The sequence below is a fragment of the Seohaeicola saemankumensis genome (assembly GCF_021021435.1).
GTDB lineage: Bacteria > Pseudomonadota > Alphaproteobacteria > Rhodobacterales > Rhodobacteraceae > Seohaeicola.
This window is the reverse complement of record NZ_JAINWI010000015.1, coordinates 113,899-170,925: the sequence shown is the minus strand read 5'-3', so window position 1 is coordinate 170,925 and position 57,027 is coordinate 113,899. Positions and strand designations below refer to the sequence as shown.

The window sequence follows — 57,027 nt, the reverse complement described above, 5'->3', positions numbered from 1 at the left end:
GCGGATCTCGAAGACCTGCCATCTGTCGGGGCGCAGTGCTTGCAAGCTATAGCCAGCATTCTCTAGTATCCGCGCCGAAGCGCTGTTTCGTGGATGCACGATTGCTGTGATGCGCTGCAATGCCTGATGGTCGGCAAAAGCGCGTCTTGTGGTCGTAGGTATCATTGCTTTGCCAATTCCCTGTCCCCAATAGGCACGCCCTAACCAATAGCTGATCTCGGCCTCCTGCCGGTTTGCGCCCAGATCACCGAACGCCAATCGCACTTGTCCCACCGACACGGCTCCGCGTTGAACGGCCCATACCTCATGATGTGACGCTGATGTAGAAATGGCGATCAGGTCGCGGGCCATATCCTCGGTGATCTCGCCGGGCCATGCTTCTGGCATATATTGCCACACCGCCGGATCGTTCAGTAATGTGCGGTAGGTCGCCGTATCCGTTTCGCGCCATTTTCGCAGGTGACAGTGGTTCTCGTGCCTTCCCGCACGCCACGAAAGCGGCGTATGAGGGTCGCGCCAGTCTGGACGGTTCTTTGTCTCGTCCAGTTGCACGGCGATCCATCCAATCTGGACCGGACAAAAAGCAATCGGTACGCGCTTTTCCCGAAGTTCCTTAATCTGGCTTTTTGTCAAAACACCGGCCCACCGTTTCGGTGCTGCGAAGGCATCTGCAACCGGTTCACGATTTGAATAGATTTCTGGCTTTTCCATAGCGCCTCCCCCGATGCGCGTGAAATTTCTGTGGATGCCGGACATGCACGTTGCGCCCAACCAAAATTTGGATCGTCCGGCGTGCAGATCCGCTTTCGACACTCATGCTCGCGCAATAAATTTACATCGAAATTGCCCTTTCCCGCATTCACAAAAAATAACATTTCGTTGCGGTTCAACAGGAGCCCTTGCTTGAATAGAGTGACAAGATCGGTCGGGCCGCGCTTAGAACGCCATGCGGAAGCCGAGGATTGCCGCAGTGTCCTGCTGCCCGCCGATATGGCCGTGATTGAAGGCGTGGATTGCACCGATGTAAATCTCGCTGTCCTTACCGACGGGGGTGCCATAGGTGATCGACAGATCAATCTCGCGCTGGCTGGGAGTATAGTCGATCTCGACATCGCTATAGGTGATTCCGGTCGCGCTCCGGGCGACGGGAAGCGCAATTGTCGTGCCGCCTGAGGTGACGGCCACCGGCATGTATAGACCGATGCTCAACTTGTCGCCGCGCCGGAAAACATCAGCTTCGCCGGCTTCTATACTGAACGCGTTGAAATGGATGTCCGAGCGCTCCGACATCGCGTCACCCGCACCGCCCGGTGCCATGCCGAATGTACCGCCAAACTGCACAAAGCCTGTTGCCCCGATATTCCGCATATAGCCCAGTTCCAGTGCCGCCAGCGTGCTGCGCGTGTCGCGGATGCCCGGTATCAGGCTGCCATCATCGCGGGCGATATTCAGACCGATGAAAACCTCGCCGCCTGCGGCATCAATCGTTTGCCCGAAAGAGGCGGCAACCACCGGATCAGAACCTGCGCGACTGATAGAACCACCTGTCGCATCTGGACCCAACATCGCCAGTTCGATCCCTTCATGTTCAAGCGTCATGCTGCTGCCGCCATAGGCGCGCAACAATCCGGAACGCGGCGCGTTGCCGAACATGGATGACCAGAGGCGTTCTGAAACAGGCGCCGCTGTCGTGGTCGCGGCAAGCGCTTCGCCGGGCATTGAGAAATCACCGCCCAGAAGGTCCGTCACGAGAACTGGTGTCGCTTCGAGGCTGCGGATGATTGCGTCACCCGTGGCCCCACCTGCAACGATCAGGGGTGTATCCGTGCTATGCGTGCTGCCATCCGCCATTCTGGCAACCGGTGTGCCGATGGGCAGCAGTGCCGCACGGACATCCAGAAATCCGTGTCCCCATTCATCGCTATAATCGTGAAAAAAACCCGATCCGGGCACGACTTCCAGACTGCCAGACCGTGTGAAGCCGTTGAACCGGTTGTCGGCAGTGGCGATCAGACGTGCGCGCAGATCATGCGGCGTCAGATTGGGAAAGGCCTCGGCCAGCAAGGCAATGGCCCCCGACACCATCGGCGCAGCAAAGGAGGTGCCAACAAACAGGTCGTAGGACGAGTTGCTGCCGGTCGTGGCCGCGTTCCAGGTTCCATCAGCAGCAAGACACCATCGGGCGGCGTCCAGGCAGGCCGAAGACAGGCGTTGCGCGCCCAGGATACGGTTGTTGTCGAAATCCGGCACGCCGCGGATCACTGTCAGCCAGCCAATTTCAAGCTCTGGCGCAAAGCGGGGCAGGGCTTCCATGATTCCGGATTGGGTGGCACCGGGGTCATTATCTGCCGCGAAAACAACGACAGCGGTTTCGGTGTAGCTACGCAATGCGGTCAAGTAATCTCTGTCTGCCGAGTCTATGAAAATACGCTGAAAGTTTGCACTTGTAGCGCGATCATTGAAGCCCCATGAGTTGTTTTGCACGACTGCACCAGAGGTTCTGGCGCGGTTGGTTGCCTGAATTCGGCTTTCAGGTGTATCGAAGAGGCCCAGCAATAGATTGGCACCATGTGCGACACCGATCATGCCGGACGCATTGCCCGCTGCAACCGATGCGACCGCCGTGCCATGGGATTCCAAGTCTCCCGCGACGCTTCCCGCGGCGATCCGACCGGAAATGCTGTCATGCGTCGCTAAGAACCCGTCATCGACAATTGCAATGGTCTGGCCTGCACCTGTCAGGCCGACAGCATGGGCGTATTCGATCCGTGCCGAGGCAAGCGAATAGCTATTATAGAGCGGCTCTGTATCCGGATTTCGTTGTCGGTCGCCATTGATGTCAGTGTACCAGTCGATGCGCTGTTCGCGATAGTTAGGCGAGTTCCGCAATTCGCGTGCTCTGTCCTCGAACACGTCGAAACTGCTGACGAAAAACGCAGACAGCGCATCTGAACTCAGGTTGTTGCCATAGATCGGTGCCAGCAACGCCCCAAGCGCGCCGGTGTCGCTGTCGCCACCACCACATCCGGCCAGAAACAAACAAGCTGCGGCGGAATAGGTAAGGCCGTTGGCGGATCGGATGGCCAAAAGCGATGCTCTCCCTCTAAATGGACGACCTGCATCTACGACAAAAAGGTCACATTCAGAAAAACGGCACGGCCCCGCCTCATGTTAGCGCGAATTTCTATAATCCGACAACAAGGTATAGTCAGTTGTTGACGATTTTGCGCATATGTTGATTAACTACCCTGCGCCCGCAACTGCCTGCTCTTGATCCAGTTCCAGCCTAGAATGGCCAGCACAAGAAACGCCCCTCCAGCCTCGATCAGTTCATCAGGATTGAAGATAGCGATCACGCCCGGCACCACCAGGATGCGCGACAGCTTGTCCATCCAAGTGAACAGATAACCTTCGATCGCAGAGGCAAAGCCCACCAGTCCGATCACGACGATGATGCCAGTCCAGATGACATACCATGTCTCGCCACCCATGATGATTTCAGGGTTGTAGACCATGAAGGCAGGGATCAGATACAGCCCCTTGGCGTATTTCCACGCCTGTATGCTTGTCTCCATTGGTTTCGATCCCGCAATCGCGGCCCCTGCGAAACCTGCAAGCGCAATGGGCGGTGTCACGTTGCTGTCTTGGGAATACCAGAACACGACCAAATGGGCGATCAGCAGCGGTATGCCGAATTCCTGATTGAGGGCAGGGCCCACCAGCACGATCAGCACGATATAGGCCGCAGTCACTGGCAAACCCATGCCAAGGATCAGACTGGCCAGCAGCACGAAAATCAGCGCCAGTGCCAGATTGCCGCCGGACAAAGAGATCATCATGGACGAGAATTTCAGCCCCAACCCCGTCAGCCCTACAACTCCGACGATAATACCGGCCACGGCACAGGCTACACTGACAGCAACCGCGTTCCGCGCGCCCAGTTCCAGCGCCTGCGCGATCAGGCGCAGACCGCTGATGACGGCGTCCCGCAGTCGGTCTATGGTCACGGGCTTGCCTGACCGCGGGTCGAGCACGATCAATGTAAAACCTGCTCGCAACGCGGTCACAGCGATCACCGACAGGATGGCCCAGAAACCCACACGGGTCGGCGAGATATTGTTGACCAGAAGGTAGATCAACACCAGCAAGGGCACGATGAACTGCCAGCCAGCCGCCAGAACATGCCGGACAATGGGCAGATCGGCGGCGGACAGGCCCGTCATGCCCGCCTTCATCGCCACGAGATGGACAAACAGATAGACCGTTCCTAGATAGAGAATGGCCGGAAAGATCGAAACCATGACAATGTCGATATAAGGCACATTGGTATATTCCGAGATCAGAAAAGCACCAGCGCCCATCAGCGGCGGTGTGATCTGCCCGCCGGTCGAGGCCGCGGCCTCGATCCCGCCTGCCTCTTTAGCCTTGTAGCCCAGCTTTTTCATCAGCGGGATCGTAAAGGCGCCTGTGGTGACCACATTTGCTATGGCCGAGCCTGAAATTGAACCCATACCCGCCGAGGCAATGACAGCCGCTTTGGCAGGTCCACCTGGTTTGCGGCCAGTGGCGGCAAAAGCCAGATCAATGAAGAACTTGCCCGCGCCGGTGACTTCCAGAAAAGCACCGAATAGCACGAACATGAAGACATATGTGGCCGCGACCCCAAGCGGCAGACCGAAGATCCCTTCCTGTCCCAGATAGAGTTGTCCCACCAGACGGTCCACACTGGCCCCGCGATGCGACAGGATGCCGGGCATCCATTCGCCCAGCCAGGGCAGGGCCCCGCGCGGGCCGGCCAGCGCATAGGAGATAGCAATCATGCCGATGATTGTCATGCCAAGCCCTACGACGCGGCGACTGGCTTCAAGCACGGCGATGGTGGCGATGATACCCACGATGATATCGGTCTGAGACCACCAGCCGGCGCGGTCGATAATATCGTCCAGAAAATAAAATATGTAGAACCCGCTCAGGAAAGCGGCCGTCAGAAAGATCGCATCCACGACCCAGCCGATAGTCCCGCGCGGACGGCTCGCGCCCGTGATCGGGAAAATCAGAAACGCCAGAAACAGGATAAATCCCAGATGCGCAGAGCGTTGGTAGAACAGCCCCATCGGTTCGATGCCCGCTGTATACATCTGGAACAGCGACATCGCGATAGCCACAAGCGTGATCGCCCACAAGATAGAGCGCGGTTGGAAGCGGTCGGCAGACTGTGCTGTCAGCGGCAGATCAGGAGCGTCGCTATCAGTCGCTGTCTCGTTCGTTCTGGGGTCGCTCATGGTCATGTCCTGTCGGTGCTGAGTCTGGAGGGATGTCACGGCTTGTCCGGACTTGCCGGTCAGGGAGTTCCTGTTTTCAGGCGCAGTGTCAGTCTGGAGCCTGCCGCCATCGCGCTCAGATGAAGGGTGCGGTTCTGGCCGCGCAGCTTGTGGTCAACGCGCGGCGCGCCCACCTGCAGGCGCAGCGCATTTCCGTGGATCTGCTCGTCGATGCCGTCGATCCAGTAGCCACCGCCCTGCGCGGAACGCAACGCCCCGCGCCCTGCGACCTCGCCCAGACCTGCGGCGAAATCATGCAGATAGGATCGCGTCAGGATCATCTTGCCTCTCCGGTTCTCGAAGCAGTCTGCCACGGCACCGCCTGTCACTGAATGAGACCACGACAGGCACAGTTCCTGCCCCTCATCAAAGGCGATCTCTGCAAGCAGAACGCCCTTGCGGGTTTCGACCACAAGAGCGTCACTTGCCCGAAGGGGCGATGCGCAAAAGCATGACGCGACCAGAAGGGCGGCCACAACGTGCCGCCCGCCCAGCTTTAGCATCAAGGACGCTGGTGGTCCTGTACCGCAGCACCGACTTCTTCCAGATAACGCAATGCGCCAGGATGGAAGGGAATCGGCGTCGAGGCCACGGAGAAGTCGATCGTGGTATCATTCGCCGCAGGATGGATCGCGATCAGTTCGGCGACATTTTCATACATCGCCTTTGTGATGTTATAGGCCAGTTCCTCGTCCATATCGGCATGGACAACCAGAACGTTCGGCGTGGAAATGGTCAGCACCGCTTCACCCATGCCGTCATACATACCTTCGCGCAAAGTATAGGGTGCAAAAGTCGGTTCCGCTTCGCGCGCCTTGGCGATCTCGTCCTCGGTCAGACCTACAACCGAAATGCTGCGTGTGGCTGCAAGGTTCATGATCGACGATGTGGGCGGTCCGACGCTCCAGAAACCTGCTACGATATCGCTATCGCGGATCGCATCGGCGGTCTCGTTGAAGTTCAGGCGCTGCGGCTCGAAATCGTCATAGCTGAGCCCGTTTGCGGCCAAAATGATCTGCGCGCTAAGCTCTGTGCCCGATCCCGGTGCGCCAACCGACACACGCTTGCCGCGCAGGTCTTCAAGGCTGCTGATCCCGCTATCGGCCAGGGTCACAAGCTGCACCGCGTTCGGATAGATCGAGGCCAGTGCGCGTGCTTCAGGGATCTGTCGCCCGTCAAAAGCGCCTGTGCCGGTAAAGGCCTGATAGACGGTGTCAGCCAGTGCCAAGGCAATATCGCTGTCGCCGCGCTGGATCAGTGCCATGTTTTCCACCGAAGCGCCGGTAACCTCGACGCTAGCGCTGTAGCCGTCGACATATTTGCCAATTACTTCAGCCAGACCACCACCATAGGGGTAGTAAACGCCGCCGGTGCCGCCCGTCGCGATCGACAGTTCCTGTGCTTGCGCCGCAGGCGCAATCGCAATGGCTGCCGCAGCTGCAAAAAGCAGATGTCTCATGATAATCTCTCTCCCAGTTTTGTGGGCGCGTTTGTCGCGCACTTGGTGCAGGAAAAGAACACTTTGCTGGCGGTCACGTCAACCGGCTTTGGCCCCAAACGGCAGGACACGGCTGCCATTGCGCCGAAGAGCATTACTGTTGCAGTTGTTTTCATGCAGGCTGCAACGGCCATTTCTCCAGCTTTGGCGTCTTTTGGGAACACGCCAGTGAAGCACTGGGGCGGTAGGGCAGCGCGTCCCTTTGATTGGAGGGGGCGGCGCGCGCGGAAACACCGTCTAAACGACACCGATGACCACCTTGGCTGAGTCGCACACCGGCGAGCCTCAACTTCGAATTGTGGCAGGTTTGGTGTGACGAAACGCACCAGTAACCATTTATTGATACTATTTTGCACATTTTGGGGTGATTGTTTCGCAACTGCTCGCGGAAAATGCGGCAAAATAGTGTTTTTCTATTGTCGAAACCCAAAAAGTTTCTTTAAGGTTGAGCTTACATTAACAAGTCATTCTGGGGCGTGTCTGCAATCCATCTGCCACTGGGAAGACTATATTTCAAGAAACGGAAAAAGGGGAATCCGAAGTGTCAGTATCGAATATTATGGCCAAAACAATGGCAAGCTTGACGGTTTTGGTGATGTCGTCAGAAACACTTCTGGCAATGGGGTCCCATAGCGGACGTCCTGTATCGCGATTTTTTGATCGCGGTTCCTTCACGCCCGGCAAAGGCCAAGAAACGGTTGTAAACACCAACACACCTGCAAGCGTACCTGAGATTGATGCCTCTACGGGCCTTCTGGCCATGGCAGCAGTGCTCGCTGTTGTTGCTTTTGTGTGGGAACGCAATCGCCGTCGTCACGCCTGATAAGTTCCGGCAAAGTCATTCTCAACGCGAGTTTGATTTTCGAGGGATAGAAAAAAGGGGCAGGTTTTCCTGCCCCTTTTTCAATGTGACGTCACATGACATTACTTAGGCAGTAAAACACTGTCGATGCGGTGGATTACACCGTTCGAGCCGATGATGTCGGCTTGGGTGACATTGGCACGATTCACACGCACGCCATTCGTTGCGTCGATATGCACGCTCTGGCCCTGAACGGTCTCGACATCCAGACGCTGACCCAGCAGTTGGTCGGACGTCACAGCGCCCGGCACGACGTGATAGGTCAGGATCGACACCAGTGTGTCCTTGTTTTCGGGCAGCAGCAGCGACTCGACTGTACCAGCTGGCAGTGCGGCAAAGGCCGCGTTGGTGGGCGCGAAAACGGTGAACGGACCATCGCCCTTGAGCGTTTCGGCCAGTTCCGCGGCACCGACTGCAGCAACAAGCGTGCTGAACTGGTCGTTGCTGGCCAGAATATCCACTACATCGGGTTGCGTCATGGCTGGCGCGCAGGCGGACAGCGTTGCAACAAAGGCGGCGGCAGCCCCTGCTTTGAACAGGCTGCGGCGGCCTGCCCCAAGCTGGGTAAGTTTGGTCGTTTCGGACATCAGTATCTCCCCGGTTGAATTTCAGTTTTTCTCGTTACCACACACTAAAGTTACGGCGCTTCCAGTGTGGTGGATCACTCTGAATGGAACAGGGTCGTCTTTTCGCCGTATTTCCGGGTTGACGGGATGCGCCAGCCATCGTCCCAGTGGCATGTCCGTCGGTGCAGCAATATTCCTGCCATTCGAATAACAATACTAAAAGTCGCCACGTGTAGGGCAAGACAGGGAACCGCGCGGCATGCCTGTGCGTTACTCATACTCAACTGTGACTGAAAGGAGGCCACCATTATGGACCGCCTTAGCATCTACCTAACGCTCGCCGTGGGGGCGATGATCACGGGTGGCTGTGTCATCGCTGTCTTGTCACTTGGCTGGTATTCGTGGACCGCCATCAGCAGCGCCGCTGCGATAGGCATGCTATTCACATGGCCCGCAAGCTATGCGATTTCCCGCCGCATCAAGCGGCAAGACCCGCACTGGGACGACAGCAAAGCTGATCATGTGGATCACGTGATCCCTGATCCGTCGAAACCCGAAGTCTGACTCTGCCCCAAGCGCCGGAACCATTACATCAAAGGCCAGAGGCCGCTGTGATGGCACGCGACCTGTGTCCTTTAACCTCAGGTAATGGCTTCCAGCCGTTCTTTGGACAGATCTCCGGGCACAATCGTGATCGGAACCGAAAGCGTCCCCGCGCTGCGCGTCAACTGGCTGACCAGCGGGCCGGGGCCCTTCTTGTCAGTGCCTGCACCCAGAACCAGAATGCCGATCTCTTTGTCCTCGTTGATCTGTGCCAGAATTTCTGTGACGGGTTCGCCCTCGCGGATCACCAGTTCGGGGTCGATCCCCTGCTTGTCGCGCATCCATTTCGCAAACACCTCGAAATGGGCGTGAATACGCTCGCGGGCTTCCTCGCGCATGATGTCACCGACACCGATCCAGTGGTTGAACTCCTCGGGTGGGATGACCGACAAAATCTCGACCCCGCCGCCAGAGCGTGCAGCCCGCATCGCGGCAAAGCGCATCGCATTCAGGCACTCGCGGCTGTCATCCAGCACAACCAGAAACTTACGCATATCATCTCTCCCTCGGTGCGCGATCATGGCGCAACGCGGCGGCCCGCGCAACTGTCCGCGCGCGACGATATCGCAGCGGATTCGCTTCGTCTTGGCGGAAGTATCCCAGTGCGGCCGCGGATCAACCCGCCGTTGCGGCCCAATCCCAATACAGTGCGCGAGCGCGGGTAGTAATCGGTCCAACAGGGTAGCGTGTATCGTCAAAGGCGGTCACGGGCGTCAGCTTGCTCATGTTGCCGCTCAGGAAAACTTCGTCGGCGGCATGGAAATCTTCAAAGCTCAGAACGGTTTCATGCAATTCGATCCCGTCGGCGCGTAGGTTGGCGATATGGCGCGCGCGGGTGATGCCCGCCAGAAAAGTGCCGTTTGCGATAGGCGTGAAGACGACACCGTCCTTGACCATGAACACGTTTGCCGTGGCGGTTTCGGCGACATTGCCCATCGCATCGGCCACCAGCGCATTGCCGAACCCTTTGGAGCGCGCTTCGGCCAGCATCCGTGCATTATTGGGATAAAGACAGCCCGCCTTGGCGTTGACAACAGCGCTTTCCAGAACCGGACGGCGGAACCTCGTGCGGGTCAAAGTGGTCGACGCGCCCTCGGGCGGCATCGGGATTTCCTCCAGACAGATTGCGAAGCCCGTGCTGTCCGGCAGTGGCACAATGGCGGTCGGATCACCGTCAAGGCCCCAATACATCGGCCTGATATAGACCGCGGCTTCTTTGGGATAGGTGGCAAGACCCTCGCGGATGATGCCTACCATATCCTGCGTCGCAACGGTGGGCGTGATCATCAGCGCCTCGGCAGAGCGGTTCACGCGCGCGCAATGCGCGTCAAGATCGGGGGCCATTCCGTTGACATAGCGCGCCCCGTCAAAAACCGTGCTGCCCAGCCAGCTACCATGATCGGCAGCGCGCATGATGGGCAGGTTGTCCTCGTACCATTGGCCGTTGAAATAGGTGCGGATGTTCGTGCCGGTTGCCATGGTCAGTCCCTTGTCATTGATAGGCCGACTTTACCAGCCGTTGCGGGGTGGTAAAGCGTCGATCTGGCGGGAACACCTAGTAAAGCGGCTCTTCATAAACGCGCAGACCGTCGATTGTCAGGCCTTTGATGGCACCGTTGCCATTGCGATCTAGGGCTAAAACCACCCCTATCCGGTCAGCACGGTCCAGCGCCTCAAGCTCCAATGCGCGCTCTTTCGGGGCGAAATAGCGGTCGAACGGAAAGCTGAGGATGATCTGATCCCCCATCGCATATTCGAACCTGCCGCGGATAACCGGTGCCTCGCCTTGCGGCGGCTCTGCAAACAGGGCCTGCGCGCGCCAATATCCGTCGTCGCCTTCGGTCAGGGTGACATAGACCGGGGAGTCGCTTTGCAGGGCAGGATCGACAGTTACCGTGCCGCGCGGAATGCGCGTAATCTCGAGGTTAAGGATCGCGTAATGTCCGCGAAACAGATCGCGCGGGTCGATGGCACCGGTTTTCAGCACCACCTCGCGACCGTCGCGCAGCAATGCGGCGCGGTCGGTCACCATCCTTGCCAGTGCTGCGGTTTGCACCAAGCCTAGAGCTACAATCGCGGCGGCCAACCAGCGGGCGCGCAGGGCGCGCGTCATGTTCCTGCCCCCCGCTTGGGATCAAGTCGTGTGGCGATCCATGCGCCCCCTAGCAGCACAACACCTGCACCCAGATAGAAGCCGCTTGTCCCAATCAAGCTGCCAACGGTCTCGCCGTAGATCACGAGCAAGGCCAGAACAAATCCGGCCATCCCGATATTGCGCAAGTTGCGCAGGTCCAGCCGCCAGCCCATCCGCGTGATCCAGATAAACAACGCCAGTAGCACCGTCTCGGGGATCAGTGGCAGGGTTGGCAGGCCGTGCACCGTCAGCACGATCACGCCTGCACCAAGGGCGATCCAAAGATCATAGCGGAGCGTCCAGTGCCGGATATGTCCGGTCATGGCCATAGCCAGAGAGGGCAGCATGACGATCAAGGGTAACAAGGAATGCCAAAGCGTCGGAGGGTCATCGGCTTGGCCACCATAGGGTTCCGGCGCGGTCCCGAGCGTCAGAAAGAACGTCACCAGTCCAAGCATCAAAACCGCATAGCCCAAAGCGGCCCCTTCAAAGCCGCGCAGCCAGCCACTTGCCGACAAGGAGGCCAGCAGGCCGGAAATGGCAACCACAGCGGCACCCGCCAGAAAAAGCGCCGCCTGCTCTGGCGCAGTGGCCAGAGCGACAACGCTCAACAGCCAGAAGCACAGGGCTATCACGCTCAGATGCGCGCCGATACGGCTATGGGTCCACCATGCCAGCGCTGCCCCCACAAGCCACCATCCCAGATAGGGAAGGTTCACATCGCTTTGCTGCGCGAAGCTGTCGAACTGCATGCCGTGCCAAAGCGCGAACAGGCCAATCGCCAGTGCCAGCGCCATTGTGCCCCGCGTGAGCAAAGCGGCCAGCATCGTCCCCGCGCCCCAAAGCCAGACGGCGTCCGCCGCATTGCCCTGGATGTGGTAGATCTGGCTGACCAGCATGATGCCTGCGCCGAACATGCCGCAGGCCAGTAGCATCAGAGCTTCATGCCACCAGTAAAGCCCGCGTAGCCCTGTCCAGAGCGCGGCACCCCAAGCGGCCCATAGTCCCAGAACGACCAGAAGCAGACGTGAAAGGCGGCTCATGTCTTCCCAGTTGGCAGCTACAAATGTCATCGCTGCAAAGCACAGGCACACAACCCCAGCACTGATTACAAAAGCGTTGAAGCTGAAACGGCGCTGTCCACTGTCCAGATCGGCCCGCAACCGCAAGGCGGTTTCCGCATCCACCAGGCCACGGTCACACCAGTTTGCGATGGCATCACCGATCACGGCGTTTTTGCTTTTGAAATGCATGCTCAAGTCCCGCTTGTCGGGCGAGACTGCACCGGATCGGATGGCGGGGTAAAGTGGGGAAATCCCGACCTGCAGGCGTCAGGCAGGACAGAAAAAGCCCGACCCAAAAATTAGGGCCGGGCATTACTGTACTGAAAATGTGCTTTTCATTTATTGAAGTCACAAGCCGGAAATCCGGCGGCACTTTTGAACGAAACGTACCGAGATCCGCGACGGGACGGGCCGCGTTCTCACCACTTGAGTGGTAGGTCAGGCGTGACAGTTTTGCGTGTCAATTTCGTGACGCCTATCGCGCGTTTTTCGGGCAGAAAGCATGCTTTTAAGACCCGATCGCTCATATTGCCTTTGGTCTTCCGTTTAGTTCGCTTGCGGCTGTGCCTCGGCCAGAAGCGCGTTCAGATCAAGACGGCTATTGACCATTTTCAACTGCCCTGCAGCGTCGCGGGGCCAGTCTTCAGGTGCGCGGTCGCGGTAGATCTCGATACCGTTTCCGTCGGGATCGCGGAAATAGATAGCCTCGGACACGCCGTGATCCGCTGCCCCGTCCAGTTCGACCCCGCAGGCCAAAACCTGTGCCAGTGCCGCCCCCAAAGCCGCGCGGTCAGGATAGAGAAAGGCGGTGTGGTAAAGGCCTGTATGCCCGGGCGGTGCAGGATGCCCGCCAAGACTTTCCCATGTGTTCAGCCCGATATGGTGGTGATACCCCCCCGCCGACAGGAATGCCGCTTGCGCGCCATAGCGCTGTTGCAACGCGAACCCCATCACATCGCGGTAGAAGGCAATGGCGCGGTCCAGATCGGCCACTTTCAGGTGGACATGCCCGATACGGGTTTGAGGGTTGGCAGAATATTCTGTCATGCTGCGGTCTCCTTTTGGTGCAACCAAGATACCTCTCGCGGACCATCGGGATAAGGCCAAGAATTGCACCATACCTGTGCAGTTGCGCGGATGACGGGCGACACAAGGCATTGTGATTTGAGAATATGTCCCCGATCAGGTTTTAGGGGCACGGAAAACCGCTGCGGCGGTATGAAACACCACAATGACACGGGGCACAGGCAGGCCCGCAGGAGGCATCATGGCAGATCGCTGGACAAGACGGACACTTTTGGCGGGCGCGGCGGCGGCGCTATGGATGGGGCGCGCGGGCGCGGTTCAGGAACCCAACGAACGGCCAGCGACGGGCGCAGTCCGCAATAACCTGTCGTCATTCCGCGCGATCCGCTGGCAGGACCATTTCGACACGCTAGAGAACGGGGTTATCCTTGCTGACACTCGGTCAAAGGCTGTGCATTTCTGGTCCGAGGATGAAAGCACCTACCGTCTTTACCCCAGTTCGGTGCCCGCCAGCGAGGATTTGACACGGCTGGGTTATACTCGCATCGTGCGCACCCGTGTCGGCCCCACATGGACGCCTACACCGTCCATGCGCGAGCGTGATCCCAGCCTGCCGGTGACGGTCGCGGCGGGGCCCGAAAACCCGCTTGGCACCCATGCTTTATACCTGAGCTGGCAGTATTACCTGATCCACGGCACCCATGACACGCGCAAGATCGGGCGCGCGTCATCCGATGGCTGTATTGGTCTCTATAACGAGCATATCGAAGAGCTTTTCAGCCTCGCGCGCGTGGGCACGCAGGTTCGTCTGATCTGACTTGATTGATTGGCGGGGTCGTTTTCACGAGTCAACGGCCTGCACGTCAATGCGCGGCCTGTTGTCAACTTGCAATGCGGCGCATGAGCCGCATCACGGATGATGCCATCGCTGACTGCACCAGTGACAGGAGCGCCGCCAACGCGGCAATCATGCCTGCTGCGGCATGCCAGACAGGGTCCGCCACCCGCATGGTCAACCGCAAAAGCCGGCTCTTGCCGAGTGTTTCCGCCACACCCACCATGCGCGGCCCCAGAGCCTCCGAGACGCGGGCTATTCGAGACAGATCCGTTGGGTCATCGACATATTTCATCAGGTGCAACCCGTCCAAGGTGCCGGTGCGACGCACCATCCGTCCGGTATCTTCAATGATCTTGGTGGCAGGGCTTAATATGGCAGGTCGCATCAAGTCAGCGACGTCCTGCGTGCGACGCGCCGAGGGCAGGCGCGCCCAGTCGATGCCAGCACGTGCGGCGCGCATCAGCGGGCGCGTCAGGGTCGCGGGCAGGCGGTTCATAGCCTTGGCCATCTTTGCAAACCCCGCCCCAGCCTTGATAGAAAGCGAACTGCCGCCACTGGCTACGGTTAAGGCCACGGCGGTCAACCCGATGGCGGACAGGATCATCTCAACCTGATCTACATCGCGCCCCGCAAGATGTGCACCTGCGCCGCGTGTCAGGCCAGCGACGTCGCCGATCACGGAAAGATCGACAGGCGCACGGCATAGCAAGATTGCCGAGAGCTCGCAGGTGCTGGCGTCGATCGTGCAGCGGGCGCATTTCTGGCCTGTCATCCATAGGCCGTGATCGGTGCTGTAGGCTTCATCGCGCCTTACAGTCACATCGGGCGGCAGGTTGATCCCGCGCTCGGCCGCAAGCGATTCAATTGCTGTGATGGCCAGCCAGTTGCGTGGTGTCTCGGCCAGCAAACTGGTGATCCGTGCGGAAACCGTTTCAGCGGTCGCCGCGCGCAACAGCGCGCGCTCCGAAGCAGCGGCGATACCTTCCTGGCTGCGTGCAGTGAAGGCCGCACCTGCCGGTGAATGCAACAGCGTCCATATATTGAAACCTGACACGGCCAAGGCACCGATCAGACAGCATGACAGGACAATGCGTGCCAGCCATCTGATCGGGGATTGACGCATCAACTGCGGATCATGCCCACGATATCATAGGTCTTCTGAAGGATCGGGGCTGCGATCTCGCGGGCGCGTGCGGCGCCCTGTCCAAGAACGCGGTCGATTTCTGCGGGCTCCTGCATCAGCCGCGCCATTTCCGACGAGATGGGCGACAGCTTTGCCACCGCCAGTTCAGCCAGCATGGGCTTGAACTCGGAAAACGGCTTGCCGCCCACATCGCGCAGGACATCGTCCACCGAACTGTCGGAAAGCGCGGCATAAATATTCACCAGGTTGCGTGCATCCGCCCGACCCGCAAGCCCTGCGGCTTCGGATGGGAGCGCCTCGGGATCGGTCTTGGCCTTGCGGATTTTCTTGGCGATCGTGTCGGCATCATCGGTCATATTGATGCGGCTGGCATCTGACGGGTCAGATTTCGACATTTTCTTCGTGCCATCGCGCAGGGACATCACGCGTGTCGCCGCTCCTTCGATCACAGGTTCCGTAATGGGAAAGAAATCCACGCCGTAGTCATGGTTGAACTTGGCCGCCACATCGCGCGTCAGCTCCAGATGCTGTTTCTGGTCCTCGCCCACGGGTACATGGGTTGCATGGTAAAGCAGAATATCGGCAGCCATCAGCGCGGGATAGGCGAAGAGCCCGAGCGAGGCGTTTTCTGCATTCTTGCCCGCCTTGTCCTTCCACTGGGTCATCCGCCCCATCCAGCCCATGCGGGCTACGCAGTTGAACACCCATGCAAGCTGCGCGTGCTCGACAACCTGGCTCTGGTTGAAAAGGATCGACTTCGCAGGATCAAGACCCGCTGCGATATAGCCCGCAGTCAGTTCGCGGGTCTGGCGGCGCAATGCCTCGGGGTCTTGCCAGACGGTAATGGCATGCATGTCGACCACACAATAGATCGTGGGCGCGCCACTATCCTGCATCTGCACGAAACGCTTGATCGCGCCCAGATAATTGCCAAGGGTCAGCCCGCCCGAGGGCTGGATGCCGGAAAATACGCGCGGTGTAAAACCGGCGCTCGGGTTGGATTGCGTGTGGACCGCATCCGCCATGATGACTTCTCCGTCTGGATTTATTGGTCTGGCTGGCTTACCCATGCCCCAAAGCCCCGTCAAGCAGAGGTCAATGATGCAGCGTTATGACGACACAGAGCAGGGCGGCGGCGCAGGCCCCAGTCCGATCAATCCGCTTCCCCCTGTCGTGATCGTGCTTTTCGCCGCGATCATGGCGGTCGAGGCAATGTTCACCCTTGGCGCGCAGGGCTTGGCTGGTGGGCCGCAAGCCATAGGGTGGCGCTTGGGCGCGATCCAGACCTATGCGTTCTCGGCTGATATCTTTCAGTGGATGCTGGCCAATGGTCGCTGGCCTGCCGAACATCTGTTGCGTTTTGTCAGCTTTCCGTTCGTGCATGCGAATTTCACCCATGCGCTGTTTGCGGGGATCATGGTTCTGGCGCTCGGCAAGTTCGTGGGCGAGGCGTTTCGTGGTTGGGCCGTGCTGGTGGTCTTTTTCGGCGCCTCGATCGGTGGTGCAGTGATTTACGGCATGATTGTCGGCAGCGGTGTCCCGCTGATCGGTGCATTTCCGGGTGTCTATGGCCTGATCGGGGCCTTTACCTATGTCTTGTGGCTGCGGCTTGGGCAGGAAGGCGGGCCACAGCTGCGTGCTTTCACGCTGATTGCGTTCCTGATGGGGATACAACTGGTATTCGGGGTCCTGTTCGGTGGAAGTGCGGACTGGATCGCCGATCTGGTTGGCTTTGTCTGTGGCTTCGCGCTGTCCTTCGCCGTCAGTCCGGGTGGCTTTGCGCGGCTGCGCGACAAGCTGCGTCACGAATAGGGCGATGTTGTCCTTTGGATATTTGACGCAGGAAGAAACGCGCGGCCCTAGGCGCTGCCACCTCGTTGGAAGGCGCGGCGGAATTCGCCAAGGCGGAACGCGCCGATCAACTGGCCGGTGAGGAAATAGCTGATCATCCCGACCGCGATCAGCCCCAAGAGCGCCAGATAGCGCCAGCCGGCCATTGCAAAGAACGGGGTAAGCAATGTCATAGCGCCCCAGAGAAAGCCTCCCATGACCAGTGAGGCCGCGATGATCCGCCATATGCGCGCGTGAAAACGGAGGTCGAAGCGGGCCACATCGCCCATCGGGCGGGTTCCAGCAATGAGCAAAGCGACCATGATCCATGCCGCAAGACTGGTGGCGATCGCCGCCGCGATCCAGCCGATAAGCGGGGCCAGACCAATCGCGACAAGGGCGTTGACCACCATGGCGACAACGGCATAGCGGAAGGGGCTGCGGGTGTCCTCACGCGCGAAGAACAGCGGTTGAAGGATTTTCTGGATCACAAAGGCAGGAAGGCCCAGACCGTAGACTGCCACGGCCATCGCGATGGCTGCGCTGTCATCCGCTGTAGTCGCGCCGCGCTCGAACAGAACCGAGACTAGCGGCAGCGGCACGACCACAAGCGCCACGGCGGCCGGAATTGTCAGGGCGAGCGAGACCTCGGCCGCACGGCTGAGCGCGTCGCGCCCGCCTTTTGTGTCATTCGCCGCCAACCGGCGCGACAGATCGGGCAGAAGCACCACGCCAATGGCGATGCCGACGACGCCAAGCGGCAGTTGATACAGACGGTCAGCCGCGTAAAGCCAGCCGACAGCGCGGTCGAAATAACTGGCGACCTGCTGACCCACAAGCAGGTTGACCTGCACAACGCCGCCTGCCAGTGCTGCGGGAACCGCTATCCGGACAAGCCTTTTCATCTCGGGTGTCCAGCGGGGAAGGCGCGGCGCAAGCGCAAAGCCCGCGCGCTTTGCGGCTATCCAGACCAGCGCCAGCTGGGCAATGCCTGCCAGCGGAATGCCCCAGATCAGCGCCATGGTCACATCAAGCTCCAGTATCGCAGCACCGACCATTGCGGCGACAAGGATCACGTTCAACAGCACAGGTGCAGCGGCCGCAGCGGCAAAGCGACCCGTCGCGTTCAGCACGCCTGACAAAAGAGCCGCGAGCGAGATAAACAGGATATAGGGAAAGACGATCCTGCCGAAATCGACCGACAGCGCGAACTGCTCTTGTCCGGCAAAGCCGCTGGCCAGTGCATAGATCATCCATGGCATGAAAAGCTGCGCCGCCAGCGTCAGGATGATCAATACCGAGGCAAGCCCCGCAAAGGCGGTTTCGGCAAAGCCCTGCGCATCCTCGCCTGCCTCGTATTTCTTGGAGAACATCGGCACGAAGGCCATGTTGAACGCCCCTTCGGCAAAGAAGCGGCGGAACATATTGGGCAGACGGAAGGCCACGACATAGGCCTCGTAGGCCGGACCTGTGCCCAGATAGGCAAGGATCATCGCATCGCGCACGAAACCCAGCACGCGGCTTGCCAAGGTCCACAGCCCCACGGTCATAAAGCCGGCGATCAGGCGGATGGGTTTCATGGGCTGCGACCTTTGCTGCAAATCATCCACGGACCTATCCCAAGCAGGTGCGTCTTGGAAGGGGTCGCGCGCAGCCCTCTGCGTCAGGAAATCGCGCGCTTGGCGCCTTGCTCGATCGCATCGCGCAGTTTTCGCTCAAGCGCCTTCTGTTTGGCCAATGAGTGGAATTTCAACCCGAACATATCCTTTACATAGAAGGTATCGACCACCTGTTCGCCATAGGTCGCGATCACGGCGCTGGCGATATAGACATTGGCATTGGCCAGCGTCCGGGTCAGATCGAACAACAAGCCGGGACGGTCGCGGGTGTCTACTTCGATAATCGTATAGATCTCGGACCCTTCGTTGTCGAAGGTGATCGAGGTCGCCACGCGGAAGGCGCGTTCGCGTTTCTTGATCTTGTCGCGGCTCTTGATCGCCTCGGTCGTGACCACCTCGCCGCGCAGCGTCTTGTCGATCATCTGGCGCAAGCGGGGCAGGCGGGTTGCGTCATAGGGGCTGCCGGTTTCATCTTGCACCCAGAACACTGCCGTGGCGAAACCGTCTTTGGACGTATAGGTGCGCGCGTCGACGACATTGGCCCCGACCAGCGCCAAGGCCCCCGCGAGGCGCGAGAATATACCGGGGTGATCGGATAGCGCAAAACAGGCGCGGGTGGCATCGCGATCCTCGTCAGGGACAAGGTCGATGCGGATTTCGTCATCCGGCAGGTCACGCAGCATCGTGGCAAAGATCACTTGTGTGCGCGTATCCAGCCCCTGCCAGTAAGGCGGGTAGTGCCGCCCCAGTTCCAGTTTCAGCGCAGCCGCATCCCAGTCGCGCAGCGCTTCGCGCAATGCGCCCTTCGCCTCGGCCCCGCGATGTTCGCGGTTGAGATCCTCCAGCCCGTGTTCCAGCGCGCGGCTGGTTTCGCGGTGCAACTGGCGGATCAACATGGCTTTCCAGTTATTCCATGTCTGCGGCCCCACACCTCGAATATCGCAGACGGTCAGCACCGTCAGAAGATCCAGGCGTTTGCGCGTCTTCACCGCCTTGGCGAAATCACGCAGGGTGCGCGGGTCGGACAGATCGCGTTTCTGCGCCATATCCGACATCAGAAGATGATAGCGCACCAGCCATTCGACGGTCTCGGAATCGGCCTTGTTCAGTCCCAAACGCGGTGCCACGCGGCGCGCGATCTGCGCGCCCAGGACCGAGTGATCCTCGGTCCGGCCCTTGCCGATATCGTGCAAAAGCAGCGCAAGATAGATCACCTTGCGGTTCACACCTTCGCGCAGGATGCTTGATGCGACGGGCAGTTCCTCGACCAGCTTGCCGCGCTCGATCTCGGACAGGTTGCGGATGCACTGGATGGTATGCTCGTCCACTGTATAGCTGTGATACATATTGAACTGCATCATCGCCACAATGGGTTCAAATTCGGGGATGAAGGCGGCGAGCATCCCCAATTCGTTCATTCGCCTGAGCGCGCGTTCCGGATTGCCGTGTTTCAACAGCAGATCCATGAAAATCTGCTGCGCCTCGCGGGTGTTGCGAAGATCGTCGTCGATCAGATTGAGGTTTGCGGTAACCAGTCGCATCGCATCCGGATGGATCAGCATACCCGTTCTCAGCGCCTCTTCGAACAGCCGTAGCAGGTTCAGCTTGTCCTTAAGAAACGCCGTCTCGTTCTCGATCGCAAGGCGGTTGTGGATCACGACATATCCGGGTTTCACCTTCGGCATGCGGCGGAAAATCCGTTCCAGCAACGGACCGGACTTGACGTGCAGCGCTTCCAGCTTGGTCAGGAAAATCCGCGTCAGATCACCGACGGATGTCGCATGGCGGAAATAGTCCTGCATGAAATGCTCGACCGCGCGCCTGCCGCCCTTGTCGACATAGCCCGTCCTCTCGGCCACCTGAACCTGAAGATCGAAGGTTAGCTGGTCTGCAGGACGTCCGGTGATCAGATGCAGATGGCAGCGCACTGCCCAGAGAAAGCTTTCGGCTTTCTGGAAAGTTGCATATTCTTCGGGGCGGAACATCTTGAGCCGGACAAGATCCGCAGGGTCTTGAACGCCATGCAGGTATTTCGCGATCCAGAACAGTGATTGCAGATCGCGCAGCCCGCCTTTGCCTTCCTTGACATTCGGTTCGACCATATAGCGCTGGCCACCCTGTTTCTCGTGGCGGCTGTCTCGCTCGGACAGTTTTGCCTCGATAAACTCGCGGGCCGTGCCCTTGAAGAGTTCTGCCTTCAGCCGCCGGTCAAGATCCGCGGCCAATGCGGCATCGCCGCCCAGAAATCTGTGTTCCAGAAGAGCGGTACGGATCGTGAAATCATCACCGCCCAGGCGCAGGCAATCCTTGATGGTGCGGCTGGCATGACCAACCTTCAGGCGCAGATCCCACAGGATATAAAGCATCGCTTCGATCACGGATTCGGCCCATGGGCTAATCCTTGTCGGACTGAGAAACAGTAAGTCCACATCCGATTGCGGCGCCATCTCGCCACGGCCATAGCCGCCGACCGCGATCAGGGCGATCCGTTCATGTTGCGAGGGCTGCGCCAGCGGGTGGATCAGCCGGATCGCGACATCCTGCGCGCAGGCGACGATGCAATCCGTCAACCAGCAATAGGCGCGTGTTGCAGGCCGCGAGTCGAAAGGCTGCTGTTCGAAAGCGGCAGCGATCGCGCTACGCCCGTCCTGCAAGGCTTGCGTCAGCACAGGGACAACAGCCCCACGCATCTGTGCCGGCGCCAGCCCCGAGGTGGCCGCATCCAGCGCTTTGGCGATCGCACGGGCATCAAAAATACACGCCGCCGGACAAATCATGTTGTCCGGCGCCTGCGGCAGTTGAAGGGGATAGGTGGTCAGTGCCGGATCAGAATCCGGCACCGCCAAAGGCTCTTGGGGCAGGGTCAATTACAACCACCTGTCTGTCACGGATCTGGGCCACGGCCAGCCCACGTTCATTTGTTCCATCTGTGCGCAGACGGAAAATGCCGTTCACACCCTGAAACCCGGCACTCTGGGTCAGGGATGCACGGCTTAGCGCATCGCTTCGGCCGGAACTGACCAGCGCACCGATTGCGGCGATCCCGTCATAGGCCAGACCGCCGATCGGATGCGGAGACTCGCCATATGCCGCGGAATAGCGGCTGCGGAAACGGGCAGACATCTCGGGGTCAGGCAAGGCGAACCAGCCGCCCTGAACGCCGGGCAGATCGGTTGTTTGGCTGGGGATATCCCAACGCGTCAGACCGATATATTGCGTTGTCGCTGGCGATACGCCTGCCTCGGGCAGGAGCTGCGTCAGCAGGGGCAGTGCGCCTGCGGTGTCGGCGGTCATGAAAATAGATTCGGCAGAGCCGCTGCGCACGGCGCTGACGATCTGGGGCACGGCCTGCATCACGCCGTTTTGCGAAAACTCGTGACTGATGGCACCGACTGCTGTGCCACCGTTGCGCGCCAATGCGCCTTCGATTGCCGCAAGCCCCGCGCGCCCCGCCACGTCCTCGGAATAGACCACGACGGTGCGGCCCTTGTTCTGGCGCACCGCGTAACGGGTCAGCCGATCCGCCGTATTGTCGAAGGTCGGGCCAAGGATGAAAAGGTTGCCGCCTGCGATGGAGGTGTTGTTCGAGAAAGCGAGCACGTTCACACCGCTGGACGCCACGACGACGGCGGCCGCATTCGCGTTCTCGGCGTAAACCGGACCAAGAATGATCTTTGCCCCGTCCGACACGGCTTGCAGGGCAACCTGCTGCGCTGTCGCTGCTGATCCTGCGGTTCCATAGACGCGCAGGTCGATAGCTACATCCCCCAGATCCGCAATCGCCAGTCGCGCTGCATTCTCCAGCGCGCGGGCCAGTACCTCGTCACTGGCATTGGCCGATCCGCGCGGCACCAGCAACGCAACGGCTACCGGCGCCGAATTGTCTATGGCGGGCGCAGCACGGTCCAGCGAGGTGTCAATCGGTTCACAAGCTGCCAGCGCGCCCAAGGCCGCTATGGTAAAAACCCCCCGTCGGGAAGACTGCAGAGGGCGGATCGCCGGAGCAAGTCTTGCGAGTGCAGAAGAAAGGCATTCACGACCGACGTGGCCTAACGCCTTGCGAGCGGGTAACAGAAAGGCAAACATGGCAAGACTTCTCCCTCGACTTCGGCGGTATTTTGGGCCACCGGCACGAAGAGGGATAATAGACACCATGCAGGGAGGGTCCAGTGTTGAATCCGAAAGCGGTCAAACTCTCGCCCGGCCTCTACCTGGTCGCCACGCCTATCGGCAGTGCACGCGATATCACTCTGCGGGCTCTTGATATCCTTGCAAACGCGGATGTTCTGGTGGCCGAAGATACAAGAACACTGCGAAAGTTGATGGAGATTCACGGTGTTCCGCTGGGGGACCGTCAGGTTCTGTCCTATCACGACCATAATGGCGCCCAGATGCGTCCGCGTCTGTTGGGCCTGCTGGAGCAGGGTTTGACGATGGCCTATGCGTCTGAAGCCGGCACGCCGATGGTGGCAGATCCCGGTTTCGATCTGGCCCGCGCCGCCCGCGAGGCCGGCCATCCTGTCACCTCGGCCCCCGGGGCATCCGCCGTGGTCACAGCCCTGACCGTCGGCGGCTTGCCGACCGATCGCTTCTTTTTCGCAGGCTTTCTACCCAATAGCTCGGGTCAGCGGAAAACCGCGCTGCGCGGCTATGCCGATATTCCCGGAACTCTCGTTTTCTACGAATCGCCCAAGCGCATTGGCGCGATGTTGCGCGACTGCGCCGAGGTTCTGGGAGCCGACCGGCAGGCGGCGATCTGCCGCGAACTGACCAAGAAATTCGAGGAGGTGATCCCCGGAACGTTGGCAGATCTGGCCGAGACCTGCGCAGCAAGGACGCTGAAAGGCGAGATTGTCGTGCTGATTTCCCGAAAGTCTTCGGAGAGTATTAACGAAGTTGATCTAGAAGAGTTGATCAAAGAGGCATTGACTCGTCAGTCTGTGAGGGATGCGGCGGATGCTGTTTCGGCAAGCACGGGTCTACCACGACGCCAAGTCTACCAGATGGCCTTGAAATTGGAGCAGAAAGAATGACAGCGTGGTTCGACCCTCGAATAGCCCTTCTTCAGGCGGCACAACTCGATCTGCCTTTGCCGCCCCCAGTGGACAACGCTCGCGCGTCATCCGGTCTTGCCAAGACGCGCCAAGTGCGGGGGCAGACCTCCTATCTGGCAGGTCTGGCAGCGGAAGGCACCGTGGAACGCCATTATATAGCACGCGGGTTGTCCCTTCTGGCCAGACGCTGGCGTGGTGCGCGGGCGGAAATCGATCTGATTTTCGCCGACGGTGCGGCTATTGTTTTTGTCGAGGTCAAGAAAAGCCGCTGCTTCGAAACTGCCTTGCTGTCTTTGGGGTCGGCACAGCGGCGTCGGATCATGCTGGCCGCGACCGAGTTTCTGGGGCGGACCGTTTCCGGACAACTGACCGACATGCGGTTCGATCTGGCCATGGTCAATGATATCGGGGCGCTGGAGATCCTCGAGAACGCGTTTGGTGAGAATGACTGAGGCGCAGGCCATGGTTCGGTGATGGAACGGCAGATGCCAATATCTGCCTTTGTGATTGTCTCGCTCTTCCTGTTGGGCCATGTAAGGGCAAACCTTTAGCGGAGCCGGACATGAAAATCGCCTTTCAGATGGACCCGATCGGGCCGATCAATATCAATGCCGACACGACCTTTCGTCTCATGGAAGAAGCTCAGGCGCGCGGGCACGAGATGTTCTACTACACACCTGACCGCCTTGCCTATCAGGAGGGGCGCGTGACCGCGCGGGGATGGCCGGTGACTGTGCAGCGCGTGCAGGGAGATCATTATCATTTGGGTGACGAGGCAGAGGTGGATCTGTCCGAATTCGATGTGGTCTGGCTGCGTCAGGACCCTCCTTTCGACATGTTCTACATCACCACCACCCATCTGCTGGACCGCATCCATCCCAAAACACTTGTGGTCAACGATCCATTCTGGGTTCGCAACTCGCCTGAAAAACTGCTGGTCCTGAACTTCCCCGATCTGACGCCGCCCACGACCGTGGCGCGCGATCTGGCCACGATCCGCGCATTCAAGGACCGGCATGGCGATGTGATCCTCAAGCCGCTCTATGGGAATGGCGGCGCCGGTGTTTTTCGTCTGACTGCGGATGACCGAAATCTGTCTTCGCTGTATGAACTGTTCACCGGCTTCAGCCGAGAGCCTTTGATTGTACAGAAATATCTGCCAGCCGTGAGCAAAGGAGACAAGCGTGTGATCCTTGTCGATGGCGAGGCTGTAGGCGCGATCAACCGTGTCCCAGCGGCGGGCGAGACACGTTCGAACATGCATGTCGGTGGCCGGCCCGAGAAAGTGGACCTGACCCCCCGCGATCTGGAGATTTGCGCCCGCATCGGTCCGGTTCTGCGGGAAAAAGGACAGGTCTTCGTGGGCATTGATGTGATTGGCGACTGGCTGACCGAGATCAATGTCACCTCGCCCACAGGTGTGCAGGAACTGGAGCGGTTCGACGGGGTCAATATCGCAGCAAAAATCTGGGAAAACATCGAGGCAAAGCGCGCTTGATCAGGGTCCACCTTCCTTGATCCCCACCAGACGGTAGCTGACAGCCTCGGCGATATGGTAGCTTGTCACGCTGTCACTGCCCGCCAGATCCGCGATGGTGCGCGCGACACGCAAAACGCGGTGATAGCCCCGTGCGGTCAAGCCGAAACGTTCGGCCACCCGCCCCAACAAGGCGCGTCCGGCCGCGTCTGGCGTAGCGATATTGTCCAGAACAGCACCTTCGGCATCCGCATTAAGGCGCATCCCCTCGCCAGTCTTGAACCGCGCGGCCTGTATCTCCCTTGCTGCAGCAACCCGCAGGGCCACACAGTCGGAACTGTCACCCGATGCGGGCAGGTCCAGATCGGTATACGCGACCGGCGGCACCTCGACGCGCAAGTCGAAGCGGTCCATCAAAGGCCCGCTGATGCGCCCGATATAGTCTTCGCCACAGACCGGCGCACGGGTGCAGGCGCGGGCCGGATCGGTCAGATAGCCGCATTTGCAGGGGTTTGCCGCAGCAACAAGCATGAACCGGCAGGGATATCTCACATGGGCATTGGCGCGCGCTACCATCACTTCGCCTGTCTCGACCGGTTGCCGCAGCGTTTCCAGCACCCCGCGTGGAAACTCGGGAAACTCGTCCATGAACAGCACCCCATTATGCGCCAGACTGATCTCGCCAGGTTTGGCGCTGCGTCCTCCGCCCACGATCGCCGCCATCGAGGCCGTGTGATGAGGTTCGCGAAACGGACGTGCGCGGGAAATGCCGCCTTCATCCAGAAGGCCAGCCAGTGAATGGATCATCGAGGTTTCCAACGCCTCGACCGCGGTCAGGGGCGGCAGGATACCGGGTATGCGGGCGGCCAGCATGGACTTGCCCGATCCCGGCGTGCCGATCATCAGCAGATGATGGCGTCCGGCCGCGGCAATTTCCAGCGCTCGTTTGGCCCGTTCCTGACCTTTCACGTCGCGCAGACAGCGCGTACCGCTGTCGGACCTGACCTCTCCGGGGTCAGCGGGAGCAATCGGCGACTGTCCGGTGTAGTGGCGCACCACATCCATCAACGACCCCGCTGCGATGACCTGACAAGCCCCGACCCACGCGGCCTCGGCCCCAGATGCGCGCGGACAAAGCAGGATGCGGTCTTCTTCCGCAGCGGTCATCGCCGCAGGCAATGCGCCCAGCACACCGATGAGCGAGCCATCCAGAGACAACTCTCCCAGTGCGGTTGTCCGCTCCACAGCATCCGGTGGCACGATTTCCAAAGCGGCCATAAGCGCCAGCGCAATCGGCAAATCAAAATGGCTGCCTTCCTTGGGCAGATCGGCGGGCGATAGATTGATCGTTATCCTTTTGCTGGGCAAGGCAATGCCCATCGCGCTCAGCGCGGCGCGCACGCGGTCGCGTGCCTCGCTCACGGCCTTGTCGGGCAGACCCACGACCGAAAAGGCGGGCAGTCCGGGCGTGACCGCGCATTGCACTTCGACAGTGCGGGCCGACACACCTTCGAAAGCCACCGTATAGGCGCGCGCCACCATGTCCCGCTCCCGGATTGCAACAGGGTTAATGATTAGGCTGCACAGCTTTCAGAAATGTTAACAAATACAGGGCAGGCTTCTTCTTGCGGCAAATATCCTGGGGGTGTCCCGCAGGGACATCGGGGGGCAGACCAGCCCCCGCATTCTTGCAATCTGTCAGGGCAGGTGGTTAATTCGCAGGATCTGCCATCCATCATCCGCGTGATGCAGTTCGGTTACCGACAGGTTGTCGATCCGGTGCGAGAAAGCCTCGTAGGCGCCGATTCCCAGAGCTTTTTGCAACTGAGTCAGGATCACACCGAAATGCGCCACCACCACGATATCCTGCGTCGGATGGGCCGCCAGCAGGCGGTTGACGGCGCGGTCTACCCGCGCCGTGACCTCGTGCCAGCTTTCGCCACCGGGCGGTCGGATATCACCGGGCTCGTCCCAATAGGCGTGCAGCCTTGCCTGATCCTCGACCTCGTCGAAACGCGCCAGCTCCCACGCGCCGAAATGGATCTCGCGCAATTCCGGATCATGCGGCAGGCGTTGCCGCTGTCCGGCAATAGCGTCCGCAGTCGCACTGGCGCGCACCAGATCCGAGGAGATCACTACTGCCTTCTGCGGTAACAAGGTCGACAGGCGTTCCAGTTGCGCGCTGTCGGACAGATCGGCAGGCAGATCGGACCAACCGACCATGGATTTCGCATGGGTCGGCCCGTGGCGGACCCAGAAAAAGCGGCTCATGATTTTGCCTGTGGTATCTGGCCCTTCAGCACCAGCGGAAGCCCTGCCATGACGGCCACCACCAGACCTGCCTGTGACGCCAACCGCTGGTTCAACTCTCCCTGCGCTTGGCGAAAACGTCGTGCCAGCGCGTTGTCGGGCACGATACCTGCGCCAACCTCGTTGCTGACAACCACTACTGGGGCCGCGCAAACTTCCAAAGCCTCAAGCAGAGACGCGGATTGCTTATCAAGATCGCTTTCGGCCAGCAGATGATTGCTCAGCCAAAGTGTCGCACAATCCAGCAACACGGTCTGATCAATGCGGGCTGCCTGCAACGCAGGCAGCAGGTCAAGCGGTGCTTCGACAGTTAGCCAGCCGGTCCCGCGGGTCTCGCGATGACGGGTAATTTTGGCCTGCATTTCAGCATCCCAAGCCTGTGCTGTGGCCAGATAAACGGGCTGCAGAAGCGTTTGCAGTACAAGCTGTTCCGCCCAAGCCGATTTGCCCGAGGCAGCGCCTCCCAGCACAAGGGTCAGCTTTGGTAACATTGAAGAACCATCTTTAGTGATCCGATCGGCGTTAGCATCCGTAGCACCTTCTATACAAATAGAACCTGGCCAACTAGCGCAGATGGCGCGGCTGGCCACATCCTGGGGGTAGATATGGCACTTGACGCACCAAATGACATGACCCTGTCGCGGAAGGCAATGAAAGCGGAACTGCTTGATGCTGAAACCGAACTGAAACTCGCCTATGCATGGCGCGATCAGCGTGACGAGGCCGCATTGCACCGCCTGATCACGGCCTATATGCGCCTTGCGATTTCGATGGCGTCCAAATTCCGGCGCTATGGCGCGCCGATGAATGATCTTATCCAAGAGGCGGGTCTTGGTTTGATGAAAGCTGCCGACAAGTTCGATCCCGATCGCGGTGTGCGTTTCTCGACCTATGCAGTGTGGTGGATCAAGGCGAGCATTCAGGATTACGTGATGCGCAACTGGTCGATGGTGCGGACGGGCTCCACTTCCAGTCAGAAATCGCTGTTCTTCAATTTGCGTCGGGTGCAGGCGCGTCTTGAACGCGAAGCGCAATCGCGTGGCGAGGTGTTGGACCGTCACCAGATGCGCCAGATGATTTCGACCGAGATCGGCGTGCCCTTGCATGATGTCGAGATGATGGAAGGCCGGCTGTCCGGTTCCGATTTCTCGCTGAACGCGACCCAATCAGCCGAGGATGAAGGCCGCGAATGGATCGACACGATCGAGGATGAAGGTTCGCAGGCGTCAGAGATAGTCGAGACTGCGCACGATACCGAAGCACTGCGGAATTGGTTGCTTGAGGCTTTGGGCGCCCTGAATGACCGCGAGCGTTTCATCGTGCGGGAACGCAAGCTGCGCGATAGTCCGCGCACCTTGGAAAGCCTTGGCGAAGAACTGGGCCTGTCCAAGGAACGTGTCCGGCAACTGGAAGCTGCGGCTTTCGCAAAGATGCGGAAAAAACTGGAAAGCCAGTCGCGTGAGGTGCAAGACTTTCTTGTATGAGAATTCTGTCGCTGATTTTCGTATTTCTGGCTGGGCCCGCAATCGCGGGCCCTTTGCCTGAAACCCTGCTTGCGACTGTTGCGGGCGCATCCGTTGTGATCGTGGGCGAGGTCCATGACAATCCGGCCCATCACGAGGCGCAGGCCAAGCTTGTGCAGCAGATTGCGCCGCGCGCCATCGTGTTCGAGATGCTGACGACAGCACAGGCGGTCCTGGTCACGCAAGACAACCGCGCGGATCAGGCTTTGCTGGAAACGGCCCTCGGATGGGCTGATAGCGGCTGGCCCGATTTTGCGATGTATTACCCGATTTTTGCGGCGGCCCCTTCTGCCGAGATCTATGGCGCGGCCGTCCCGCGCGACGCGGCGCGGGACGCGATGCAGGCTGGCATTGTAGAAAGCTTCGGTCCTGATGCAGGCGCCTATGGTCTGTCCGATCCCCTGCCCGAAGATCAGCAAAGCGCACGGGAAGAGTTGCAGCAAACCGCCCATTGCAGCGCGATGCCGCCCGAAATGTTGCCGGTGATGGTCGATCTGCAGCGCCTGCGCGATGCAGTGCTGGCGCGCGAAACCCTGCGCGCATTGGATGAAACGGGCGGTCCGGTCGTGTTGATCACGGGAAACGGCCACGCGCGGCGCGACTGGGGAGTGCCGGCATATCTGGCATCCCTCAGGCCCGATCTGAATGTGGTAACCATCGGTCAGCAGGAAGACGGCACTGGGACCCCCGGCGGTTTTGATGCGGTATTGTCGGCACCTGCGGTCGAGCGTCCCGATCCTTGCGAAGCGTTTCGCAATCGCGGCTAAGCGCGCGCCCTTGTCAGCCTGCAGCGCCGGTTCTACTGTCGCCCAACAATGGCGGAGGCTCGGCATGCTGCGCGGCAAGAAAATACTTCTGATTATCGGCGGTGGCATCGCAGCCTATAAATCGCTTGATCTAATCCGACGCTTGCGCGAACGCGGCGCATCGGTAACGCCTGTGTTGACAAAGGCAGGGGCCGAGTTTGTGACTCCGCTTTCCGTGTCAGCGCTGGCAGGTGACAAGGTGTTCACCGACCTCTTCGATCTGACCGACGAGGCCGAGATGGGCCATATCCAACTGTCGCGCAGCGCTGATTTGGTGGTGGTGGCACCTGCAACCGCCGATCTGATGGCGAAAATGGCGCATGGCCACACCAATGATCTGGCATCAACCCTTCTGATGGCGACCGATACACAGGTACTGGCGGCGCCTGCCATGAATGTGCGGATGTGGGATCATCCCGCAACGCAACGCAACCTGTCTCAACTCGGCGCGGACGGTATCCTGTTTGTCGGGCCGAACGATGGTGACATGGCCTGCGGTGAATTCGGTCCGGGACGTATGGCAGAACCGCTCGAGATTGTTGCGGCTATCGAAAGTACGTTGGTGCAGGGGCCTTTGACGGGCAAGCGTATCATCGTGACGTCCGGCCCCACGCATGAGCCGATTGATCCGGTGCGCTACATCGCCAACCGTTCGTCCGGCGCGCAGGGCACAGCGATTGCGCGCGCCTTGGCAGCGCAGGGGGCGGATGTGGTGTTTGTGACGGGGCCAGCCGATGTGCCTCCGCCTGCTGGCGTGCAGGTCGTGCGGATCGAAACCGCGCGGCAGATGCTGCAAGCGGTCGAAGACGCGCTGCCCGCCGATGCGGCCGTTTTTGCCGCAGCCGTGGCGGACTGGCGGGTTGCATCGGCTTCAGGGTCCAAGATCAAGAAAGATGCGGGCCGCATGCCGGTGCTGGAATTCGCGGAAAACCCCGACATTCTGGCCCGCGTCAGCCAGCGCAAGGCAGACCGTCCCGCGCTTGTGATAGGCTTTGCCGCTGAAACCGACAATGTGATCGCCCATGCCGAAGCCAAGCGCGCCCGCAAAGGCTGCGACTGGATTGTCGCCAATGACGTCAGCCCCGCGACAGGCATCATGGGGGGCACGGAAAACGCTGTGCATCTGATCACAGCCGACTCGCGCGAGGATTGGCCGCGCATGTCCAAACAGGACGTCGCCAACAAACTGGCACAGCGTATTGCAGAGGCCCTGGATTAGCCGCAGCTATCATTGCGGGTCAGTTCCCCGACATCCCTCAGCGGTCCTAGATCGCGGCTGCTCAATGCCCCGTTCTGCCAATGCACCGCAACCATCCGCCGCCAGTCGGACGCGGCGAGGATGGCCTCGGTCCGACCGTCGCAACTGCGGACAGTGCCGGAGATCGTCTCCTCGCCGATCCGGTGATTGGTCACACCGGCCAGTGAAGCCTGTTCGACCAGCCTGTCACCTTCCAGCCCCACAAGACGCAAAACCTTGCCCAGATGCGGTGTCTCTACATAGGCGATCTCGATCGCTCCATCGCCGGTGAAATCGCCTGCGCCAAAGGGGGCCAGCCAGCGGAAGCGAGTCCCGATGAAATCTGTCGCGGCAATCATCCGGAACAGGGGCGCCGCTTCTTCTTGTGTATCGCGCAACGTCCATACCGTCAGCCGCGCGCCTAGGTTCTCGTGGCTTTGCACGACAACGATCTCGGGCCGACCATCTCCGGTGATATCCCATAGCCGCGGGGCCACATCCTCGAACACCAGCGGTGCGGGCAATGTCAGCCGCGCCGATACTCTCGCCTCAGGGCAGCCTTCGCATATCTGTGCCTCGACGGTGAGTGTGGTGAAAGACGGGATTCGCCCAAGAACACCATGGGGATAGCGGTCGGTCGGGTCTGACAGGCTGGCAGAAAGGGGCCAAGGCATGCTTGTAGGCCCAGTATAAGGTGCCCCAGTGGACGTTATCTTGGATATTTCGGCGACAGCCTGAGTGGTCACCATTGAAAGTAGGCCCAATAATGTCAGACAAATTGATAAAAGACGGAAGATAATGTTCATTTGTTGTGCCTAAGCTGGATTTTTTGCAACAAAACACTTTCCGGAAAAAATTATTGCTGCTCAAAACGAAACAGTTCTGACAATCGCCGTGCCGGTTTCAGAATAGACCTATTCGCCAAATCTGCACAGGACTAGCTCTGAGTGGCCAATCAAGTTCAGGTGATACAACCGCGCTGCGGCAATGCCCCAAGCCCGCTTAAATGCCCTGTGCCTTGCAACGCGGTCCCTTTCGGTTATGTCTCTTGTGACCGAGTGTATCAGGCCCGTCAGGGGCCAAAGCCTGCAAGGGGCGTTTCATGTTGACAATCCGCTGCATCAGAACTTCACAGGCCGATCCTGCCATTGCCTTGCCAAGTTATGAAACCTCTGGTGCGGCTGGCGCCGATTTGCGTGCGAACTTCCCTCCACAGGACCGCGCGGGCATCACACTTGCCCCCGGCGCGCGCGCTCTGGTGCCGACGGGCCTCAGCCTCGAGATCCCCGAAGGCTACGAGGCACAGATCAGGCCCCGTTCCGGTCTTGCGCTGAAACATGGCATCACGCTTCCCAACAGCCCCGGTACGATTGACAGCGACTATCGCGGGCCTGTGGGGGTGATCGTGATGAATGCCGGTGCCGATCCGTTCCACATCGCCCACGGTGAGCGTATCGCACAGATGGTCATTGCGCCGGTCGTGCGCGCCGCTTTCGATCTGGTCGACAGACTGGACGACACCGATCGCGGGCAGGGCGGTTTCGGCTCGACTGGGCGGGGGTGATCCATGGCTCTGGTATTCGTCATGGCGGGCGTGCTTTGGGGGATCGGTGCCTTCATGGGCGCGCCCCGCCGCATCCGCTGGACCATGATCGGCTTTCTTTGGGCCGGTGTTGTTGTGATCCATCTGACCCTGCCCGCAACGGCGTCGCTGCGCCTGTCCACGGGCGGTAGCGCGGCCCCTTGGTTGCTTCTGGGCGGTTTCGCGGCCTTGATCATGCTTTACCGCGCCGCTCTGACGCGCCTGCGCGCACGTGCAGACAATGCCGCGCCGCATGACAAGACTACTAAGGTGCAAGGTCTATTTTCAGAGACCGAGCTTGGCCGCTATTCCCGCCATATCGTGCTGCGCGAGGTGGGTGGCGCTGGCCAGCGCCGGATCAAGGATGCGCGTGTTCTGGTAATCGGCGCTGGGGGTCTTGGTGCGCCAGCGCTGCTCTATCTAGCAGCGGCGGGCGTGGGCACGATCGGGGTGATCGACGATGACGTGGTGGACAGTTCCAACCTGCAACGCCAGATCATCCACAACGATTCCGCCATCGGCATGCCCAAGGTCTTCTCTGCCGAGGCTGCATTGCGCGCACAAAATCCCTTTGCCACGGTACACCCCTATAATCGCCGCCTGACGGCCGATATCGCGGCGGATCTTTTCGACGACTATGATCTGGTGCTGGATGGTACCGACGATGTGGCGACCCGCTATCTGGTCAATGCCACGGCGGTGGCCTTGGGCAAGCCGTTGATTTCCGGCGCGCTATCGCAATGGGAAGGGCAGATTTCTCTGTTCGATCCGGCACGCGGCGGTCCCTGTTATCAATGCATTTTCCCGCAGGCCGCCGCAAAAGGGCTGGCCCCGTCCTGTGCCGAAGCCGGTGTGATCGGCCCCTTGCCAGGTGTGATCGGCGCAATGATGGCGCTTGAGGCGATCAAGCAGATCACAGGCGCAGGGCAGGATTTGCGCGGGCGTCTTCTGATCCATGACGCGCTGCATGCCGAACACCGCACCATCAAGATACATGCGCGCCCCGACTGTCCGGTCTGCGCTGCGTCCCGCCCCAAAGGAGAGCTTTCCGATGACCAACCCGCTGCTTGAGACATGGACAACGCCCTTCGGGCTGGCACCGTTCGACCGGATCAAGGATACCGATTTCGCCCCCGCCTTTGACGTCGCACTTGCCGCTCATGAGGCGGAGATCGACGCGATTGCCGGTGATCCGCAAACGCCCGACTTCGACAATACTGTGGGCGCGCTGGAAGCGGCGGGCAAATCGCTGGATCAGGTTCTGTCGGTTTTCTACGCCGTGGCAGGTGCTGATAGCACCCTAGCCCGCGAGGAGTTGCAACGCGCCTTCTCGCCCCGTCTTGCGGCCCATTCCGCAAAGATCACGGCCAACAAGGCGCTGTTTGCCCGTGTTGCCGATCTGTGGGCGCGCCGCGACGCGCTGCAACTGACCGATGAGCAGGCCCGTGTCCTGATGCTGACGCATCGCGGTTTTGTCCGCGCGGGTGCCGCCCTGACAGGGGCCGAGGATGCGCGCATGGCGGCGATCAAATCGCGGCTTGCCGTGCTGGGCACGCAGTTCACGCAGAACCTGCTGGCGGATGAACGCGCATGGTCGCTGCCACTGGCCGAAGCGGAACTGGCAGGTTTGCCGGATTTTCTGGTCTCGGCGGCCCGATCTGCGGGGCAGGAAAAAGGCATGGACGGGCCGGTGATCACGCTGTCGCGCTCGCTGATCACACCTTTCCTGCAATTCTCGCCGCGCCGTGATCTGCGCGAGGTGGCGTGGCGCGCTTATGTGGCGCGCGGGGCCAACGGGGGCGAGACCGACAACCGTGCTATTTCTGCTGAAATCCTGTCCTTACGTGCCGAACGTGCGGCCTTGTTGGGCTATGACAGTTTTGCAGCCTACAAGCTGGAAACCGAAATGGCGGGCAATCCTCAAGCCGTGCGCAATCTGCTGATGGATGTCTGGTTGCCTGCCCGTGCACAGGCTGAAGCGGATGCTGCTGTGCTGGAGCGGATGATGCATGCCGATGGCGTCAACGGTGATCTGGAACCTTGGGACTGGCACTTTTATGCATCCCGCCGCCGTCAGGCCGAGCATGATCTGGACGAGGCGACGCTGAAGCCCTACCTGCAGCTTGACCGTATGATCGAGGCTGCCTTTGCCTGCGCCAACCGGCTGTTCGGTCTGGACTTCACGCCGCTGCAACTGCCGCTCTACCATCCGGATTGCCGCGCATGGGAAGTGACCCGCCAAGGCCGGCATGTGGCGGTTTTCATCGGCGACTATTTCGCGCGCGGATCAAAACGCTCTGGCGCATGGTGCTCGGCCATGCAGTCACAGGCCAAATGGCCTGAAACCCGCAGCCCGATCGTGATCAATGTGTGCAATTTTGCCAAGGGTGATCCCGCGCTGCTGTCTTATGACGATGCGCGCACACTGTTCCACGAATTCGGCCACGCCTTGCACCAGATGCTGTCGGATGTGACCTATCCCTCGGTGTCGGGCACATCCGTCGCCCGCGATTTCGTGGAACTGCCAAGCCAGCTTTATGAGCACTGGCTGGAAGTGCCTGAAGTATTGGCCGAATTCGCGACCCATGCCGATACCGGCGCGCCGATGCCGCGTGATATGCTTGACAGGCTTCTGGGGGCTGCCACCTTTGATATGGGGTTCCAGACAGTAGAATATGTCGCGTCGGCGCTGGTCGATCTGGCATTTCACGAGGGCACACCGCCGACTGATCCGATGGCGCGTCAGGCGGATGTTCTGGCAGAGCTTGGTATGCCGCGCGCAATTGCGATGCGCCATGCCACACCGCATTTCGCGCATGTGTTTTCGGGTGACGGATATTCCAGCGGCTATTACAGCTACATGTGGTCCGAGGTAATGGACGCTGATGCTTTCGCGGCCTTCGAGGAGGCAGGCGGCGCGTTCGATCCCGAACGGGCGGAGGCACTGGAAAGCTTCATCCTGTCAACGGGCGGATCGCGCGATCCGGCCGAGCTTTACATCGCGTTTCGCGGCCGCCTGCCGGGGGTTGAGGCTTTGCTAAAAGGGCGCGGGCTCGCGGCCTGACTTTGGGCAAAAGCAACAGGCAAACCCCTTTCCCAAGGGATTTGCCGCCTCTGCTTTCTGAGCCGATCAGATTTTCTGGTCGTATTCGCCGACGCTGGGTTCGGTGCGGATGACTGCATCTATTTCTGCAAAGATGGCGCGCATTTCGGCCTCGCTTTCGGGGCTTTCGCAGACAACAACCAGATTGGGCGTGTTCGACGAGGCCCGGACCAGCCCCCATCCGCCATTGTCCAGAATGACCCTCGCACCGTTGACGGTCACGACCTGCGCGATCTTGCGACCTGCCAGCGTTTCACCTGCCTCGTGCTTGGCGACCAGTTTAGCCACCAGACGTTCCAGCACATCGTATTTCTCGGTATCGCCGCAATAGGGTGACATCGTTGGCGTGGCCCATGTCTGCGGCAGGGCGCGGCGCAGGTCGGACATCGACATATCGGGGTTGCGGTCCATCAGCTTGCAAATTTCCACCGCGACGCGCATGCCGCAATCGTATCCCCGCCCGATTGGACTGGCGAGGAAATAATGCCCCGATTTCTCGAACCCTGCCAGCGCGCCCAATTCCTTGACGCGGCGCTTCATATGGCTGTGTCCGGTTTTCCAGTAATCCGCTTTGACGCCCTGTGCGATCAGTTCGGGGTCCGATGCGAACAGGCCGGTCGATTTCACATCCGCGACAAAGGTGCTGCCGGGATAGAGTTTCGACAGATCGCGCGCCATGATGACACCCATCTTGTCGGCAAAAATCTCTTCACCCTCGTCATCGACGACACCGCAGCGGTCGCCGTCCCCATCAAAACCCAAAGCGAAATCCGCACCTGACGCTTTGACGCTGTCCGACATGTCATGCAGCATTTCCAGCGCTTCGGGGTTCGGGTTGTAATGCGGAAAGGTATAGTCCAGCGCGTTATGGCTGGGGATCACCTCGACACCCAGACGGGCGAACAGTTCCGGCGCAAAGGCCGATGCCGTGCCGTTCCCTGTCGCGCAGACGACGCGCAGCTTGCGGGTCATGCGGAAATCGCCCACCAGATCATCAAGATAGGCGTCGCGCACACCTTCCACGAATTCATAGGCACCGCCGGGGGCGGCTTCACCCTCGCCGTTCAGCACGATATCGCGCAACTCGCCCATCTCGTCGGGGCCGTGCGTCAGGGGGCGGTCAAAGCCCATCTTGACCCCGGTCCAACCATTGGGGTTGTGGCTGGCTGTCACCATTGCCACAGCGGGCACATCCAGATGGAATTGCGCGAAATAGGCCATTGGCGACAGGGCAGGGCCGATATCCTTGACCGAGATCCCCGCCTGCATCAGCCCTAGGATCAGGGCGTTCTTGATTGATAGCGAATAGTCGCGATAGTCATTGCCCACCGCGATGACCGGCGCGATACCGCGACGGCGCATCTGTGTGCCCAGACCAAGACCCAGCGCCGTAATGCCGGGCAGGTTGATCTGGTCGGGATATTTCCAGCGCGCATCATATTCGCGAAATCCGGTTGGCGTGATCATCGGCACCTTCAGGAAATCCCAGGTGTTCTGCGCGACGGTCGGGAGTGGTTTGTGCACGTTACAATTCTTTCTGTGTCAAATGCGGATCGGGTTTGATTTGGCAAGCCTGTCAAAGGCCATGAGGCTGGTGATCAATGCGTCCATCTGGCCAAGCGGGATCATGTTCGGACCGTCCGATGGGGCATTATCGGGGTCTTCATGGGTTTCGATAAACACCGCCGCGATCCCCAAGGATACGGCCGCGCGCGCCATCACGGGGGCGAATTCGCGCTGGCCGCCCGAAGACCCGCCCTTGCCCCCTGGTTGCTGTACGGAATGCGTGGCGTCCATCACCACTGGATATCCCGTCGCGGCCATCTGGGGCAAGGCGCGCATATCTGCCACCAGCGTATTGTAGCCGAAAGACGTGCCGCGCTCGGTCAGAAGGATACGGGTATTGTCGGTGCTTTCGATCTTGCTGATCACATTGGGCATGTCCCAAGGGGCCAGAAACTGGCCCTTTTTTACATTGATCGCAGCACCCGTCCGGCCCGCAGCCAGCAGCAGATCGGTCTGGCGGCACAGAAAGGCCGGTATCTGCAGGACATCGCAGACTTCAGCCACGGGCGCGCATTGTGCCTCGTTATGTACATCGGTCAGCACGGGCACGCCCAGCCTGTCCTTGACCATTTGCAGCACGCGCAACCCTTCGTCCAGACCCAGTCCGCGCTGGCCCGAAACAGATGTGCGGTTGGCCTTGTCGTAGCTGGCCTTGAAGATGAACTGCGCGCCCGCTGCCTCGCAGATATTCTGCATCCGGCTGGCAATCATCAGCGCGTGATCGGCGCTTTCCAACTGGCAAGGGCCGGCGATCACGGTCAAAGCTGCGTCATTACCGACGCCAAGCGCGCCTATGGGCAGGGTCAACATATCAGCTTGAGACCTGTTCGCGCAGGATGGACGCCGTGAGTGAGATCATCAGGTAAACCCCCGAGAAGATAAGAAAGGCCAGAATCGTGTTTTCGAACGCCCGCGGATATGTCGCCTCGTCGGGGGCCACCGGTCGCACGCTTGTGGTCAGGTATCGCACCTGACGGTTGGCCTCAAGCTCGGTCTGCTTCTCGTTTTGCAGTGCTGATTGTAGAAACAGGTCGGCGGTCGCCAGATCGGCCTGCGCCATCTGGATTTGCGCGCTCATGGCGGCCAGAGAGCTTTGTCCTTCGGTAGCATTGTTCAGTCTGTCATTCTGGCGATCCAATTCATCGCGCAGCAGGCGCACTTCGGATCGCAGCGCGTCCACGCGTGCCTGATTAGGGCGGGCGTTGTTCAACTGCGAATTCAGCGCCAGTTCCTTTTCCTGAACCTGCAACTCGACCGTGTTGATCAGTGCACGGATGCTGGCAATTTCGCCCTGTGGATCAAGGATCGAGTTTTCTTGCAGCGCAACAAGCCTTTCCTGCGCCTCGCGTCGCTCGGCTTTGGACAGCTCCAGACTGGCGCGAGCGTCACGCATCTGGTCCTCGCGCTTGCGGCGTGACAGTTCATCAACGCGCTCTTCGGCATAATCAATGAGATGCGATGAGAACGCGGCGCTGACCTCTGGATCGGCCGCGATTACCTCCATACGGATCACACCTTCGGTCGGATCATAGCCTATTTTCACGTTCTTTTTGTATATCTTATAGGCCGCCTCGTCCGAGGCATCGGGGTCCAGCCGTTGGATCGGGTCGATCCACGACTGTTTGAAATGCTCCTTGAAGCCCAGATCCTCGTTCAGCCGGATCATCGCGTCGCGCGACTGCAGGTAGGATTGCACCGCGATACTGTCCTGATTTGTGGCGAATTGCGTCCCGCTCAGCAAACCGCCCAGGCCTGAGCCGCCCTGTGCATCCGCTTGCAGGATCAGAAACTCTGACTTGGTCGCGTACATTTGTGTGGCATGGGAGAAGTAGTACCAACCTGCAAGGAGCGTCGGCAAAAACACGAAAGCGGATAGCCGAGTCAACAAGAGCAGCAGCTTGCGCCGCCGACGGCGTGCAATGTCACGCTGGATGTCGACGATATCGCGGGCGCGCCGTTCGGCGGGGCTGACCTCGGTCGAGGGCAGATATGGATTGTTCGACGGCATTGTCTGTGGCAGTTGCACCCGACCGATGGGCATGGGTTGTTGCGCGGCTGGACGTGCCGGTGGGGGTGCGCCCTCGTCGTCGGCCTCGTCATCGCGTGGCATGACCAGATCCAGCATGGTTGCCCGCTGGAATGGATCAATCCCTTCGGCGCGCAGTAGCCTGACGGCATCGAAATCCGAGGTCGGGGCCAGCCCGTGTTTCTGTGCCACCCGCCGTGCCATGCGCAACTGACGACCGGTCAGCCCCTCGCGCCGGATCGCGTCGATCTCTGTTCCGGCATCGGCAAAGGATGTGGTCGTGACCATATCGGAGACATCCGGCCCTGCGTCGTCGGGAATAGGCGACATTGCGGGGTCCTGCCGCCGCTGCGGGGCGGGATCGCTGAACCTGTCATCTTCGTCATAGGACCGGAACCGTTCGTTTGGCTGTTGCGGGATCAGCGGGGTTGGCCCGACGCTCCGCAAAGTTTCGGGTTGGCCCTGCGCCTCGCCTTCGGGGAGGCTGCGACGGATACGGAATTTTCTAGCCTTGGGTTTGGTAATCATAGAGCTCTTTCGCTTCTTCCAAGGTGTCAAACATATGCAGCTTGCCGTCCATCAGAACGGCCGCTGAACGGGCAAACTTCTCAAGCACTTGTGGCTGGTGCGATACGATGATCACGGTCGTCGTGCGAAGTCTCTCGCGCAGGATCTCGCCGGCTTTGCGGTTGAACTCGGCATCGGTGGAACTGGGCATGCCTTCGTCGATCAAGTAGATGTCGAAATCCAGCGCCAGCATCAATGCAAAGGAAAACCGCGCCCGCATCCCCGAGGAATAGGTGCCAAGCGGTTGTTCGAAATATTCCCCCAGATTGCACAGCCAGCGGCAGAATGCCTCGACATAGTCGGGGTCCAGACCATAGAGGCGCGCGATGTAGCGGCTGTTTTCAACTGCGGAAACCCGCGAGACAACACCGCCCATGAAGCCAAGCGGAAAACTGATACGCGCGTCACGGCGGATAAAGCCCTCATCCGGCTTTTCCAGTCCTGCCATCATGTTGATCAAGGTTGTCTTGCCGGTGCCATTGGGGGCCAGAACGCCTAGAGAATTGCCCAGCTCCACACGAAAGCTGACACGGTCAAGGATTACCTTGCGCTGCATGCCCGTCCAGTAGGACTTGCTGACATTCTCAAATTCGAGCATTCATTGCTCCGGTCTGCTCCTGCCTACCCTCTTAGGGGGGTAGTGTTAACTCTTAACTAGCAAATCCTGCATGCAGTTATCGAGCCATAAATGCTGCATGACAGATTTAAACGGCCAAATTATGGCTACTGACATCAGATATACCTGATTGTTGTAGTCTTGACCAAGCGCAAGTTGCAGGCCAAGCGGCTGGCGGTCCAGTCTCGGGCTGGCTGTTGCATGGAGGCGTGCTAGTCTTGGAGGCATGAAAGCGGCACCTTCGACACTTGCACAAGGCATATCGGCCTGCACCATTTGCGCGCCACGCTTTGCGGCCACGGCAACCGGACATGCGCCGCGCCCCGTCGTCTGGTTCAAGCCCAAGGCGCGGTTGCTGATTGCGGGGCAGGCGCCGGGGATGCGGGTGCACCAGTCTGGCAAACCGTTCGACGATCCTTCCGGCGACCGGCTGCGTGACTGGCTGGGGCTGACAACGGACCAGTTCTATGACCAAAGCAGGGTGGCCATCGTGCCGATGGCCTTCTGCTTTCCGGGCTATGACAGCAAGGGATCGGACCTGCCGCCGCCGCCGGTCTGCGCACGCACATGGCACGCGCAGGTAATGGACGGGCTGCCCCAGATCCGTTTGCGTGTTCTGGTGGGGGGATATGCCCATCGCTGGCATCTGGGTGCAAAGGGGTCAGTCGCGCAGAATGTGGCAGCGTGGCGCGACCACGCGCCCGGGGTTTTCCCCTTGCCTCATCCGTCATGGCGCAATACCGCTTGGCTTCGCAAAAATCCGTGGTTCGAGGCCGATATCCTGCCCGCGCTACGCCACGCTGTCCGGAGTGTGATGGATGACTGATCTGACCCCGCTTGATACCGCCCATGCCGCGATGGAGGCCGCGCCCGACGAGGATGCGGCGCGTTTGCGCTTTTATGAAAGACTGGCGGATTGCGAGCTGTTTGTGCTGCTGACCCAAGAAGCCGAGGGCGACAATATCTCGCCCGAGGTGTTTGACCTGGCCGATGAAAGCTTTGTTCTGGTGTTCGACCGGGAAGACCGCTTGGCGCAATTCGTGGGCAAGCCTGCACCCTATGCCGCCTTGTCAGGGCGGGTGATTGCAGGGCTTCTGGCGGAACAGGGGATCGGCATGGGGGTCAATCTTGATGTAGCACCGTCATCCATCCTGATCCCGCCGCAGGCCGTCGTCTGGCTGGCGGGCACGCTGGGAAACGCGCCCTCCGAGGCCGAGGCCCGGATCGAGGCATTGGCCCCGCCGCGGGGTCTGCCCGATCTGTTGCTGACATCGCTTGACGCCAAACTGGCCAGCGCTGCGGGGCTGGCGGATGCCGCTTATCTTCTGGGTGTGACCTATGAGGGTGGCAGCAAAGGTCATGTGCTGGCTTTTGTGGATGCGGCACCGGGGGCGCAGGGGGCACTGGCCAGGGCCGTGGCCGAGGCCCTGACATTTTCTGGTATCGAAGCTGGGGCGCTGGACGTGGCGTTTTTCAGGGCTTCCGAGCCGATGTCCGCAAGGCTGGCGCAGCACGGCCTGCGTTTTGATCTGCCCCAGCCTGTCGAAACCGTGCAAGAGGTTTTGCGGATGGCGCCCGGATCGGACCCAGCCAAGCCGCCGATATTGCGCTAGACCTCAGTACCCCAAGCCCCGATCCACCAGATGCAAAAACGGCTCTGAGGCTTCACCGCGCCGGACGTTTTCCGCGATGACCCGCGAAGCGGAGGAGGGCCGCGTTTCGGATGCGATATGCGGTGTCACCGTCACGGATGGATGCGCCCAGAAATCGTGATCCGCAGGCAAGGGCTCGATGCGGAACACATCCAGCGTGGCATGGCCGATCTGTCCGCTGTCAAGTGCAGACAGAAGGGCTGCATCGTCGATCAATGCGCCGCGTCCGGGGTTGAGGATCACAGCCCCGCGCGGCATCAGCGCAAGACGTTCCGCATTCATCAGGTCTTCCGTGGCTGCTGTCAGGGGAAGTAGCAAAACTGCAATTTCGGCGGTGGCCAGGGCCTGTTCCAGTCCGTCGGCCCCATGAAGGCAACGCACACCCTCGACGTCATGCGGGCCGCGGCTCCAGCCGGTGACATCGAAACCCAGACCTTTCAAAGCCCGGGCGCAGGCTGATCCCAACGCGCCAAGGCCCAGAACCGTGACACCGCGATCCTCGGCCAGTGGCGGGATCTCTTTTGTCCATGCGCCATTCAGCCCGTGGATATGGCTGTCCATGCCCAGATGATGCCGCAGCACATGCCCAGTCACCCATTCGATCATGCCTTGGGTCAAGCCGTGATCAACCATCCGCGCCAGTGGCTGGGTCAGGGTCTGGTTGCCAACCACATTTTCGACCCCCGCCCACAGGTTCAAAACGGCCTTGCACCGCGTATAGGGCGTGAAATCCTGTACCGTGCTGTTGGGCGCATAGACGATGTAATCCACCTGATCCGGCGCGAAATCACGCGCCAGATTGGCCGACACACCCTTTTCGGCAAGGGCTGTCTTCAACGGTGTTTCATAGGCGGCCCAACTGTCTGCCTTGGCTGCGAAAAGAATGTTCACGGTCATAGAGTCCTGCCTTGATTGGGGCGGTGAAGGTAATCCCGGTTAAAGGGATCAGCGGGGTTTGTGGATATGCGCGCTTTGTATCAGCCCGAAAGCGACCATCAACACCAGCATGGCCGATCCGCCGTAGCTGACCAAGGGCAAGGGCACACCGACGACAGGGGCCAGCCCCATCACCATCGACATGTTGACGGCGAAGAACAGGAAGAAGGTCCACGCGATACCCAGCGTCAGCAACGACGAATAACGGTCCTTGTTGGACAGCGCCGAAGCAACGCAGAAGAGGATAATCAGCGCATAAAGTCCCAGCAACGAAACCCCGCCGATAAAGCCGAATTCCTCGGCCAGAGTGGTAAAGATGAAATCGGTATGTTTCTCGGGCAGAAAATTCAGGCGGCTTTGGGTGCCCTGCATATAGCCGCGCCCTGTCCAGCCGCCCGATCCCAACGCGATCTTGGCCTGTGTGATATGATAACCGGCGTTCAGCGGGTCTTGGGCAGGGTCCAGAAACGTGTCGATCCGGCGGAACTGGTAGTCTTTCAGCAACTGCCACGATGTCCCGCGCGATTGTAGAACGGCCCCGATAAGCCCGATACCCGAGGCCACGACCGCCGCAAAATAGCCCCAGTGAACGCCAGCGACAAACATCAGCCCACCGCCACCGAAAACCAGCAGAAGGGCCGTGCCCAGATCCGGCTGTGTCAGTACCAAGAATGTCGGAAGAAGGATAAAAAACAAGGGCACTGCCACCCAGAATGGATGCGAGACTTTTCGCATCGGCAGCCAGTCGTAGTAAGCCGCCAGAAACATCACCAGCGTGATCTTGGTCAGTTCGGACGGCTGCAGACGCATGAAGCCCAGATCAATCCAGCGCTGCGCGCCCATGCCGGTTGTCCCGAAAAATTCGACTAGGATCAGCAGCACAAGCGATATCAAATAGGCCAGCGCCGCCATATTGCGCCAGAACCAGATCGGCACCATTGCTACGAAAAACATGACGGCAAGACCCAGCGCAAAGCGCTTCATTTGCGGCTCGACCCAAGGTGTAAAACTTCCACCCGCTACGGAATAGAGCATCAGAAAACCGATACAGGCCACCGCTGTCACCAGCAGCACGACCGGCCAGTTCATATAAAGAACCTTGCGAACGCCGGAGGGTACCGTTTTGACGGTATATTCAAGATAGCTCATGCGCGGTCCTGCGCTGGGCTCTGCCTTTGTGGCCGCTCGCGGCGCAGTCTTTCCTGCAAGGCCTGAATACGGGCGCGGTCACCTTCGGGATAGGCCTCCAGCGGCGGATCACCGTTGAACAGCGCCTGAAGGGTGATGTCGCGCGCAATGGGTGCGGCCACGGCCGACCCGCCGCCACCATGTTCGACTACAACAGACACGGCGATGCGCGGATTGTCATAAGGTGCATAATTGACGAACAGCGCATGGTCGCGCCGTTCCCATGGCAGATCCTCGTTGCGGATCACGCCCCGCGCGCGTTCGGCGGCTGTGATGTTGCGGACCTGACTAGTGCCGGTCTTGCCCGCCATGCGAAAGCCGTCCGAGATGATGCGACTTCCATAAGCTGTGCCACGCCGGTTATTGGTCACTTCGAACATCGCCCGCCTGATGGCCCGCATATGGTTTTCGTTGAAACCCAGCGGTTCGGCATCGGCCACGGGCTGTTCGATGCCGTCAATGCTACGGATCAGGCGTGGTTCGATCTTGCGACCGACCGCCAGACGCGCGGTCATCACCGCCAGATGCAAGGGCGATGTCAGCACAAGACCCTGCCCGATCGACGCGTTGACCGTATCGCCAACCACCCAGTCCTGACCAAAGGCTTCCCGTTTCCACTCGCGCGTGGGTGCGCGGCCGCGTGCCACGGCGGACATCGGCAGATCGAAGCGTACGCCGATGCCCAGCTTCTCGGCCATTGCCGACATGGCGTCGATGCCGACCTTCAGGGCCAGATCGTAGTAATAGACGTCACAGCTTTCGCGCAGTGCCGTTTCAAGGTTCATATGGCCATGCCCGCTGCGTTTCCAGCAATGGAAACGGCGGCCTGATACCTCCATATGACCCGGGCACCAGACCGTATCCTCGGGCGTGATCACACCTGCATCGAGCGCGGCCAGGACGGTCACCATCTTGTAGGTCGATCCCGGCGGATAGAGTCCCTGCACCGACTTGTTGGCCAAAGGGCGGTAGGCATCTTCTGTCAGCTTGGAATAGTCAGCGACAGAAATGCCGCGCACGAACAGATTGGGATCGAAGCTGGGGGCTGACGAGATCGCCAGCAAATCGCCTGTGGCACAATCCATCACGACCGCAGCGGCGCTTTCACCGCCAAGTCGCGCCTGCACATAGCTTTGTAGCGCATTGTCGACGGTCAGTTGGATATTCGAGCCGGCCTTGCCTTCCTGACGGTCCAGTTCACGCATCACACGACCGGCGGCGTTGACCTCGACCCGTTTGGTGCCGGCCTTGCCCCGCAGGATCTCTTCTTGTCGCGCCTCAAGTCCGACTTTGCCGATCTGGAAACGTGGAATCCGCAACAGGTGGTCCGGATTTTCGATCCGCTCGAGGTCATAATCGCTGATCGGGCCAACATAGCCCACCACATGCGCGAAATCCGGCCCGACCGGATAGGCGCGGGATAGTCCCACTTCCGGTGTCACTCCGGGCAGGGCAGGGGCATTGATCGCCACTTTCGAGATATCGTCCCAGCTGACGCGATCCGCCACGGTGACCTGCGTGTCGCCACGGCTTTCGCGCATCTCGGTCAGGGCTCGTTGCTGGTCGGCTTCGCTCAGGTTGATCAGCGTGGCCAGCCGCTGCATGACCGTGTCGATATCGCCGGCATCCTCGCGCACCATGATGATACGGTAGCTGGGCTGGTTCTCGGCTATCGGCAGCCCGTTTCGGTCGTAGATCTGGCCGCGTGCAGGGGCAATCAGGCGAATGCTGATCCGGTTCTCCTCGGCCAGTACGCGAAACTGGTCGGCCTGTTCGACCTGCATATAGCGCATCCGCAGGCCAAGAACACCCATGAAGGCAAGCTGCGCCCCGCCCAAAACAAGACCACGTCGTGTAATCCGGCGTGCCGATTCAGCGCTGTCCTTCGGGTGCCTTCTCATATCCGCTGTCCCAGCCTGTCCAGATCACCGGGGGCTGCCTTGCGGACCCCGAAAACCAGTTGGGTTATCATGACGACCAAGGGGTAGCAGATCAAGGTCATCGCCACATGGATGATCGTCAACCCAAGCGGGGCCTGCGGGATCATCAAAACCGCTAGAACCAGACGGTTAGCTAGCGAGAGGCTCAGGAAAACACCCGCCACAGCCAGCCATTCCATCAAGAAAGATTGATCACGCAGATTGCGCGCCCGGGTCTTGAGGGTCTGTGTGCCCAAAACCATCAAGGCGGCAAAAAGACCGGGGGGGCGTAGAAACAGCAGATCGGCCAGCAGAAACACCAGACCGACCGTCAGCGCAGGGACGAATTCCGGCCGACGCAACACCCATGCAAAGGTCAGCGCAACCAGCAGATCAGGTCCAGCCCAGACGCGTGGCTGGAAATCTAGTGGTAGCAGCTTGATAAAGATCAACACCAGCGCCAGCGCCAGAAACATCCCGCGCATACCCCAGATCCGCGCGGCTACGCCCTCAGCCATTGGTCTCCTCCGTTCCGCTCAGCGCCTCGCCCGCGTCCGGCAGTGCGACAGGCGCATTGCGCGGCAGCGCAGGGGCGATCAGCCCGCCGGGATCGCGGATCACCTCGGTTCCCGGATTTCGCAGGACTCGCAGAAACTCCAGCCTTTCGTAATCCGCAGCAAGAATCACACGCAACCGCCCACCTGGATCGGCGGCAACCTGCCCGATCAGCAGGCCTGCGGGAAACACACCGCCATCACCGGACGAGACCACACGGTCACCGGGGCGGACCAGATCGGAATCCTCAAGAAACGAGATCGGCGGGGCAGGTGTGTTGTCCCCCTGCACGATGGCGGTCTGTCCCGAAGGCTGGATTGTCGCCGGAATCCGGCTGGCAGGGTCGGTGAGAAGGATCACGCGGCTGGTATCGCGCCCGACACCCGAAATCCGGCCCACCAGTCCGATCCCATCCATCGTGGCCCATCCGTCAATGATTCCGTCGCGGGCGCCCACATTCAGCAGGACAGACTGACGGAAGGGTGATCCGCTATCGGCCAGCACAACCCCCGTCACGAAGGTCAGTCGCGGGTCCAGCCGCACCTTGTTGAGATCCAGCAAGCGCGCGTTTTCCTGCTCAAGCTGCAGCGCCGCCTCTTTCCAGGCTTTCATGCGCTGCAATTCGTTCCGCAAATCCTGATTTTGTTGGGCAATACGCTGGTAGCTCTGGAAATCGCGCATCAGGTTCACGGTCGCGGTCACAGGAGCCATCGCCCAGTCGAAACTGGGCACCACGCGGTCCACGACTGCGGCGCGGAACCGCTCGACCCGGGGGCTGTCGATGCGCCAGACAAGAAACAGACCGATCAGGCACAGCACAAGAACCCCGACAAGCAGGCGCTTGAGCGGTCCCAGAAAGTCATCGGCCTGTGATCTGTCCTTTGCCAAGGTCTACCCCTGTCCCAAAGGCTGCGTCGATCAGCTGTCGTAGTCGATCGCGTGACGCAGCTGTTTTTCGTATTCCAGCGCTTTACCGGTTCCGAGCGCCACACAGTTGAGGGACTCGTCCGCGATGGAGACCGCAAGGCCCGTTTGCTCGCGCAGCGCCAGATCCAGATCGCCCAGCAATGCGCCACCTCCCGTCAGCATCACGCCGCGATCCACGATATCGGCGGCAAGATCGGGCGGGGTGGCTTCCAGCGCGGTCATCACCGCCTCGCAGATTTGCTGCACCGGTTCGCTCAGCGCTTCGGCGACCTGCGCCTGACTGATCTCGGTCTCCTTGGGCACGCCATTCAACAGGTCGCGCCCACGGATCATCATTGACGCGCCGCGCCCGTCATCGGGCATCCGCGCGGTGCCGATCGAGGTCTTGATCCGCTCGGCTGTCGCCTCGCCGACCAGCAGGTTGTGCTGGCGACGCAGATAGTTGATGATAGCTTCGTCCATCCGGTCGCCACCGACACGGACCGAACGGGCGTAGACGATATCGCCCAGTGACAGAACCGCCACCTCGGTCGTGCCGCCGCCGATATCGACGATCATATTGCCGGTCGGGTCGGTGATTGGCATGCCTGCCCCGATGGCCGCAGCGATCGGTTCCGCGATCAGCCCAGCCTTGCGCGCTCCTGCAGACAGCACTGATTGGCGGATCGCGCGCTTCTCGACCGGAGTCGCGCCAAAGGGAACGCAAACGATAATCTTGGGTTTTGAAAAGGTCGAGCGTTTCAGAACCTTACGGATGAAATGCTTGATCATCTCTTCGGCAGTGTCGAAATCGGCAATGACACCATCGCGCATAGGGCGGATCGCCTCGATGCTGCCGGGGGTCCGGCCCAGCATCAGCTTGGCGTCCTCGCCAACAGCAAGCACCTTTTTTACGCCGTCTTTCACGTGATAAGCCACAACTGACGGCTCGCTGAGCACGATGCCCTTTCCCTTGACATAGACCAGAGTATTGGCCGTGCCGAGGTCGATCGCCATATCCGAGGCGAAAAGGCTTGGCATCTTATCGAAAATTGACATCGTGTCATGTTCCATAGTTGAATATATGCAAGTGGCCAGCGACTCTGCCTGAGGAGACCAGTTGCCCTTATAGGCGTCCAAAGGCCTTTGTGAAAGGCCCCGCTTGATTTAGTATCAGCGCACTTCCGCTGTCCGCTGCAATGCAGTAGAAGGCGCGGATGCTGTCATATCAACATATCTATCACGCGGGTAATCCGGCAGACGTGCACAAACATGCCATGTTGTGCCGCATGCTGTCCTATCTGACAGCCAAGGATAAACCGCTCAGCTATCTGGAAACCCATGCCGGGCGCGGACTCTACATGCTGGATGCGCCCGAGGCGCTGAAAACTGGCGAGGCGGCGGCAGGGATCGGTGCGGTTCTGGCGCGCGGGGGCATGCCATCCGACCACCCCTATCTTGCGGCACTGGCCGAGATCCGCGTTGCGCATGGTCCGCAGGCCTATGCCGGATCGCCGGTCCTGGCCGCGCAGTTCCTGCGTCCCGAAGACCGTATCACGCTGGCAGAACTGCATCCGCAGGAACATGCAGCTCTAGATTTCGCGATGTCACCCTATACGGCGCGCGTCCAGCGGCAGGACGGGTTCGAGATGGCGCAGGCCATCTGCCCACCCACGCCACGGCGCGGCTTGCTGCTGATCGACCCCAGTTATGAGGTCAAGACCGAATACGAGACAATCCCCGCCCAGATCGCCAAGCTGCATCGCAAGTGGAATGTCGGAATCATCTGCCTGTGGTATCCGATCCTGACGGGGGGCGCGCATGCGCCGATGCTGGCCGCGCTGCAAGCGCAGGCTTTACCCGGTGTGATACGCCACGAAGTGCGGTTCCCGCCGGTGCGCGCCGGTCACCGGATGGTCGGATCGGGCCTTTTTATCGTGAACGCGCCCTTTGGGACCGAGAAAGAGGCGCAGCGCCTGAGTTCGATGTTCACCGCGCGTTGAGCCCGGGGGGCTGTCTGCCCCCCGTCCCTTGCGGGACTCCCCCCGAAGATATTTCAGGCAAGAAGAAACCCGCCGCAGGTCAGGCGGCGGGCGGTTTTTCAGTGCTATGCAACGGGATCAGCTGACGTCCTTATAATTGATCTCGCGCTTGTCGGCGCCAGGACCGGCCTTGTCGCGGCGCATCCACAGGCGGTTGAGCGCGTTGACATAGGCGCGGGCCGAGGCGACGACCGTATCGGTATCGGCGGACTGGCCTGTTGCGATCATGCCGTCTTCCTCAAGCCGGACGCTGACCGTGGCTTGGGCATCGGTGCCCTCGGTTACGGCATGGACCTGATAAAGCTGCAGCCGCGCCTTGTTTGGATGCAGCGCGCGGACAGCCTTGAACGTCGCATCGACAGGGCCGTCGCCCTGTGCAGTCGCGATCACCTCCTTGCCGTCGATCTCCATCTCCAGCGTAGCCTCGGCAGGGCCGCCCGTGCCGCACAACACCTTGAGCGAGACGATCTGCAGCCTTTCGTTGCCGCTGTCGGCCGTGGCCGTGACCAGGGCAAGGATGTCCTCGTCATAGACTTCCTTTTTCCGGTCAGCGAGTTCCTTGAACCGCACGAAGATATCTTTGAGCTGGTTATCCCCCGCATCGACGCCCATCTGGCGCAGCTTGTCACGCAAGGCCGCGCGGCCCGAATGCTTGCCCATCACCAGATTGGACGCGGTAAGGCCGATATCCTCGGGGCGCATGATCTCGAAGGTTTCGGCGTTTTTCAGCATACCGTCCTGATGGATGCCGGATTCATGGGCAAAGGCGTTCTTGCCCACGATGGCCTTGTTGAACTGTACGGCAAAGCCCGACACGGTAGCGACGCGCCGCGAGATATTCATGATCTTGGTCGTGTCGACACGCGTGCGGTAGGGCATGATGTCGTTGCGCACTTTCAGCGCCATCACCACTTCTTCCAGCGCGGTATTGCCCGCACGCTCGCCCAAGCCGTTGATCGTGCATTCAATCTGGCGCGCGCCGGCCTCGACAGCCGCAAGGCTGTTGGCGGTCGCCATGCCCAGATCGTTATGGCAATGGGTGGCAAAGATGATGCTGTCGGCCCCCGGTACGCGCTCCTTGAGCATGCGGATCAGATCGGCGCTTTCGCGGGGCGCGGTATAGCCCACGGTATCGGGAATGTTGATCGTCGTGGCCCCTGCCTTGATCGCGATCTCGATTACACGGCACAGGTAGTCATGTTCGGTCCGCGTGGCATCCATCGGTGACCACTGGATATTGTCGCACAGGTTGCGCGCATGGGTCACGGTCTGGTGGATGCGTTCAGCCATTTCGTCCTGCGTCAGGTTCGGAATGGCCCGGTGCAATGGCGAGGTGCCGATAAATGTATGAATACGCGGCTGGCCTGCATGTTTCACAGCATCCCAAGCGCGGTCGATATCGGCCAGGCTGGCGCGCGCCAGCCCGCAGATCACCGCCTGTCTGGACCGTTTGGCAATTTCGCTGACCGCGTTGAAATCACCCTCCGAGGCGATGGGAAACCCCGCCTCGATAATGTCCACGCCCATGTCATCGAGCAATTCGGCAATTTCCAGCTTTTCGGCATGGGTCATGGTCGCGCCGGGGCTTTGTTCGCCATCGCGCAATGTCGTATCGAAGATCAAGACGCGGTCTTGTTCGGATATAGTCGTCATCTGGTATCTCTTTTCTGTCTGCTGGGTCTTGGCGCGGGCTGCACATCCTCTGAGCGGTCGCGCCGGTCCGGCACGCTCAGAGGCGGCTTAGCAGGATCAGCAGGGCAGCCGCGAGGGGTGCGCCGAAGGGCGCAGCAGGGATCGCGTTATGTGCCAACGTGGTCATGAGATCAGCTTATACGCGGCAAATGGCAAATGAAAAGCCCGAATTTCGCGTATCGCGCACATTGAAGCGTCCTGTCAGGCTGCTAGGTCTGCGACCATGAAACATGCATTGATCATAGGAGCCTCGGGTGGCGTTGGCTCGGCGATTGCCGAAAGGCTGCGGCTGGGCGGCGTGGCGGTGACCGGCCTTTCCCGACGGGGGAACGGCCTTGATGTCACCGACGAGACCAGCGTAAGCGCAGCGCTTGGCGCGCTTGAGCCGGGGTTTGATCTGATCCTTGTGGCGACAGGCGCGCTGGTGATTGATGGTGCGCAACCCGAAAAGACGCTGCGCAAGGTAACGGCCCAAGCCATGGCCGACCAGTTCGCGCTCAATTGCATCGGGCCGTCGCTTGTGCTCAAGCACAGTCTGCGCCTGATGCCGCGCAAGGGGCGGTGTGTATTCGCTGCCTTGTCCGCACGGGTAGGCTCGATCGGCGACAACCACTTGGGCGGCTGGTATTCCTACCGCACAGCCAAGGCCGCGCTGAACCAGATGATCCACAGCGCCGCGATCGAACTGGGCCGCACCCATCCCGAAGCGGTCTGCGTCGCGCTACATCCCGGAACCGTTGCGACCGAATTCACGCGGAATTACGCGGCAACCCATGACACTGTGCCGCCCGCGCAGGCCGCATCGAACCTGTTGGGCGTGATCGAAGGCCTGACACCGGCGCAAACAGGTCTTTTTTTTGACTGGCAGGGCAAGCAGGTGGTCTGGTGACACGGCTGGTTCTGGTTCTGGGCGACCAGTTGTCCGAAGGTCTGTCGGCCCTGCGCGCGGCGGACAAGGACAGGGATATCGTCGTGATGGCCGAGGTGGCGGAAGAAGCGGGATATGTCCCGCATCACCCCAAGAAGATCGCTTTTCTCTTCGCGGCCATGCGGAAATTCGCGCAACGCCTGCAAGACGCAGGTTGGCGGGTCGCCTATACAAGGCTGGACGATACGGACAATAGCGGCGCGATCTGCGGCGAACTGCTGCGGCGCGCGGCCGAACATGACGCAACGGGCGTGATTGCCACCCAGCCCGGAGAATGGCGGCTGATCGGGGCGCTGAGCGAGATGCCTCTCAAGCTGCATATCATCCGCGATGACCGCTTCATCGCCTCGGCTGACGCGTTCGAGGCCTGGGCCAAGGACAAAAAGCAGCTCAGGATGGAGTATTTCTACCGCGAGATGCGCCGCAAGACTGGCCTGTTGATGGAGGGCGAGCAACCCGCCGGTGGCAAATGGAACTACGACCACGACAACCGCAAACCCGCGCCGGATGATGTCAAGTTCGAGGGGCCTTTGATGTTCGAACCCGACAACGCGGTCGAAGAGGTGCTTGATCTGGTCGCCGCGCGCTTCGGCGGCAATTTCGGCGCGCTGCGTCCCTTCTGGTTCGCCACCGACCGCGATCAGGCGCTGGCCCAGCTGGATCACTGGATCAAAGGCGGGTTGACGGAATTCGGCGACTATCAGGATGCTATGCTGGCGGATCGGCCCTTCATGTATCATTCGCTGATCAGCCTTTACATCAATGCAGGCCTGTTGGACCCGCTCGAAGTCTGCCAGAAGGTCGAGGCCGCGTGGCAAGCGGGTAAAGCGCCCCTGAATGCAGCCGAGGGCTTCATCCGCCAGATCATTGGCTGGCGCGAATATGTGCGTGGTATCTGGTATCGCGAAGGGCCGGACTATACCCGCCGCAACATCCTGAACCACAGCAACGACTTGCCGTCCATGTATTGGGGCGCGCCAACCGATATGCGCTGTATATCGCAGACCGTCGCCCAGACCCGCGATCAGGCTTATGCCCACCATATCCAGCGCTTGATGGTGACGGGAAATTTCGCGCTGCTGGCAGGGATCGACCCCTGGCAAGTCCATGAATGGTATCTGGCGGTCTATGCCGATGCTTATGAATGGGTCGAGGCGCCCAATGTCATCGGGATGAGCCTGTTTGCCGATGGCGGGATCATTGCGTCGAAACCCTATGTTTCGTCAGGCAACTACATAGACAGGATGTCCGACTATTGCGGTGGTTGCGCCTATAAGGTCAAGGACAAGACCGGCCCCAAGGCCTGTCCCTTCAATCTGCTTTACTGGCATTTCCTGATCCGCCACCGCGACAGGTTCTCATCCAACCCGCGCATGGGACAGATGTATGCCACATGGGACCGCATGGACGTAGAACGCCGCAAGACCGTTCTGCGCGATGCGGATACATTCCTTGCTAAGATGCAGGCAGGCGACCGGATCTGACCTGTCCGCATGTCTTCTGGCCTCAAATATCCAGGTGTATGCGGATAGCTGCAACCGCCGTCAGTCAGCGGGCACTGCTGGTGTATCTTCCGCTGATGCCTCGTTTTCCACGGGCACCGCGTTGTCTGATGTCGCACCTTCTGTCGGGGGTGCACCGTTCTGCCAGACGCCGCTGACCTGGTCGCCCGAAGCATAGCGCATCGTGCCCTCACCCTGACGCCGGCCCGTGCTGAACATGCCTTCATAGACATCGCCATTGGCATAGGTCGCAGTGCCGCGCCCGTCGATCTCGCCCGCGCGCCACTCACCGCTATAGCGGAAACCGTCCGGCATCACGATCTCGCCTGTGCCCTCGCGCTGCCCCTGTACGAACTGACCGGTATAGACGGTCCCGTCGGGATAGGTTGCAACCCCTTGGCCATGGCGCTGTCCATCCAGCCATTCGCCTTCATAGTGGTAGCCGTCCGGATAGGTCATTGTACCGGTGCCGTTGTTCTTGGCTCCTTTGAATGCACCCTCATAAACCAGCCCGTTGGCATAGACCGCGCGGCCATTACCCTCGATCACGCCCTCCTGCCAGCCGCCTTCATAGGTCGAACCGTCAGGATAGGTGATCTTGCCCTCGCCATCGGGCAAGTCGGCGCGGAACTGGCCCTCGTAGACCGATCCGTCGGGATAGGTGACACGACCCTGACCTTCGATCTGTCCTGCCACCCATGAACCTTGATAGACATAGCCGTCTGTTCCGGTGAAGACGCCTTGCCCCTGCCGTAAATCGTCGACGAAACTGCCCTGATAGGTGTCCCCGCTGGCATAGGTCACGCGGCCTTCGCCCTCGCGGCGGCCATTGACCAGCGCACCTTCATAGACATCGCCATTGGGCTGGGTCAGCTTGCCCTCGCCATTGATCTGGCCATCCTTCCATGTGCCCTCATAGACAAGGCCGTCCGACATGGTCAGCGTACCGGTGCCCTCGCGCGCGCCGCGCACCACGGCCCCTTCATAGACTGCCCCGTCGGGATAGGTAATGCGCGCTGTCCCATCCTTGACGCCGCGATCCCATGTGCCGTCATAGACATAGCCGCCCTGGCTTTGCATGACGCCGCGCCCGTGATGCATCGCCTCCAGAAAGCCGCCCTCGTAGCGCATGCCGTTGGCATAGGCCGCGATTCCCTGTCCGGTGATCTTGCCGTCAACCCACTCGCCCTCGTAGGTGCCGCCATCGGTAAAGACGATGCGCCCCACGCCTTCGGGTTTGCCGCGCTGGAACTGGCCCTCGTAAACCGATCCATTGGGAAAGCGCGCCACGCCATCGCCACGGATTTCCCCTTCCACCCAGTCGCCGGTATATTCATAACCGTTGGGCAGGCGATAGGTGCCGGTGCCATGCTGAAGCCCGTTCAGGAACGTGCCCTCATAGACGCCGCCATCGTCATATTGCTTGGTCTGCACCTCGCCGGACTGCTGTGCTCCTACGCTGCTACCCAGCATCAGCCCCGCTGCAAGGCAAATCCCGAAGATCCCGCGCGTGCCTGTCATATCTGCCCCTGATGTTGCGGGCTTCTGCCTTGCGGACCAGCCCTGACCTGGATCGAACCTAAAGGAGGGCGGGCGGGCAGACAACGCCTTTTGCCGCATATCGGCTTTCCCTTGCCACCTGATCTGCTAAGTCATCTAACCAAAGACTGATCAGAGGGCAGACCATGGCCGACCGTTTCCGCCTGACACTCGCGCAATTGAACCCGGTTGTGGGCGATCTGGAGGGTAACGCCGCACGTGCGCGTACGGCGTGGGATCAGGCAAAGACCGCGCAGGCCGATATGGTCGCGCTCCCCGAAATGTTTATTACAGGTTACCAGACACAGGATCTTGTGCTGAAACCTGCCTTCCACAAGGCTGCCATGTCCGTGATCGCGGCATTGGCACGCGACTGCGCGGATGGCCCTGCGATCGGTATCGGCGGTCCTTTGGCGGAAGACGGAAAGCTCTACAATGCGTGGTACGTTCTGGCAGGCGGCATGATCCGTGCCCGCGTGCTCAAACAGCACCTGCCAAACGAGGATGTCTTTGACGAACATCGCCTGTTCGACGCGGGCCCTCCGCAAGGCCCCTACAGTATCGGGTCGCTGCGGATCGGCAGCCCTGTCTGCGAGGATGCATGGCACGCGGATGTGGCCGAGACACTGGCCGAGACAGGGGCCGAGATGCTACTGGTGCCCAATGGCAGCCCCTATTGCCATGGCAAGATGGAGGTCCGGCAAAACCTCATGGTCGCCCGCGTGATCGAGACAGACCTGCCACTGGTCTATCTCAACATGGTGGGCGGGCAGGATGATCAGGTCTTTGACGGTGGTTCCTTCGTGCTCAATCCCGGTGGTGCGCTGGCGGTGCAACTGCCCGTCTTTGAAGAGGCGGTGGTGCATGTCGATTTCACCCACACGCCCGATGGCTGGATCGCCGCGCAGGGCGTCCGGGCCAGCATCCCCGATCTGCTGGAGCAGGATTACCACGCGATGGTGATCGCCTTGCGCGATTACATGGGCAAGGCTGGTTTCCGCACAGCCATTCTGGGTCTTTCAGGCGGGATCGACAGCGCTATCGTGGCCGCGATAGCCGCCGATGCAATCGGGGCGGAAAACCTGCGCTGCGTGATGCTGCCGTCGGAATACACTTCGCAAGCCTCTCTGGAGGATGCCAAAGGCGTGGTCGAGGCGCTGGGCTGCGCCTATGATACGGTGCCTATCAGCGGACCACGCGCCGCTGTGACGGACGCGCTTGCCCCCGTGTTCGAAGGTCTTGCGCCCGATTTGACCGAAGAGAACATCCAGTCGCGTTTGCGTGGCTTGCTGTTGATGGCGATGAGCAACAAGTTCGGCAATATGCTTTTGACGACGGGCAACAAATCTGAGGTTGCGGTCGGGTATGCCACGATTTACGGCGATATGGCCGGCGGCTATAACCCGATCAAGGACATGTACAAAACGCAAGTCTTCCGTGCCTGCCGCTGGCGCAACGAGAATCACCGCGACTGGATGAAAGGTCCTGCAGGTGTCGTGATCCCACCACAGATCATCGACAAGCCTCCCAGCGCTGAATTGCGCCCCGACCAGAAGGACGAAGACAGCCTGCCCCCCTACGAGGTGCTGGACGGCATCCTGCGCCTGCTGGTGGACAGCGATGCCTCGGTCGCTGATTGCGTGGCAGCAGGCTATGACCGCGCCACCGTCAAACGGATCGAGCATCTGCTTTATATCAGCGAATACAAACGCTTCCAGTCGGCCCCCGGCACGCGCCTCAGCCCGCGCGCCTTCTGGCTGGATCGCCGCTATCCGGTTGTGAACCGCTGGCGCGAC

The 57,027-nt window shown here is 60.3% G+C and carries 52 protein-coding genes (2 of these 52 cut by a window edge); 19 read left to right on the top strand and 33 right to left on the bottom strand.

Annotated features, from left to right (window positions below):
• The 6 genes from K7H22_RS14470 to K7H22_RS14445 form a co-directional block, all read right to left on the bottom strand.
• On the bottom strand, positions 1–552 hold the 5' portion of the coding sequence (locus K7H22_RS14470) for a GNAT family N-acetyltransferase (RefSeq protein ID WP_230801578.1). The gene continues 6 nt to the left of window position 1, outside the view; the window shows 552 of its 558 coding nt (coding positions 1–552); the start codon lies at positions 550–552; the stop codon falls past the left edge of the window.
• A gap of 77 nt (positions 553–629) precedes the next feature.
• Positions 630–890: a hypothetical protein gene (locus tag K7H22_RS14465; protein WP_230801577.1), complete on the bottom strand. Its 261-nt coding sequence runs from the start codon at positions 888–890 to the stop codon at positions 630–632.
• 46 nt (positions 891–936) lie between these two features.
• Positions 937–3,087 (bottom strand): S8 family peptidase, encoded by a 2,151-nt coding sequence (locus tag K7H22_RS14460; RefSeq protein WP_230801576.1) that lies wholly within the window; start codon positions 3,085–3,087, stop codon positions 937–939.
• 152 nt (positions 3,088–3,239) lie between these two features.
• Complete coding sequence (locus K7H22_RS14455) at positions 3,240–5,282, bottom strand: TRAP transporter permease (RefSeq protein WP_230801575.1); 2,043 nt, start codon at positions 5,280–5,282, stop codon at positions 3,240–3,242.
• Between the two features lie 59 nt (positions 5,283–5,341).
• A complete protein-coding gene (locus K7H22_RS14450) occupies positions 5,342–5,824 on the bottom strand; it encodes a DUF1850 domain-containing protein (RefSeq protein WP_230801650.1) in 483 nt (160 codons plus the stop codon).
• Positions 5,824–6,780 carry a TAXI family TRAP transporter solute-binding subunit gene (locus tag K7H22_RS14445; RefSeq protein WP_230801574.1) on the bottom strand — a complete coding sequence of 319 codons (957 nt, stop codon included), beginning with the start codon at positions 6,778–6,780 and terminating at the stop codon, positions 5,824–5,826. The genes K7H22_RS14450 and K7H22_RS14445 overlap by 1 nt, the downstream gene beginning before the upstream one ends.
• Positions 6,781–7,360: 580 nt before the next feature.
• Here K7H22_RS14445 and K7H22_RS14440 point away from each other — a divergent pair.
• Entirely contained in the window at positions 7,361–7,642 is a 282-nt protein-coding gene (locus K7H22_RS14440) for a VPEID-CTERM sorting domain-containing protein (RefSeq protein WP_230801573.1), read from the top strand.
• Positions 7,643–7,743: 101 nt separating this feature from the next.
• Here K7H22_RS14440 and K7H22_RS14435 read toward each other — a convergent pair whose 3' ends face one another.
• A complete protein-coding gene (locus K7H22_RS14435; protein ID WP_419248188.1) occupies positions 7,744–8,268 on the bottom strand; it encodes a fasciclin domain-containing protein in 525 nt (174 codons plus the stop codon).
• A 288-nt stretch (positions 8,269–8,556) separates the two neighbouring features.
• Here K7H22_RS14435 and K7H22_RS14430 point away from each other — a divergent pair, with 288 nt between their 5' ends.
• Entirely contained in the window at positions 8,557–8,811 is a 255-nt protein-coding gene (locus K7H22_RS14430) for a hypothetical protein (RefSeq protein ID WP_230801572.1), read from the top strand.
• 77 nt (positions 8,812–8,888) lie between these two features.
• On the opposite strand, the gene K7H22_RS14425 is transcribed toward K7H22_RS14430, so the two are convergent.
• The 5 genes from K7H22_RS14425 to K7H22_RS14405 all read right to left on the bottom strand — a co-directional run bounded on the left by K7H22_RS14425 (position 8,889) and on the right by K7H22_RS14405 (position 13,095).
• Entirely contained in the window at positions 8,889–9,344 is a 456-nt protein-coding gene (locus K7H22_RS14425) for a universal stress protein (protein ID WP_230801571.1), read from the bottom strand.
• 121 nt (positions 9,345–9,465) lie between these two features.
• Positions 9,466–10,329 (bottom strand): branched-chain amino acid aminotransferase, encoded by an 864-nt coding sequence (locus K7H22_RS14420; RefSeq protein ID WP_230801570.1) that lies wholly within the window; start codon positions 10,327–10,329, stop codon positions 9,466–9,468.
• Between the two features lie 76 nt (positions 10,330–10,405).
• On the bottom strand, positions 10,406–10,963 hold the full coding sequence (locus tag K7H22_RS14415) for a GDYXXLXY domain-containing protein (protein ID WP_230801569.1): 558 nt from the start codon (positions 10,961–10,963) through the stop codon (positions 10,406–10,408).
• Positions 10,960–12,237, bottom strand: a complete 1,278-nt coding sequence (locus tag K7H22_RS14410) for a DUF2157 domain-containing protein (RefSeq protein WP_230801568.1) — start codon at positions 12,235–12,237, stop codon at positions 10,960–10,962. Before K7H22_RS14410 ends, K7H22_RS14415 begins: the two co-directional genes overlap by 4 nt.
• A 357-nt stretch (positions 12,238–12,594) precedes the next feature.
• Positions 12,595–13,095 (bottom strand): VOC family protein, encoded by a 501-nt coding sequence (locus tag K7H22_RS14405; RefSeq protein ID WP_230801567.1) that lies wholly within the window; start codon positions 13,093–13,095, stop codon positions 12,595–12,597.
• A gap of 220 nt (positions 13,096–13,315) precedes the next feature.
• On the opposite strand from K7H22_RS14405, the gene K7H22_RS14400 reads away from it, so the two are divergent.
• Positions 13,316–13,891, top strand: coding sequence for a L,D-transpeptidase (locus tag K7H22_RS14400; protein ID WP_230801566.1), 576 nt, complete (start codon positions 13,316–13,318; stop codon positions 13,889–13,891).
• 64 nt (positions 13,892–13,955) lie between these two features.
• On the opposite strand, the gene K7H22_RS14395 is transcribed toward K7H22_RS14400, so the two are convergent.
• Positions 13,956–15,035, bottom strand: coding sequence for a hypothetical protein (locus K7H22_RS14395; protein ID WP_230801565.1), 1,080 nt, complete (start codon positions 15,033–15,035; stop codon positions 13,956–13,958).
• On the bottom strand, positions 15,035–16,081 hold the full coding sequence (gene trpS, locus K7H22_RS14390; RefSeq protein ID WP_230801564.1) for a tryptophan--tRNA ligase: 1,047 nt from the start codon (positions 16,079–16,081) through the stop codon (positions 15,035–15,037). The genes K7H22_RS14395 and trpS overlap by 1 nt, the downstream gene beginning before the upstream one ends.
• A 73-nt stretch (positions 16,082–16,154) precedes the next feature.
• Here trpS and K7H22_RS14385 point away from each other — a divergent pair, with 73 nt between their 5' ends.
• Positions 16,155–16,868, top strand: a complete 714-nt coding sequence (locus K7H22_RS14385; protein WP_230801563.1) for a rhomboid family intramembrane serine protease — start codon at positions 16,155–16,157, stop codon at positions 16,866–16,868.
• 47 nt (positions 16,869–16,915) lie between these two features.
• Here the strand turns inward: K7H22_RS14385 and murJ are convergent, their stop codons facing one another.
• From murJ to K7H22_RS14370, 3 genes are all read right to left on the bottom strand, one after another.
• Entirely contained in the window at positions 16,916–18,466 is a 1,551-nt protein-coding gene (gene murJ, locus K7H22_RS14380; RefSeq protein WP_230801562.1) for a murein biosynthesis integral membrane protein MurJ, read from the bottom strand.
• 83 nt (positions 18,467–18,549) lie between these two features.
• On the bottom strand, positions 18,550–21,372 hold the full coding sequence (locus tag K7H22_RS14375) for a [protein-PII] uridylyltransferase (RefSeq protein ID WP_419248187.1): 2,823 nt from the start codon (positions 21,370–21,372) through the stop codon (positions 18,550–18,552).
• On the bottom strand, positions 21,332–22,591 hold the full coding sequence (locus K7H22_RS14370) for a penicillin-binding protein activator (protein ID WP_230801561.1): 1,260 nt from the start codon (positions 22,589–22,591) through the stop codon (positions 21,332–21,334). The genes K7H22_RS14375 and K7H22_RS14370 overlap by 41 nt, the downstream gene beginning before the upstream one ends.
• Before the next feature lie 86 nt (positions 22,592–22,677).
• Between K7H22_RS14370 and rsmI the strand changes: the two genes are divergently transcribed.
• The 3 genes from rsmI to gshB all read left to right on the top strand — a co-directional run bounded on the left by rsmI (position 22,678) and on the right by gshB (position 25,057).
• Complete coding sequence (rsmI, locus tag K7H22_RS14365; RefSeq protein ID WP_230801647.1) at positions 22,678–23,538, top strand: 16S rRNA (cytidine(1402)-2'-O)-methyltransferase; 861 nt, start codon at positions 22,678–22,680, stop codon at positions 23,536–23,538.
• Positions 23,535–24,011 carry a YraN family protein gene (locus K7H22_RS14360; protein WP_230801560.1) on the top strand — a complete coding sequence of 159 codons (477 nt, stop codon included), beginning with the start codon at positions 23,535–23,537 and terminating at the stop codon, positions 24,009–24,011. The genes rsmI and K7H22_RS14360 overlap by 4 nt, the downstream gene beginning before the upstream one ends.
• A gap of 110 nt (positions 24,012–24,121) precedes the next feature.
• Positions 24,122–25,057: a glutathione synthase gene (gshB, locus tag K7H22_RS14355; protein ID WP_230801559.1), complete on the top strand. Its 936-nt coding sequence runs from the start codon at positions 24,122–24,124 to the stop codon at positions 25,055–25,057.
• On the opposite strand, the gene K7H22_RS14350 is transcribed toward gshB, so the two are convergent.
• The 3 genes from K7H22_RS14350 to cobU all read right to left on the bottom strand — a co-directional run bounded on the left by K7H22_RS14350 (position 25,058) and on the right by cobU (position 27,837).
• Positions 25,058–26,578: a YifB family Mg chelatase-like AAA ATPase gene (locus K7H22_RS14350; protein WP_230801558.1), complete on the bottom strand. Its 1,521-nt coding sequence runs from the start codon at positions 26,576–26,578 to the stop codon at positions 25,058–25,060. It abuts the gene before it with no gap.
• A 156-nt stretch (positions 26,579–26,734) separates the two neighbouring features.
• The gene (locus K7H22_RS14345; protein ID WP_230801557.1) at positions 26,735–27,307 is read right to left on the bottom strand and encodes a histidine phosphatase family protein; all 573 of its coding nucleotides are present in this window, start codon (positions 27,305–27,307) and stop codon (positions 26,735–26,737) included.
• Positions 27,304–27,837: a bifunctional adenosylcobinamide kinase/adenosylcobinamide-phosphate guanylyltransferase gene (gene cobU, locus K7H22_RS14340; protein ID WP_230801556.1), complete on the bottom strand. Its 534-nt coding sequence runs from the start codon at positions 27,835–27,837 to the stop codon at positions 27,304–27,306. Before cobU ends, K7H22_RS14345 begins: the two co-directional genes overlap by 4 nt.
• A 114-nt stretch (positions 27,838–27,951) precedes the next feature.
• Between cobU and K7H22_RS14335 the strand changes: the two genes are divergently transcribed.
• From K7H22_RS14335 to coaBC, 3 genes are all read left to right on the top strand, one after another.
• The gene (locus K7H22_RS14335) at positions 27,952–28,830 is read left to right on the top strand and encodes an RNA polymerase factor sigma-32 (RefSeq protein ID WP_230801555.1); all 879 of its coding nucleotides are present in this window, start codon (positions 27,952–27,954) and stop codon (positions 28,828–28,830) included.
• Positions 28,827–29,636 (top strand): ChaN family lipoprotein, encoded by an 810-nt coding sequence (locus tag K7H22_RS14330; protein WP_230801554.1) that lies wholly within the window; start codon positions 28,827–28,829, stop codon positions 29,634–29,636. The genes K7H22_RS14335 and K7H22_RS14330 overlap by 4 nt, the downstream gene beginning before the upstream one ends.
• 64 nt (positions 29,637–29,700) lie before the next feature.
• On the top strand, positions 29,701–30,894 hold the full coding sequence (coaBC, locus tag K7H22_RS14325) for a bifunctional phosphopantothenoylcysteine decarboxylase/phosphopantothenate--cysteine ligase CoaBC (protein WP_230801553.1): 1,194 nt from the start codon (positions 29,701–29,703) through the stop codon (positions 30,892–30,894).
• On the opposite strand, the gene K7H22_RS14320 is transcribed toward coaBC, so the two are convergent.
• Positions 30,891–31,586: an FG-GAP repeat domain-containing protein gene (locus K7H22_RS14320; RefSeq protein ID WP_230801552.1), complete on the bottom strand. Its 696-nt coding sequence runs from the start codon at positions 31,584–31,586 to the stop codon at positions 30,891–30,893. The two genes, coaBC and K7H22_RS14320, sit on opposite strands and share 4 nt — an antisense overlap.
• A gap of 428 nt (positions 31,587–32,014) precedes the next feature.
• Here K7H22_RS14320 and dut point away from each other — a divergent pair, with 428 nt between their 5' ends.
• Genes dut through K7H22_RS14305 form a run of 3 tightly spaced genes read left to right on the top strand, consistent with a single transcriptional unit; the run spans position 32,015 to position 35,558 of the window.
• On the top strand, positions 32,015–32,476 hold the full coding sequence (gene dut / locus K7H22_RS14315) for a dUTP diphosphatase (RefSeq protein ID WP_230801551.1): 462 nt from the start codon (positions 32,015–32,017) through the stop codon (positions 32,474–32,476).
• A 3-nt stretch (positions 32,477–32,479) separates the two neighbouring features.
• Positions 32,480–33,565, top strand: coding sequence for a HesA/MoeB/ThiF family protein (locus tag K7H22_RS14310; protein ID WP_230801550.1), 1,086 nt, complete (start codon positions 32,480–32,482; stop codon positions 33,563–33,565).
• Positions 33,546–35,558, top strand: a complete 2,013-nt coding sequence (locus K7H22_RS14305) for a M3 family metallopeptidase (protein ID WP_230801549.1) — start codon at positions 33,546–33,548, stop codon at positions 35,556–35,558. The genes K7H22_RS14310 and K7H22_RS14305 overlap by 20 nt, the downstream gene beginning before the upstream one ends.
• A 66-nt stretch (positions 35,559–35,624) precedes the next feature.
• On the opposite strand, the gene K7H22_RS14300 is transcribed toward K7H22_RS14305, so the two are convergent.
• Genes K7H22_RS14300 through K7H22_RS14285 form a run of 4 tightly spaced genes read right to left on the bottom strand, consistent with a single transcriptional unit; the run spans position 35,625 to position 40,354 of the window.
• The gene (locus tag K7H22_RS14300) at positions 35,625–37,121 is read right to left on the bottom strand and encodes a phosphomannomutase/phosphoglucomutase (RefSeq protein ID WP_230801548.1); all 1,497 of its coding nucleotides are present in this window, start codon (positions 37,119–37,121) and stop codon (positions 35,625–35,627) included.
• A gap of 18 nt (positions 37,122–37,139) precedes the next feature.
• Entirely contained in the window at positions 37,140–37,973 is an 834-nt protein-coding gene (kdsA, locus tag K7H22_RS14295; RefSeq protein WP_230801547.1) for a 3-deoxy-8-phosphooctulonate synthase, read from the bottom strand.
• Position 37,974: 1 nt separating this feature from the next.
• On the bottom strand, positions 37,975–39,717 hold the full coding sequence (locus K7H22_RS14290) for a capsule biosynthesis protein (protein WP_230801546.1): 1,743 nt from the start codon (positions 39,715–39,717) through the stop codon (positions 37,975–37,977).
• A complete protein-coding gene (locus K7H22_RS14285; protein WP_230801545.1) occupies positions 39,695–40,354 on the bottom strand; it encodes an ABC transporter ATP-binding protein in 660 nt (219 codons plus the stop codon). Before K7H22_RS14285 ends, K7H22_RS14290 begins: the two co-directional genes overlap by 23 nt.
• A 244-nt stretch (positions 40,355–40,598) precedes the next feature.
• Between K7H22_RS14285 and K7H22_RS14280 the strand changes: the two genes are divergently transcribed.
• Both K7H22_RS14280 and K7H22_RS14275 read left to right on the top strand, forming a co-directional pair.
• Positions 40,599–41,198: a uracil-DNA glycosylase family protein gene (locus K7H22_RS14280; protein ID WP_230801544.1), complete on the top strand. Its 600-nt coding sequence runs from the start codon at positions 40,599–40,601 to the stop codon at positions 41,196–41,198.
• Positions 41,191–41,985, top strand: a complete 795-nt coding sequence (locus tag K7H22_RS14275; protein ID WP_230801543.1) for an SseB family protein — start codon at positions 41,191–41,193, stop codon at positions 41,983–41,985. Before K7H22_RS14280 ends, K7H22_RS14275 begins: the two co-directional genes overlap by 8 nt.
• Before the next feature lie 3 nt (positions 41,986–41,988).
• Here K7H22_RS14275 and K7H22_RS14270 read toward each other — a convergent pair whose 3' ends face one another.
• The 6 genes from K7H22_RS14270 to K7H22_RS14245 are packed head-to-tail and all read right to left on the bottom strand — an operon-like array spanning position 41,989 to position 48,587.
• Positions 41,989–42,921, bottom strand: coding sequence for a 2-hydroxyacid dehydrogenase (locus K7H22_RS14270; RefSeq protein WP_230801542.1), 933 nt, complete (start codon positions 42,919–42,921; stop codon positions 41,989–41,991).
• Between the two features lie 48 nt (positions 42,922–42,969).
• A complete protein-coding gene (gene rodA, locus K7H22_RS14265) occupies positions 42,970–44,109 on the bottom strand; it encodes a rod shape-determining protein RodA (RefSeq protein WP_230801541.1) in 1,140 nt (379 codons plus the stop codon).
• Positions 44,106–46,049 (bottom strand): penicillin-binding protein 2, encoded by a 1,944-nt coding sequence (gene mrdA, locus K7H22_RS14260; RefSeq protein ID WP_230801540.1) that lies wholly within the window; start codon positions 46,047–46,049, stop codon positions 44,106–44,108. Before mrdA ends, rodA begins: the two co-directional genes overlap by 4 nt.
• The gene (locus K7H22_RS14255; protein WP_230801539.1) at positions 46,046–46,585 is read right to left on the bottom strand and encodes a rod shape-determining protein MreD; all 540 of its coding nucleotides are present in this window, start codon (positions 46,583–46,585) and stop codon (positions 46,046–46,048) included. The genes mrdA and K7H22_RS14255 overlap by 4 nt, the downstream gene beginning before the upstream one ends.
• A complete protein-coding gene (gene mreC / locus K7H22_RS14250; RefSeq protein WP_230801538.1) occupies positions 46,578–47,510 on the bottom strand; it encodes a rod shape-determining protein MreC in 933 nt (310 codons plus the stop codon). Before mreC ends, K7H22_RS14255 begins: the two co-directional genes overlap by 8 nt.
• 30 nt (positions 47,511–47,540) lie before the next feature.
• Positions 47,541–48,587, bottom strand: a complete 1,047-nt coding sequence (locus K7H22_RS14245) for a rod shape-determining protein (protein ID WP_230801537.1) — start codon at positions 48,585–48,587, stop codon at positions 47,541–47,543.
• 158 nt (positions 48,588–48,745) lie between these two features.
• Here K7H22_RS14245 and K7H22_RS14240 point away from each other — a divergent pair, with 158 nt between their 5' ends.
• Positions 48,746–49,531 (top strand): 23S rRNA (adenine(2030)-N(6))-methyltransferase RlmJ, encoded by a 786-nt coding sequence (locus tag K7H22_RS14240; protein WP_230801536.1) that lies wholly within the window; start codon positions 48,746–48,748, stop codon positions 49,529–49,531.
• Between the two features lie 117 nt (positions 49,532–49,648).
• On the opposite strand, the gene K7H22_RS14235 is transcribed toward K7H22_RS14240, so the two are convergent.
• Positions 49,649–51,223: a 2-isopropylmalate synthase gene (locus tag K7H22_RS14235; RefSeq protein ID WP_230801535.1), complete on the bottom strand. Its 1,575-nt coding sequence runs from the start codon at positions 51,221–51,223 to the stop codon at positions 49,649–49,651.
• Positions 51,224–51,485: 262 nt separating this feature from the next.
• Between K7H22_RS14235 and K7H22_RS14230 the strand changes: the two genes are divergently transcribed.
• Both K7H22_RS14230 and K7H22_RS14225 read left to right on the top strand, forming a co-directional pair.
• Complete coding sequence (locus K7H22_RS14230) at positions 51,486–52,151, top strand: SDR family NAD(P)-dependent oxidoreductase (RefSeq protein ID WP_230801534.1); 666 nt, start codon at positions 51,486–51,488, stop codon at positions 52,149–52,151.
• A complete protein-coding gene (locus tag K7H22_RS14225; protein WP_269063128.1) occupies positions 52,145–53,674 on the top strand; it encodes a cryptochrome/photolyase family protein in 1,530 nt (509 codons plus the stop codon). Before K7H22_RS14230 ends, K7H22_RS14225 begins: the two co-directional genes overlap by 7 nt.
• A 60-nt stretch (positions 53,675–53,734) precedes the next feature.
• On the opposite strand, the gene K7H22_RS14220 is transcribed toward K7H22_RS14225, so the two are convergent.
• Entirely contained in the window at positions 53,735–55,213 is a 1,479-nt protein-coding gene (locus K7H22_RS14220) for an MORN repeat-containing protein (RefSeq protein ID WP_419248186.1), read from the bottom strand.
• A gap of 164 nt (positions 55,214–55,377) precedes the next feature.
• Here K7H22_RS14220 and K7H22_RS14215 point away from each other — a divergent pair, with 164 nt between their 5' ends.
• Positions 55,378–57,027, top strand: partial view of an NAD+ synthase gene (locus K7H22_RS14215; protein WP_230801532.1) — the 5' portion only. It continues 15 nt past the right edge of the window; only the first 1,650 of its 1,665 coding nucleotides appear in the window; it begins with the start codon at positions 55,378–55,380; the stop codon falls past the right edge of the window.

Excerpts from the sequence above, each read along its gene's own strand:
- K7H22_RS14385 (WP_230801563.1), top strand. The coding sequence starts at position 16,155 with ATGATGCAGCGTTATGACGACACAGAGCAGGGCGGCGGCGCAGGCCCC.
- K7H22_RS14370 (WP_230801561.1), bottom strand. The coding sequence starts at position 22,591 with ATGTTTGCCTTTCTGTTACCCGCTCGCAAGGCGTTAGGCCACGTCGGT.
- dut (WP_230801551.1), top strand. The coding sequence starts at position 32,015 with ATGTTGACAATCCGCTGCATCAGAACTTCACAGGCCGATCCTGCCATT.
- K7H22_RS14330 (WP_230801554.1), top strand. The coding sequence starts at position 28,827 with ATGAGAATTCTGTCGCTGATTTTCGTATTTCTGGCTGGGCCCGCAATC.
- K7H22_RS14430 (WP_230801572.1), top strand. The coding sequence starts at position 8,557 with ATGGACCGCCTTAGCATCTACCTAACGCTCGCCGTGGGGGCGATGATC.
- K7H22_RS14290 (WP_230801546.1), bottom strand. The coding sequence starts at position 39,717 with ATGATTACCAAACCCAAGGCTAGAAAATTCCGTATCCGTCGCAGCCTC.
- K7H22_RS14310 (WP_230801550.1), top strand. The coding sequence starts at position 32,480 with ATGGCTCTGGTATTCGTCATGGCGGGCGTGCTTTGGGGGATCGGTGCC.
- K7H22_RS14245 (WP_230801537.1), bottom strand. The coding sequence starts at position 48,587 with ATGTCAATTTTCGATAAGATGCCAAGCCTTTTCGCCTCGGATATGGCG.
- K7H22_RS14450 (WP_230801650.1), bottom strand. The coding sequence starts at position 5,824 with ATGCTAAAGCTGGGCGGGCGGCACGTTGTGGCCGCCCTTCTGGTCGCG.
- K7H22_RS14395 (WP_230801565.1), bottom strand. The coding sequence starts at position 15,035 with ATGCGTCAATCCCCGATCAGATGGCTGGCACGCATTGTCCTGTCATGC.
- K7H22_RS14335 (WP_230801555.1), top strand. The coding sequence starts at position 27,952 with ATGGCACTTGACGCACCAAATGACATGACCCTGTCGCGGAAGGCAATG.
- K7H22_RS14235 (WP_230801535.1), bottom strand. The coding sequence starts at position 51,223 with ATGACGACTATATCCGAACAAGACCGCGTCTTGATCTTCGATACGACA.
- K7H22_RS14240 (WP_230801536.1), top strand. The coding sequence starts at position 48,746 with ATGCTGTCATATCAACATATCTATCACGCGGGTAATCCGGCAGACGTG.
- K7H22_RS14445 (WP_230801574.1), bottom strand. The coding sequence starts at position 6,780 with ATGAGACATCTGCTTTTTGCAGCTGCGGCAGCCATTGCGATTGCGCCT.
- K7H22_RS14360 (WP_230801560.1), top strand. The coding sequence starts at position 23,535 with ATGACAGCGTGGTTCGACCCTCGAATAGCCCTTCTTCAGGCGGCACAA.
- K7H22_RS14420 (WP_230801570.1), bottom strand. The coding sequence starts at position 10,329 with ATGGCAACCGGCACGAACATCCGCACCTATTTCAACGGCCAATGGTAC.
- K7H22_RS14230 (WP_230801534.1), top strand. The coding sequence starts at position 51,486 with ATGAAACATGCATTGATCATAGGAGCCTCGGGTGGCGTTGGCTCGGCG.
- coaBC (WP_230801553.1), top strand. The coding sequence starts at position 29,701 with ATGCTGCGCGGCAAGAAAATACTTCTGATTATCGGCGGTGGCATCGCA.
- K7H22_RS14320 (WP_230801552.1), bottom strand. The coding sequence starts at position 31,586 with ATGCCTTGGCCCCTTTCTGCCAGCCTGTCAGACCCGACCGACCGCTAT.
- K7H22_RS14270 (WP_230801542.1), bottom strand. The coding sequence starts at position 42,921 with ATGACCGTGAACATTCTTTTCGCAGCCAAGGCAGACAGTTGGGCCGCC.
- rodA (WP_230801541.1), bottom strand. The coding sequence starts at position 44,109 with ATGAGCTATCTTGAATATACCGTCAAAACGGTACCCTCCGGCGTTCGC.
- K7H22_RS14350 (WP_230801558.1), bottom strand. The coding sequence starts at position 26,578 with ATGGTGGCGCGCGCCTATACGGTGGCTTTCGAAGGTGTGTCGGCCCGC.
- K7H22_RS14455 (WP_230801575.1), bottom strand. The coding sequence starts at position 5,282 with ATGAGCGACCCCAGAACGAACGAGACAGCGACTGATAGCGACGCTCCT.
- trpS (WP_230801564.1), bottom strand. The coding sequence starts at position 16,081 with ATGGCGGATGCGGTCCACACGCAATCCAACCCGAGCGCCGGTTTTACA.
- gshB (WP_230801559.1), top strand. The coding sequence starts at position 24,122 with ATGAAAATCGCCTTTCAGATGGACCCGATCGGGCCGATCAATATCAAT.
- K7H22_RS14415 (WP_230801569.1), bottom strand. The coding sequence starts at position 10,963 with ATGACGCGCGCCCTGCGCGCCCGCTGGTTGGCCGCCGCGATTGTAGCT.
- K7H22_RS14410 (WP_230801568.1), bottom strand. The coding sequence starts at position 12,237 with ATGCATTTCAAAAGCAAAAACGCCGTGATCGGTGATGCCATCGCAAAC.
- K7H22_RS14275 (WP_230801543.1), top strand. The coding sequence starts at position 41,191 with ATGACTGATCTGACCCCGCTTGATACCGCCCATGCCGCGATGGAGGCC.
- murJ (WP_230801562.1), bottom strand. The coding sequence starts at position 18,466 with ATGAAACCCATCCGCCTGATCGCCGGCTTTATGACCGTGGGGCTGTGG.
- K7H22_RS14435 (WP_419248188.1), bottom strand. The coding sequence starts at position 8,268 with ATGTCCGAAACGACCAAACTTACCCAGCTTGGGGCAGGCCGCCGCAGC.
- K7H22_RS14255 (WP_230801539.1), bottom strand. The coding sequence starts at position 46,585 with ATGGCTGAGGGCGTAGCCGCGCGGATCTGGGGTATGCGCGGGATGTTT.
- K7H22_RS14305 (WP_230801549.1), top strand. The coding sequence starts at position 33,546 with ATGACCAACCCGCTGCTTGAGACATGGACAACGCCCTTCGGGCTGGCA.
- cobU (WP_230801556.1), bottom strand. The coding sequence starts at position 27,837 with ATGTTACCAAAGCTGACCCTTGTGCTGGGAGGCGCTGCCTCGGGCAAA.
- K7H22_RS14405 (WP_230801567.1), bottom strand. The coding sequence starts at position 13,095 with ATGACAGAATATTCTGCCAACCCTCAAACCCGTATCGGGCATGTCCAC.
- mrdA (WP_230801540.1), bottom strand. The coding sequence starts at position 46,049 with ATGAGAAGGCACCCGAAGGACAGCGCTGAATCGGCACGCCGGATTACA.
- K7H22_RS14220 (WP_419248186.1), bottom strand. The coding sequence starts at position 55,213 with ATGACAGGCACGCGCGGGATCTTCGGGATTTGCCTTGCAGCGGGGCTG.
- K7H22_RS14400 (WP_230801566.1), top strand. The coding sequence starts at position 13,316 with ATGGCAGATCGCTGGACAAGACGGACACTTTTGGCGGGCGCGGCGGCG.
- K7H22_RS14425 (WP_230801571.1), bottom strand. The coding sequence starts at position 9,344 with ATGCGTAAGTTTCTGGTTGTGCTGGATGACAGCCGCGAGTGCCTGAAT.
- kdsA (WP_230801547.1), bottom strand. The coding sequence starts at position 37,973 with ATGTTGACCCTGCCCATAGGCGCGCTTGGCGTCGGTAATGACGCAGCT.
- K7H22_RS14285 (WP_230801545.1), bottom strand. The coding sequence starts at position 40,354 with ATGCTCGAATTTGAGAATGTCAGCAAGTCCTACTGGACGGGCATGCAG.
- K7H22_RS14345 (WP_230801557.1), bottom strand. The coding sequence starts at position 27,307 with ATGAGCCGCTTTTTCTGGGTCCGCCACGGGCCGACCCATGCGAAATCC.
- K7H22_RS14280 (WP_230801544.1), top strand. The coding sequence starts at position 40,599 with ATGAAAGCGGCACCTTCGACACTTGCACAAGGCATATCGGCCTGCACC.